Below are 57,671 nucleotides of genomic sequence, written 5' to 3' on the forward strand. Positions count from 1 at the left end.
TGGAGATCATGACGGTTCAGCTCGAGGGGCCTCGGGCGGGCGAGGTGCTGGTGGAGGTGAAGGCGACCGGCATCTGCCATACCGACGACTTCACGCTGTCGGGCGCCGACCCCGAGGGTCTGTTCCCGGCGATCCTCGGTCATGAAGGTGCAGGCATCGTGGTCGATGTCGGCCCGGGCGTCACCTCGGTCAAGAAGGGCGACCACGTCATTCCGCTCTACACCCCCGAATGCCGCGAATGCCCCTCCTGCCTCTCGCGCAAGACGAACCTGTGCACCGCCATCCGCTCCACCCAGGGCCAGGGCGTCATGCCGGACGGCACATCGCGCTTTTCCATCAACGGCGAGAAGCTGCACCACTACATGGGCTGCTCGACCTTCGCCAACTATACGGTCCTGCCGGAGATCGCCGTCGCCAAGGTCAATCCCGACGCTCCCTTCGACAAGATCTGCTATATCGGCTGCGGCGTGACGACCGGCATCGGCGCCGTCATCAACACCGCCAAGGTGGAGATCGGTTCGACCGCGATCGTCTTCGGGCTTGGTGGCATAGGCCTGAACGTCATCCAGGGCCTGCGCCTTGCCGGCGCCGACATGATCATCGGCGTCGACCTCAACAACGACAAGAAGGAGTGGGGCGAGCGCTTCGGCATGACCCATTTCGTCAACCCGAAGGAGGTGGGCGAGGACATCGTCCCTTACCTCGTCAACATGACGAAGCGCGGCGCCGACCAGATCGGCGGTGCCGACTACACCTTTGACTGCACCGGCAATACGAAGGTCATGCGCCAGGCGCTGGAGGCCTCGCATCGCGGCTGGGGCAAGTCGGTCATCATCGGGGTGGCCGGTGCCGGCCAGGAGATCTCCACCCGACCCTTCCAGCTCGTCACCGGCCGTACCTGGATGGGCACGGCCTTCGGTGGCGCGCGCGGGCGCACCGACGTGCCGAAGATCGTCGACTGGTACATGGAGGGCAAGATCGAGATCGACCCGATGATCACCCACACCATGGGACTGGAGGACATCAACAAGGGCTTCGAGCTCATGCATGGCGGACAGAGCATCAGGAGCGTCGTCGTCTATTGATGGAGGCGGCCGGCGCGCGGCTTCAACGTCGAAGGCAGTCCGGAAAGCGGACCTTGCTTCGGCTCAACAGGGGAGGTGGCATGCCATGGAAAGTGCAATCCGCATACATCCGGCCGTGGATAATGGTATCAAGCCGGCCGATCCCGGCTTTTCGGGCGGGACGCTCGTCTGTGCCTGCACGGACCGGCCGGTCAAGGTGAAGATCGAAGGGCAGGTCGCACATAATCATGTGTGTGGCTGCACGAAATGCTGGAAGCCGAAAGGAGTCGTTTTCTCGGTCGTCGCCGTCGTGCCCCACGACAAGGTGACGGTACTTGAAAATGGAGACAAGCTGCAGGTCGTTGACAGTTCCGCGCTGATCCAGCGTCACGCCTGCCGCGAATGCGGCGTCCATATGTACGGGCCGGTCGAGAGGGAGCACGCCTTCCAGGGGCTCGACTTCGTGCATCCGGAGCGCTTCCAGGAGTCGGGCTGGGCGCCTCCGGAGTTTGCGGCTTTCGTGTCCTCGATCATCGAGGCTGGTGTCGATCCCAGTCAAATGGATGCGATCCGGGCACGCCTGCGGGAGTTGGGGCTGGAGCCCTATGACTGCCTCTCGCCGGCGTTGATGGACTACGTCGCCAGCTGGGTGGCGAAGAAGTCCGGAGCACTGGCGGCCTGAGTACAGAGGAACACTGGCTGTCGGACAAGCATCTGACCGGCAGCCAGTGATCACGGCTGTTACCATTCATCGCCCCTCGGTCTGGCAGAACGGGAGAGCACTGAGGCGAACCGGGTCCTCCGGACGGCGCAGGGGAGGTGTGGCTTTCAGGCGGCGTTCGTCTCACCGACGCCTGAGCCGCGCAGCCCGAGCCGGACTGCTTCCCGAGACTGCCGCGCGCTGTTGGGCTGCAAAGGCGCTACCGGAATGCCGGTGAACGTGATATTTTAGAACATGTCGATCGAAAGCTGTGATCCCGTCGACTGTGCCGGACAGTCAGCCACCGGCGGGCGCTTCACACGCCGTGAAGCCTTGGCCCTGGGTCTCTGTCTGTGCTGTTTCCCCCGAATTGGGTTCGGCACTCAATGTGGGAGATTGAAGGAACTCGGTAACGGTGTCTTCATCCGTGAGGCGCCCCATGAGGAAGTGTCGCCGGCCAACAAGGGCGGGATTGCCAATGTCGGGTTCATCGTCGGACGCGACAGCGTACTTGTCACCGATCCCGGCGGCAGCCTGGCGGATGGGGAGTGGCTCAAGGCGCGGGTCAGGGAGCGAACCAGCAAGCCGATCCGGCATGTGGTCCTGACACATGTCCATCCCGACCATTGTTTCGGCGCTGCTGCCTTTGTCGAGGAGCAGCCTCAGTTCGTCGGTCATCATGCCCTGAAGGCTGCCCTGGATGCGCGCGGAAGCTATTACCGGCAGCGCCTTGCGGAGGTCCTCGGAGCGGAGAATGTCGGCGACATCATCTATCCGACGCTGGAGGTCCACGATGTGGCGGAAATTGACCTCGGCGACCGCCGCCTGCAGATCACGGCGCATCGGACGGCACATACCAACTGCGACCTATCGATGCTCGACCTGTCGTCCGGTCTGCTCTTTCCGGCAGACCTGCTTTTCGTCGATCGTGTGCCTTCACTCGACGGCAGCCTGTCGGGATGGTTGGCGGAAGCGGAACGGTTGAGGGGGGTCGGCGCGGTTCGAGTTGTGCCGGGCCACGGTCCGGCGATCGTGGATTTTGAAGCGGCTATGGACAGACAGATAGGCTACCTGACAGCTCTCCATAAGGAGACCCGAAAGGCAATCGAGGAGGGGCTATCGATAGACGAGGCCAGCCGAAGGGTCGCTGCGGGGGAAGGAGCGGGTTGGGCGCTGTTCAGCGACTATCATGCGCGCAACGTGATCCAGGCCTACAAGGAACTTGAATGGGAATAGTCTCACCTAACGCAGGGAGGAGAATATGATGCCGATGATGCGACGAACCTTTGCAACGGCTCTGCTGACGATGTTCTGCGTCGGTTCCGCGCCCGGCGTACATGCGTCCGAAGCGGACGCGGAGCGCGAAGAACGCTGGCAGCAGATCGCCGACTACATTTTTGGGAACCGCGAGGTGGTCCCGACGCACTCGCTGATCAAGATCGATGCGCCGAAGCGCGCGCAGGATGCGGCGCTCGTGCCGATCACCCTCACGATGCCGGAGAAGGACAAGATCAAGTCGGTCTATCTTGTGATTGACGAAAACCCGATTCCCTTGGCCGCCCATGTCATCTTTGGTCCGGGCGCCGATGCAGGCGCGCTGCACCTGCGTGTGCGCGTCGACACCTATACCAACATTCACGCGGTTGCCGAAACGACGGATGGAAAGCTGTTTTCCAACGCTGTCTTCGTGAAAGCGTCCGGTGGGTGCTCTGCCCCTTCCGGCCCGAGTGACGCTGAAGCGATGAAGGGCATGGGCGAGATGCGGATGAAGTTCGCGGAAAATGTCCAGCAGGGGAAGCCTGCGGAAGCGACCCTGATGATCCGCCACCCAAACTTCAGCGGCATGCAGATGAACCAGCTCACCCGCCTCTACACGCCGCCGCGTTATGTGGAGAAGGTAACTGTCTCTCAGGGTGACCGGACCGTGCTCGAAGTGACCGGTGACATTTCGCTCTCCACCAATCCCGCCATCGGCTTCAGCTTCGAGCCGGCAGACCAGGCGCCGATCCGGGTGGTTGCGTCCGACAACAAGGGTGGAGCGTGGGAGGAGAGCTTCGACGTCCCGCTGGCAACCAATTAAGGGCAGGGACATGCGGGGAAGCTCACGGTTTTTCCTCTTGCTTGCCGTCGCCGTGGCTCTGGCTGCCTCCGGTGGAAGTCGCACGTTCGCGGAGGTGATGGAGCCGGAAGGTTTGTGGTCGGGGCCGATGCGGAGCGAGACCCCCAGCACCTTGCGGGGCACCGTGGTGATCGATCTGGCCGGTCTCGAGGCCCTACTGCCAAGGGATCCGCTCCTGGTGGATGTTGGCCCGGCCGACAAGAAGCCTGAAGGGTTCTCGGAGGATCGGCTATGGTTGCCCACTCATCGTTCCATTCCGAAGGCCGTTTGGCTCCCCGGCGCGGGAGCGGCAACCCTTGAGGCGGCACAGGAAGAGGCATTCTTCCGGCGCGTGGAAGAACTGACCCAAGGTGACCACGCTCGGCCAATCGTGGTCTTCTGCCAGCCGCGATGCTGGGGGAGCTGGAATGCCGGCAAGCGTTTGGTGACGAACGGCTATACCGGCGTCCACTGGTTCCCCGGCGGCGTCGACAGCTGGCAGGAGAAGCACGAGACGGTGGTCGTCGACGTCGATGAGGAGTGGCCGGTGGCCTCGGCCAAATGATTGGGGGGCTCTGACAAAAGGTGTTGTGGGTGGTCCTGCGCCACGCGTCCTTCCTGCCGGAGAGACCGGCTCCGCTAAATGCGCTTCTCGATGAAGATCAGACGTGAGGGAATTTCCTGCCGAATTCTCGCCAACCCGCTTCGTACATACCTCTCCTCTACACTAGGTCAAAGCGCCACTGTACTTCCCGATTATCGCACGCACTTGGAACCGCATGGAATAGAGGGACTGCGATAACGCAACTGCAAGTTCCGCTGCTGTCAGAGTCCGCAATCATGGGCAGCCTCGGAACGAATCTCCTGCTTTGAACGTCTCCCTTAACAATTTAGGGCATTCACTCTATTTCATAGGCCGCGATGGAGGATGTATGACAGACAGTTCAAGCGCGAAAGCAAAGACCGGGGTGGAGGGACTGGACGACATTCTGTCCGGTGGGCTCTCCCGCGGTCACGTCTTTCTTCTCGAAGGGGCGCCAGGCTCGGGGAAGACGACGATCGCATTGCAGTTCCTTCTGGAAGGCGGAAGCATCGGCGAGCGCTGTATCTACATCACGCTTTCGGAGACCGAGGAAGAACTGCGTGACAGTGCGCTCTCGCATGGGAAGGATATTGGCGATCAGGTGGAGATCTTCGAGCTTGTTCCGCCGGAAAGCCTGCTCGATGCCGACCAGCAGCAGAGCCTCCTGTATTCTTCCGACCTGGAACTAGGCGAAACCACAAAACTCATCTTTGAAAACTTCGAGCGCGTGAGGCCCCATCGGGTGGTGATTGACAGCCTCTCCGAAATCCGGCTGCTGGCGCAGAGCTCACTACGCTATCGCCGCCAGATCCTTGCAATGAAGCACTTCTTCTCCCGCTCCGATGCGACGGTGCTGCTGTTGGACGACATGACCTCCGAAGCGATGGATAAGACCGTCCACAGCGTCGTGCATGGTGTCATTCACCTGGAGCAGCTTGCCCCGGACTACGGCTCCGAGCGTCGACGGCTCCGGGTTCTCAAGTACCGCGGCCAGTCCTTTCGCGGTGGTTACCATGACTTCATCATCAAGACCGGCGGCGTCGCCGTTTTCCCGCGGCTGCGCGCTGTCGAGCACAGGTCGGGGTTCGAGCGCTCCTCGCTGGCGAGTGGCATCAGCGCATTCGACGCGCTTCTCGGCGGAGGCATCGCCCGCGGCTCCAGTACGCTGCTGATCGGCCCTGCCGGTACCGGCAAAAGCCTTTTCGCATTACAGTTCGTCGAAGCCGCCATCCGGCGTGGGGAGCGGGCCGCGATCTTCATTTTCGACGAGGAATTAGGCCTGCTGTTTTCCCGCACGAAGGAGATGGGGCTTGACCTTGAGGACTTGCTCGACAAGGGGCTGATCCACATCGAACAGGTTGACGCGGCCGAGTTGTCGCCCGGCGAATTTGCCCAGCGGGTAAGGGACAGGGTAGCGAGCTTCGACGCCAAGACCGTGGTGATCGACAGCATCAACGGCTATCAGGCTGCGATGCCCGAGGAAAACGCACTGATCCTGCACATGCACGAGCTGCTGCAATATTTGAACAGGCAGGGTGCCAACACCTTCATCACCGTGGCGCAGCACGGGCTCGTCGGCGACATGAAATCGCCGGTGGACGTGACATATCTTGCAGACACGGTCATCCTGCTGCGCTACTTCGAGGCCGAAGGTCGCGTCCGCCGAGCGATCTCGGTGATCAAGAAGCGGACCGGGCAGCACGAAGATACGATCCGCGAGTACACGATCGGCAGTAACGGACTGACGCTGGGCGAGCCGCTTTCAGGATTCCAGGGCATCCTGCGTGGTGTCCCTATCTTCGTGGGGGACCGACAGCCCCTTTTGCAGACACTCGATGAGGATGGCGCCAATTCCTGAGCGTGATGTCATTGGCCTGATCCATGCTCCGCTGGGCCGCGATGCGCAGATCGCCGCGGCGTTGCTACAGGAAGCGGAGCTGCCCGCACGGATTGCCTCGACACTGGACGCGCTGGTTGCGGGGCTGAACGAGAACGTCGCCTTCGCCGTGATGACCGAAGAGGCGTTGCGGTCGGTCGATCTTCGTCCATTTGTCTCGTGGATCGAGACCCAGCCGAGCTGGTCCGATCTTCCGTTTATCATTCTGACGGCCCGCGGCGGTGGTCCTGAACGCAACCCCGCCGCTGCCCGTCTGTCGGAAGTCCTGGGCAATGTCAGTTTTGTCGAGCGGCCCTTCCACCCGACGACATTCATCAGTGTCGTCCGTTCCGCAATGCGGGCGCGACGGCGCCAATACGAGGCCAGTGCCCGCATGGAGGCGCTGGACGAAGGGGAGCGTCGTCTGCAGACGGCCTTGGAGGCCGGCCGCCTCGGCGCCTGGGAGCTCGATCTCGCCACCAACGTCTTGACCACGTCGGCGACCTGCAGGGGGATCTTTGGCCGCGGCCCCGAAGACGGCTTCACCTACGAGGATTTGCTGCAATCGATCCATCCCGAAGATGTGACGCGTATGCAGGAGGCGGTGCGCAAGACGATCGAAACGGGTGCAGACTATGCCATCGCCTACCGTACGGTGTGGCCTGATGGTTCGGTCCATGGCGCTGAAATCCGTGCCCAGCTCCACCGGGACCGCACCGGCAAGCCGATCAAGCTGGTGGGGGTTTCGGCCGATATCACCGAGCGGCTGCAGGCGGAAGAACAGCAGCGTCATCTCAACGAGATGCTCGAGGAACGCGTGGCGGAGCGGACGCGTGAGCTGCAGGAGGCGCACAGGCTCGTGCTGGCCGAGGTCAGCCAGCGGGAACGGGCGGAGGAGCAGCTTCGCCAGGCCCAGAAGATGGAAGCGATCGGCCAGCTTACCGGCGGGGTGGCCCACGACTTCAACAATCTCCTGATGGCGGTGCTCGGCAACCTCGAGCTCCTGCGCAAGCATGTTGCCGGCGATGCGAAGGCAACGCGGCTGATCGACGGAGCCCTGCAGGGCGCCCAGCGCGGCGCGTCGCTCACCCAGCGGCTGCTGGCATTCGCCCGCAGGCAGGACCTGCAGGTGGGTCCGGTCAACCTTGCCGGGCTGGTGACGGAAATGGAGGATCTCCTGCAACGGTCGGTCGGCTCCAGGATTGCCATAGAGGTGGCCGTTCCGGAACGCCTCCCGCCCGTCTCCGCCGATGCCAACCAGGTCGAGCTCGCCCTCCTCAACCTCGCCGTCAATGCCCGCGATGCAATGCCGGATGGCGGAACGATCCGGATCGAACTGAAGGAGGCGGAGCAGCCGGCGGGATCGGATATGCTTGCACCCGGCCGCTATGTCGTCCTCTCCGTGATCGACCAGGGGCTGGGCATGGACGCCGAAACGCTGCAGAAGGCGGTCGAGCCGTTTTTTTCCACCAAGGAACTCGGCAAGGGCACCGGCCTCGGCCTTTCCATGGTGCATGGGTTGGCACTCCAACTGGACGGCCGTTTGACGCTAACAAGCGCGCCGGGTCAGGGAACCACCGCGGAACTGTGGATCCCTGTGTCGACTGCGGACGTTCAGGACCATGCGCAGGATGTCGCGCCGGCAGGACCTCGGGATGATGCCGGGCCAAAGCGGATCCTTCTCGTCGACGATGATGTCCTGATCGCCATGAGTTCGGCCGACATGCTGAGCGATCTCGGCCACCAGGTCGTCGAAGCTCATTCCGGAAAGGAGGCGCTCGCCTTGATCGACGGGGGCGCCACCTTCGACCTGTTGATCACCGATTATTCCATGCCCGGCATGACGGGTGCGGAACTGGCGAAGGCCGCCCGTGAACGCGTGCCGGGACTGCCGATCCTGCTCGCCTCCGGCTATGCCGACCTGCCGTCGGGCGTGGAGATGGACGTCGCCAGGTTGGCCAAGCCCTATTCCCAGGACCAACTGGCTTCGGTGCTCGACAAGATCTTATAGCTTCGGACGGGCCGAGACCGCCAAGAGCTAAGAAGCCGCAAAGAACGGTGTGTGCATCTTTTCCGAGTATCCGCATAGAGACGATTGGTCGGCATGCCTTGTCAGAGGTGTGCCAATGTCCGCAGATCCTCGATGGCCCCGGGACCGGCGGCCAACACCGGCGCGCCCTTGGTCAGGCGCTCGCCTTCGACCGGAAAGGGCAAGAACCACCCTCCGGCCTCGCGGACAAGGCAATATCCGGCGAGGCAGTCCCAGGCATGCATGTAGGGCTCGTAATAGCCGACCAAGCGTCCGGCAGCGACGTATGCGAGCATGAGCGCACCCGATCCATTGCGGATGAAGGTGCCGCCTTGCGTCAATAATGCCTCCACGAAATCCGCGACCCTGCGAGGAGGAACGTGATGGTTTGCGCCGACCCCGGTGACGGCATTGCGTATCGTCCGGGAGCCATCGATTCGGAGGGGGGTGCCGTTCAGTCGAGCCCCCAGGCCATGGGCGGCCGAATACAATTCGTCCTGACAGGGAGCGGCAATCACGCCGACGACCGGCTCCCCTTGGTGGAGCAGTGCGATCGACACGCACCAGGTCGGCATCCCGTTGACGAAGGGGCTCGTGCCATCGATGGGATCGATTACCCAGGTGAAGCCGGAACTGCTCTCGGCCATTCCATACTCTTCTCCAAGCACGCCATCCTTGGGATAGGCTTCGGCGATCTGCTCCCGGATGAGCGTCTCCACGGCCCGGTCGGCGATCGAGACGACGTCCTGCGGGTCCTTCTTGGTTTCGATGACAAGCGTCTCTCTGCGCAGGAAGTAGTCGAGCGCGAGGGCACCCGCCTTGCGGGCGACGTTCTCGGCAAATCTCTGCCGGGCTTCATAGCCGGTTGTGGCATGGGAGGTCATGAGTTCCTCGTTCGGGTTGTGCCGCTGTCGGTCAGCGGGTGATGATGGCAATGCCACGGGACCTGAAGGCTACGGAGACGGGCGTCGATGCCGGCAGCATACGGTCCACGGCCGGATCCACCACGAACAGGCTGCCGCCTGCCGTCTCCACCTCATACTCGACATGGCCTCCTAAATAGGCGGCGTGGGTGATGACGCCGCCGAAGGGGGCATCATCGGCGGGTTCCAGAATGATGGCATTGGGTCTCACCGCGAGCTTCGCCTCGCCCGGCTGGGCAACGTCGCGTCTCGGCACTCGCTGCGTCAACGCTCCCAGGCGGATCAGCGCGTCGTCGCCTTCAATGCCGATGACATCGCATGACATGACGTTAGCCTCGCCCATGAAGTCGGCAATGAAGGAGGAAGCAGGCGCCTCATACAGGGCGCGCGGGGCACCTTCCTGTTCGACGCGACCGTCCTTCATGACGATGATGCGGTCGGAGACTGCAAGGGCCTCATCCTGATCGTGCGTGACATAGACGGCGGTGAAGCCGAGCCTCTGCTGCAGATCGCGAATTTCGGTCCTCACGCGACGGCGCAGTCGCGCGTCCAGGTTGGAGAGAGGTTCGTCGAGGAGCAGAACCTGTGGTTCAAGTACGAGTGCGCGGGCGACGGCGACCCGTTGCTGCTGGCCACCCGAGAGCTCAGCCGGTATCCGATCGCCCATTCCGGCGAGGCCGACGAGCGCCAGCCCCTCTTCGGCCCGCTCTCGCGCCTCGTTTGGCTTAACGCCTGATGATCCGAGGCCGTAGGCGACATTCTGGAGAGCCGTCATGTGCGGGAAGAGCGCGTAGGACTGAAACACCATGGAGACGTCACGCTCGTTCGCCGGCAGCATCGTCACGTCTTTCCCGCCAATCAAGATGCGGCCGGCGCTGGGATGCTCCAGGCCCGCCAGCATGCGAAGCGTCGTGGTCTTGCCGCAGCCCGAGGGGCCAAGCAGTGTCACCAGGGTGCCCGGCTCGATCGTGATCGACAGGTCGTGGATAGCGGTAAACGAACCGAAGCTCTTTTTGACGTTCTGGAATACCACCGAGCCGGGAGTCTTCATGCTGTCTTCTCCTTCGCGACCGAAAGGGGCATCGAGCCGGCGATGCGATTGGTGCGGCGGAGGCGACGCTCGCCGACCAGGAACTGGAAGATGGCGATGACCGCAATCATCACCACGATCAGGGCTGAGGAATAGGCGATGGCGACGCCGTATTCACCATTTTCCACCAGCCCGACGATGTAGGACGTCGCCATGTTGTGCTCGGCACTTACCAGGAAGATGACGGCACTGATCGAGGTGATTGCGCGAACGAAGGAATAGACGAGCGCTGCCGTGATTGCCGGCCGCAGCAGCGGCAGGATCACCTTGCGCAGTGTGCGGAAGCTGTTGGCTCGCAAGGTCAGGGAGGCTTCGTCGAGGCTCTGGTCGAGCTGCTTCATAGCGGCCACTCCGCCGCGCACTCCGACCGGCATGTTGCGGAAGACGAAGCAGGCAATCAGGATTGCTGCCGTACCGGTCATCTCGAGCGGCGGGAGGTTGAATGCCATGATGTAGCTGATGCCGATGACGGTCCCCGGAATTGCGAAGCTCATCATCAGGGCGAACTCGAACAGTTCTCGTCCGGCGAACCGCTGGCGGACGATGAGATAGGCCGTCATCAAGCCGACGGCTGCCGTCAGGGGCGCGGAGATCAGGGCGATCTTCATGGTTGTCCAGAAGGAGTTCCATGCCACGCCGGTCCAGGCGATGCCTTCGCCTGTGAAGCTGATGGAGAAGGCGCGGACATAGTGGTCGAGCGTGAAGCTGTTGTCCAAGCCCCAGGTCTTCATGAAGCCGCCGGCGATGATCATGCCGTAGACCACGATCGTGAACATCGCCCAGGGAATCACGATCGCGTGGACGCCGATCGCGACAGAACGGGGCAGGGCGGCGTGAACACCATTGTCGCCCTTGCCCGTTACGGTGGCGAAGTTTCTTTTGCCCAGCCACAGACGTTGGGCCAGGAAGGCCGACAGCGTGAAGCAGAGCAGGATGATCGCAAGCACCGCTGCGCGCGAGGGATCGTTCTGGGAGCCGACCACTGCGAAGAATATCTCGGTGGAGAGCACGCCGTGACTGCCGCCAAGCACCAGAGGGTTCCCGAAGTCAGCCATGCTTTCGATGAAGCCGATGAGGAAGGCGTTCGCGAGGCCTGGCTTCATCAGTGGGAGCGAGACGTGCCAGAAGGTTCGCCAGCGGTCGGCCCGCAGCGTCTGCGAGGCTTCCTCCATAGAGGGGGACACGCCTTCCACGACCCCGATCAGGACCAGGAAGGAGATCGGCGTGAATGACAGGACCTGTGCGATCCAGATACCGGTCAGGCCGTAAAGCCAGCGACTGGGCTCGATCCCGAACATGTCGGAGAGCCCGACGGTGACGAGCCCTGCGCGGCCGAACAGCAGCGTCAGCGCAAGGCCGACGACGAAGGGTGGCGTGATGATCGGCAGGATGGTGAGGAGCCGCAGGCCCTTCTTGAATCGGAACCCCGTCCGGGTTGCCACGAGAGCGAAGGCAAGACCGAGAAGGGTCGAGCCGGTCGCGGTCATGATCGCAAGAAAGAAGGTTCGCCACGCGACACCGCAGCGTCCTTCGCCGATCACGCAGTTCAGGCTCCAGATGGAGGGATCGACGATATTGCCGAGGAAGCCGTCGGGATTGAAGGATCCGTCGAAGTCCTGGAAGGCTCCGGCAAACATGCTGGCGATCGGATAGAAGACGAACACGGCGACCAGGAAGACCAGCAGCGTAATTGCGCTAACGACGAAGGCGTCGCCCTTCATCACCCCGCATTCCGCGCGGCCGAAGGAGAAGATGAGGATGAAGACGATCGAGACTGTGATCGCGCCGGCACCCATGGAGGGCTGCCCGGTCGAAAGCGTTCCGAAAATTGTCTCGGTAATTGTCCAGGACCAACCCGAAAAGCCGATCGCCAGGCCCTGCAGGGCAAGGAACAGGATGCCAAGCGCCCCGATCCATGTCAGCATTCGGCCACGTTGTTCCGATTGGCGGTGAAGGCTCCGCACCAAAATGGCAGCTACGAGCAGAAGAAGCGCGATGGCCAACCACCAGCGGCCGTGAAGAACGGCCTGAAGAAGGCCAGGGGCGACATCGGTGCCACCGGGGAAGTCGGGCAGCCATGACAACCCAAGAAAGCCGCCTTCGATCCGGTACCAGGGAAGGAGGAGAAGGGCGACGGTACCAAGCCCCAGGGCCCAGTCCAGTCGACGATCACTAGTTGTCATGAGACTTCCTGCCGCGCCGATTTATGCGAGATTGCGTGCAGGTGGCCGGTTTCTCAACCGGCAACCTGCGGTTCACGCCGATGAGGCGGTAGAGGTCAGTTCGCCTTGGCGCCGATCTCCCTGTCCCAGCGCTCAAGGAGCGCCTTGCGCCGTTCGGGCTCGCCATAGGTCTTGAAGTCGTAGTCGATCAGCTTGATGTCCTCGAAGCGCGGTGCCTCTTTGGGGATTTCCGCGCTCTTGTTGGAGGGTAGCTGGAAGGATTTGGCGTCCTTCATTCGGGACTGCACCGGCGCAGAAAGTGCCCAGTCATACCACTTCTTGGCGTTCTCGACGTTCTTCGCGCCCTTCACGATCGACATGGAGCCAATCTCGTAGCCTGTGCCTTCGCAAGGAGCGACGGACTTGACGGGGAAGCCTTCTGCTGTCTGGGACACTGCGTCGTGCATGAAGACGATGCCGAGCCCGGTTTCCCCGCGCGCTGCCGCTTTCACCGGCGCGGAACCAGACTTGGTGTACTGGGAGATGTTGGCGTTCAGCTTCTCCATGTAGTCATACGCCTCATCCTCCCCCATGATCTGCACGAGCGAGGCGAGAGCCGTGTAGGCAGTTCCCGACGAATTGGGGTTCGCCATCTGGATCTCACCCTTCAGCGCGGGATCCAGCAGATCGGCCCAGCATTTCGGCTCCTTCCACCCCTTGGACGCGAAGATCTCCGTGTTGTATCCCCAGCCCAGCGCACCGGCATAGATGCCCACCGTTTTGTAGTCTGCGCTTTCTGCCTGCTTGACAGCCCAGTCCTGCAATTCGCCAAGCATAGGCGACTTGTATTCCTCGGTGAGATTCTCGGCCGCAGCCTGGAGATGAGGGTCTCCCGTACCGCCCCACCAGATATCCGTCTTCGGATTGCGGGCTTCTGCCCGGATCTTGGCGTAGGTCTCTCCGGACGAGAGCCGGACCATGTTAACCGAGATCCCGGTTTCCTTCTGGAAGTCCCCCTGCATCTGTTCGCAGATCACGACGTCTGCCGAGCAGATCAGATTGAGACTGCCATCCGCCTTGGCGTTGAAGGCAATAAGCGATGCGCTCGCGGCAAGCCCTGCCGCGATCAACTTGATCGAGTTCATGTGGTCTCCTCCGGTGTACAGACGCCTCCACGTCCGCCGCTTTGCAAGCGTGTGCAAATGCTGCATGATAATTTGCCTGCTGTCAAACCGTAACGCTCCACAATTAAGGTTTGGCGTGCTACGAGACCCGTGCACTCCCGTGCAAGAAGCAGATCGGAACGACGTTGAGCCGAAAAGTTTACGTAAGTGCCCAGGAGGTGGCGGCCAAGGCTGGCGTTTCGCGGTCGGCGGTGTCGCGCACGTTTACGCCGGGGGCCAGCGTTTCGAAGGAAACGCGGCTACGGGTCCTGCAGGCGGCAGAAGAACTCGGATACCACGTAAATCACCTCGCCCGTGGGCTCACGCGTCGGGAAAGCGGCATTGTCTGCCTGATTGTTTCGGACCTCGCCACGCCCTATCGGTCGAGCCTGCTCCGCACCTTGACAGACCGACTTCAGAACTCCGGGCGGGTTGCCATGGTAATCAACACCGATCGCTCCGACGGAAGTGTCGATCGTGCACTCCAGCAGGCGATACGCTACCGGGCCGAAGCATCGATCATCCTGTCCGGCATGCCGGACAGGTCCATCATCGACCTTTGCCTCAGGAACGGCCAGCGGCTCGTGCTCATCAACCGGGACGAAGAGCAGGAAGGCATTCTGCGCATCAATCTCGACGACGCCGTGGCGGCGCAGACCGCCGTCCAGGCATTCTGGAGGGCGGGATGCCGGCACCTCGCATTCGCCAACTCCGCGGCGGGCACACCCAGCCTGATGGCGAGGGAAGCAGGGTTCGTGGCGGCCGCCGCGGCACGGGGGCTTCCGGTTCTGGTGGAACGGCAGGGCGCTACCGGATACGAATGCGGCCGTGCGGTCGCGCGAAGAATGATGACCGGACACCAACGCCCCGACGCAGTCTTTTGCGCCACGGATCTGATAGCCTGCGGGTTCATGGATGGCGTACGACAGGAGTTCGGCCTCTCCATACCCGCTGACATCTGTATCGTGGGCTTCGATGATATCGAACAGGCCTCCTGGGGCTCCTATGAGTTGACGACCTTCGCCCAGCCGGTTGATGAGATTGCTCTCGAAACCGTCAGTTGGCTCGGCGCGCGGGACAACGTGGCCTCTGGTGAAGGGTCCCTGCTGACACTGCACGCCGAAATGATCTGGCGCAAAACAGTCCGCGCCGGCTGAATGGGTTTTCCATCTCGACTACGGACAAGGCGCGGCCTGTCCCGACGGATACCAATGCTGCCGCTCCGATAGGGAGCACGGCACTGCCGAGCGGGATTCAAGCATCGCGCTTTGCAATCCAGTCATGGTCCGGATGGTTCTGGAAGCGCCATTTGCGGAGAGGGCCGGCCATGACATTGAGATAGTACATGTCGTAGCCGTAAGGAGCAGCGCAAGGGTGGTGGCCTTTCGGGACCAGAACGACATCGTGATTGGAGACGCTCATCGTCTCGTCCAGCGTCCCGTCCTCGGTGAAGACACGTTGATGACCGTACCCCTGGTCGGGGTTCAGGCGGTGGTAATAGGTCTCTTCAAGGTAGGTCATCTCCGGAAACCGGTCCTCGTCATGGCGATGCGGTGGGTAGGATGACCAGTTGCCGGCCGGCGTAAACACTTCCGTCACGAGCAGGCTGTCGGCGACATTCGATTCCTCCATGGCGATCGGGAAGATGTAACGCGTATTGGCGCCCTTGCCGCGCGTCACGAGATCCGGCACGTCGAGCACCCGCGCCTCGTGGCTTCCCTTCCCAGGTGCGGTGCAGACGGCGAGCGTGCAGTCGGTCGCGGCAATCGCGGTCCATCTGCTGCCATTCGGCATATAGGCGCAGGCCGGCTTCTTGCGCTCGAACACGTTCATCCGCTCGCCAAGGACTCCGAGGCTTGCATCCCCTGCCGCGATCTCTGCCTTGCCTTCGACGAGCACGAGGATGACCTCCCTGTCACCCGTCGCTTCCTCGGCACGTTCCCCCGCCTTCAGTCGGTAAAGCCCGAAGCCGACATAGGACCAGTCCGGCGACTTTGCCGTCCTTGCATTCTCCACTGTTATGTCGTGCAGTTTTCCGGTTGTGCCACATGGCTTGATCAAGAGTTCCGACATTCGTTCTTCCTTCCATCTGGCGATGTGAGCGGCGCTTCAGCGTTGTCGTGGCAAGTCTGCTCAATCGCGACCGGCAACCTTAAGCCCGGCCTTGGCGCAAACCGCAAGGATGTGCTCGTAACCCATCTTCGAGTAGTCATAAGGCGGCGCCTTGGACGGGTCCTGCTCGGCCTCCACGACGATCCAACCGTGATAGTCCATGCCCTTCAGCCGCTGTGCGACGTCGAGGAAGTCGATCGCTCCATCGCCAGGCACGGTGAACGCGCCGGCGACGACCGCGTCGAGGAAGCTCCGGTTGTTCTCCCTGACGTCCCGGACGACGTCGGGGCGGATATCCTTGAAGTGGACGTGATGGATGCGGTCGCCCCAGCGATCCATGGTCTTGGCAATGTCGCCGCCGCCAAAGACGAGATGGCCGGTATCGAAGCAGAGGGTCACTTCCGGCCCGGAGGATTCCATCAGCCAGTCGATGTCTTCCTGGTCTTCGATGAAGGCGCCCATGTGGTGGTGATAGGAAAGGGTGACGCCCTGGCCAGCCGTCCATTTGGCAAGCTCCGTCAGCTTTCGGCCATAGGCATACACCTCATCGCGGGAGAGCTTGGGCCGGTCGTTGACGGGCACCCCGATCTGCCCCTGCACCGTGTTGGAGCATTCGGCGTAGACGATGCAGGGCGCCCGCAGCGTCGCGAATTGCTCGGCCTGCTGGGCAATTGCCGCCTGTTCCATGGCGACATCGGAGACGAGGAGATTGCCGGAACACCAGCCGCCGCAAAGCGCGATGTCGAACCGTTCAAGGAACAGCCTCAAGCCCTCCGTGTCCTGCGGCATGCGGCGGCCACGCTCGACGCCGGTATAGCCAATTTCGCGCGCCTCCTTAAGCGCCTGTTCCATGGTGTAGGCGGCGGTGAGATCCGGCAGGTCATCGTTCTGCCAGGCGATGGGGGAGATGCCGATCTTGACACTCATCTGCTTATCCTTTGCCGCGCGGGGCGGCCATGTTGTTGTGCTTCATGTTTATGGGAGATTGAGCCTCAGTTGACCCGCTGTCGCTTGAGGTTTTCCATGTAGCGCTCGCGCGCCTTTCGTACGGGTTCTCGGGCCGAGACCTCCGCGACTGCGACCTCCCACCAACTGCCGCCTGCTTCCGTCGACGGATAGGGATCGGTGTCAATGACGACCACGACGGGTCCGGGCGCCTCACGTGCTTCGACGAGCGCGGCCTCGAGTTCCGCGATTGTAGCGACCTTGCGCGTCTCGGCACCCATGGAGGCGGCATGGGCGGCGAAGTCGATGCGAGAGGGATTGACGTGCTGGGCGTGGTCGAGAAGGTTGTTGAACTGCTCACCACCCGTGCTCATCTGCAGCCGGTTGATGCATCCAAAGCCGCGATTGTCGGTGAGTACGAGCGTGATTTTGATGTCCATCATCACGGCGGTCGCCAGTTCAGAGTTCGCCATCATGTAGGACCCATCGCCGATCATGCAGATCACATCGCGATCCGGTTCCGCCATCTTTACCCCGATTGCCCCGGCGATCTCGTAGCCCATGCAGGAGTAGCCATATTCCATGTGATAGGACATCGGCCGGCCGGCTTTCCAGAGCTTGTGCAGTTCTCCCGGCATGGTGCCGGCGGCGCACATCACCACGGTATCTGGACCTGCCGAACGCTGTACTGCGCCGATAACCTGCATATCGGTCGGCAGCGCGTTTTCCTCCGGCTCCGGCGCGTCGGTGACCCTGTCCGCTGCCGAGAACCAGTCCGATTTGAGCGCAGGATCGGGTGCGGCGAAGCGAGCGTCACCGAGAGCCTCCGCAAGGGCAGAAAGCCCCACCGCGGCGTCTGCGCACAAGGGCTCGGCACCGTGCTTTGCCGCATCATAGGCCTGGACGTTGAGGCTGATCAGCGTGCGGTCGGGATTGTTAAAGAGGGCCCAGGAGCCGGTGGTGAAGTCCTGGAAACGCGTCCCGATGCCTAGAACGACGTCAGCATCAGCGCAGACGGCGTTCGCACTGGATGCGCCGGTCACGCCGACGGGGCCGAAGTTGAGCCGGTGATCCCAGGGAAGTGAGGACTTGCCCGCCTGCGTCTCCACGACCGGAATGGCGAAGCGTTCGGCAAACGCCTGCAGGTCGGCATGTGCCTGTCCGTAGTGCACGCCGCCGCCGGCGATGATGACCGGGTTCCGGGCCGTCCTGAGGATGTCGGCAACCTTTCGGACTTCGACAGGATCCGGCTGAGGGCGCCGGATGCGCCATGTCTTGTGCGCGAAGAAGTCCTCGGGCCAGTCGTATGCCTCGGCCTGCACGTCCTGACAAAAGGCCAGGGTGACCGGTCCGCAGTCGGCAGGATCCGTCATCGTCCGGAAGGCCCGGGGCAGGGCCGTCAGCAATTGCTCCGGCCGCATAATCCGGTCGAAGTAGCGGCTCACAGGGCGGAAGCAGTCATTGGCCGAGACGGTGCCGTCATCGAAATCCTCGACCTGCTGCAGAACGGGATCCGGTCCGCGTCCGGCAAAGACATCGCCTGGCATGAGAAGAACGGGAAGCCGATTGACATGCGCCAGTGCCGCCGCGGTCACCATGTTCGTGGCACCGGGGCCGATGGATGACGTAACCATCATCGCCCGACGTCGTCCAAGCTGCTTGGCGTAGGCGATTGCAGTATGCGCCATGGTCTGCTCGTTGTGGCCGCGCCAGGTCTGGAGGCGTTCGCGCTCACTGTGCAGCGCCTCGCCGATGCCGGCCACGTTGCCGTGTCCGAAGATGGCCCAGCAGCCGGCGATGAAGGGTTCGCCGTCCTCGTTCAGTTGGTTCGCGATGTAGCGGATGGCGGCCTGTGCCGCAGTCAGTCGGATCGTCTTCATGCTGTCTCTCCGGCGTATGTGGCGCCTGTTTCCTCTGCTGCGGCCCGGGCTTCGTCCCAGATCCGGCAGAGGCGGCCGTAGCGCTCCTGCATCATGGCAATTGCTTCGGCGTCGCTGATCTCGCCCTTCAGCCAGCGTCGCGCAGCATAGGCAAAGATCGTGCGCCCGACGGCAAAGCCCTTGACGAGGTCGAACTGTGCAGCCGCCCGGAAGCTTTGCTGCAGGTCCGCCTCCGGTGCATCAAGGCCCAGGATCACGATGCCGCGGACATGCGGGTCGTTTTCCTCGATAGCCTGGCAGGCCGCCTGCCATGCGGCGGGCGAATACATCGGCTCCAGCTTCCACCAATCAGGGTAAATCCCGATCTCATAGAAGCGACGGATGAGATCGGCGGTTGTCCGATCGTCTACCGGACCGGCCTTGGAGGGGATGATCTCCAGCAGGAACTCCAGGTCGTTGCGTCGGGCGGCGGCGAAGAGGCGAAGCAGCGTCTCCTCCTGCTCCTGGCGCAGTTCCGGGCTGTCGCTGGGATGGCAGAAGCACAGGACCTTCACCACGTGGTCCCTTGGCCAGTCGTCCAAGCCGCCGCAGTCCGGCCCGAGATCCGGTTCCAGCGCCAGCGGTCGGGATCCCGGCCACTCGGTCGGCCGGCCGACCCAGAGCCCGGTGCCGGTAGCTGCATGCAGCGCCTTGCGGCCTAGGCGGTCATCGCAAAGTATGCCGTAGCCGGGACGGCCCTCCCCAACCTTCAAGGTGGCCTGCAGGCAAAGCGTCTTGAACTGACCGATCCGGCTCGTTTCCGCCCCCGCCTCCTCCGCAAGCGTCTCAAGTTGCATGCGGTGGTCGAAGGCGAAAATCCGCATCTGCGCCCAGTCGCCCTTGCGGTTGGTGGACCAATGGACCTGCTCCAGTGCCGGATCGTTGCGCAGGTCCGGGCGCTTGACGCCTCGTTTCAGGAAGAACTGCAGTTCCTCCCATGAGGGATAGGCGGGCGTGCAGCCATGGCGGGAAACGGCAAACGCGCCGCAGGCATTGGCGTAAGTCAGCGCCGTCTCCCAGCTTGCGTCTCTCAACCAGCCGCGCAGCAGGCCGGACATGAAGCCATCGCCTGCGCCCAGCACGTTGAAGACTTCGATCGGGAAGCCTGGCCCCGAGCGGCCCTCGTTCAGCGTGTCGGCGATCTCGCGCTCGAACGCGACGGCGCCCATAGGCCCGCGCTTGCAGACCAGGGTGGCGGACGAGACCTTGCGCACGTTGCGCAGCGCTTCGATGGTATCGGTCGAGCCTCCGGCGATGTGAAACTCCTCCTCGGTCCCGACGATAAGGTCGAAGAGGTGGAGCGTAGATTGCAGTTTTGCGGTCACCGCCCCGGATTCGATGAACCGGCTCTCGCCCGCCCCATGGCCGGCGAGGCCCCAGAGGTTGGGGCGGTAGTCGATGTCGAGCGCCGTTCTGGCGCCATGCTTGCGGGCGAGGTCGAGGGCCTTCAGGACCGCGGCTTCCGTGCGCGAATGGGAGAGATGCGTTCCGGTGGCGCAGACACAAGCCGCAGAGCCGATGAACTCCTCGTCGATATCGTCTTCGCAGAGCGCCATGTCGGCGCAGTTCTCGCGGTAGAAGATCAGCGGAAAACTGTGCTCGTCCCTGATACCCAGAAGCACCAGTGCCGTCAGCCGCTCCGGATCGGTCTTCACCCCTGTCACGTCGACGCCTTCCGCGACCAATTGCTCGCGGATGAAGCGCCCCATGTGCTCATCGCCGACCCGGGTGATCACCGCCGACTTCAGGCCCAGCCGCGCCGAGCCCGCAGCGATGTTGGTGGGGCTGCCCCCGATATACTTGGAGAAGGAGCGCATGTCCTCAAGCCGCCCTCCGACCTGATCGCCGTAGAGATCGACCGATGAGCGACCTATGGTGATGAGGTCGAGCGGCTTCGTGCTTTGCTTCCGCATGACGTCGGTGTCTCCCTAGGTTCTCATTGCATGTGTCGGCGCCGCTCGGCGATCGCCACCGGCAAGGCGGAAACGATCGCCATGGATGCGGCGATCGAGCGGAAGCCCGCATAGTCGTTCTCTGCGATCTCGAGCCAGACCTTGGACAATGGAGCGAGAGGCGAGAGCGGAGAGTCCGTCAGCGATACGATCGGCACACCACGGTCGTGCAGGCGCGCTGCCAGGTCCACGGTGTCCGAGGCATAGGGCGCGAAGGAGCAGATGAAGGCCGTATCGTCGGCCTGCGCCATGTCGGCTATCTCCTCATCTATCCCGTTCGTGGAGCCGACCATGATGGCGCGGATGCCAAGCTTGCCGAACGCATAGGCAAGATGTGCGGCGAGCGGATAGGAGCGCCGACGGGCGATGAGATAGATGGTGCGAGCGCGTGCCAGCACCGTCACGACCTTGGCGAATTCCGCATCCGTCACCTGCGCGGAGAGCTTGTCCACGGAGTTTCGCGCCGCATCGATGAAGCCATGCATGACCGTGCCGTCGAACGTCCCGGGGGAGGCCTTTGCTTCAAGCCGGCTGAGGCGCTCTTCGTAGCTGGATGCGCGCTCCATCAGCCGCTCGCGGAAGACCTGCTGCAGGTCGGAGAAGCCTTCGTACCCGAGATGGTGTGCAAGCCGGACCAGCGTCGATGGTTGTACCTGCGCCGCCTTGGCAATGGAGGCTGTCGTGCCCAGCGCAATCTCGTCGGGATTGGCCAGGACATAGCCTGCCGCTTCCGCCAGGCGTTTGGGCAAGGTGTCCTGCGCACCGACGATGCGGCTGCGCAGGATCTCAAAACTGTTCTTGGCCTTGACCATAACATCCTCAGAGCACGACCACGACGCCCTGCTTTGCCGAACGCAGAGCCGCATCCGCGAGTTTGAGGGCGCGCAGGCCATCTTCGCCGCTCGGGGAGGGGGACGCCCCGTCCTTGAGTACGGAAACGAAGGCGGCAATCTCCGCCGCGTAGGCCTCCACATAGCGGGTCATGAAGAAGTCGTGCAGGGGAGGTCGGGTGAAGCCGTCGCCGGCCGCGAGTTCGATCGTCACGGGGCGCTGGTTCTCAACAGAGACGGCGCCCTTCGAGCCGTGCACCTCCACCCGCTGGTCATAGCCGTAGGTGGCGCGTCGCGAGTTCGAAATCGTGCAGTGCTTGCCCGACGCCGTGGTCAGAGTGACGGAGGCGCTGTCGTAATCGACGCCTTCGATCGTCTTGTCGGTCAGGACCGAGCCGGTGGCGTAGACGGTCGCGGGTTCCTCGCCCAGGAGGAAGCGGGCCATGTCGAAGTCGTGGATGGTCATGTCGCGAAAGATGCCGCCGGAGGTCTTGATGTAGTCCATCGGCGGGGCGCCCGGGTCACGCGAGACGATCTGGATCATCTCGACTTCACCAATGCGTCCATCGGAGATGGCCTTCTTGACCGCCGCGAAGTGCGGATCGTAGCGGCGCTGGAAGCCGAGCATGAGCTTTGCGCCGGTGTCGCGAACGACCTTGAGGCAAGATTCGGCACGGGCGACATCGAGGTCTACCGGCTTTTCGCAGAAGATCGCCTTTCCGGCGCGTGCGAACATCTCGATCAGGTCTGCATGGGTGTTCGTCGGCGTGCAGATGATCACCGCATCCACCGTCGGATCGGCGGCGATCTCGTCGATCGTCGAAACTCGGCAGCTATATTGTTCGGCTATCGCCCTGGCTGCGTCCGCGACGGGATCGGCAACGAAGGCGAGTTCTGCATCTGGATTGCCGGCAATGGCCCGCGCATGCACCTTGCCGATGCGACCAGCGCCGAGTAGCGCGAACTTGAGTGTCATGTTGTCCTCTTGTTGGAAGGCCGCGAGCGGATGGCGCCGCCGTGTTGCCGAATTCGATGTGGCCGGCTTCCGGTGGAAGCGCTAGTCCCTTGCTTCATACGAATGGAATGAATATTCCACTATGGGCCGGAGTCAACCCATCTCTTCCAGCGTGGGCGAGCACACAGCGGGTCTAGCGTGACCGTTCATGCTCGAGGAGCTCGAGAGCACGTCGTGACGGCGCGTCGCGGCAGCGCCTGCCGCTTCTTATTTCTGCTTGACCCCCAGCCACTCATTCAGCTCGGCTTCGGCGCGTTCCAGCGCGCTGTAGTTGATCAGCTTGCGCAGCAAGGCGACGGCGACGGCCCGGCCGCGAAGGTTATAGCGACCCTCTTCCACGTCTTCGCCGACGCGTTGATAGACATTGAGCTTCTCGTAGAGCTGTTGCAGCCGATTCTGCACGCTTCTGAGGGACAGATTGTGACGGCGGGCAATCATGCGGTCCGTCAAGCCGAGTGCTATGTCGATCAGGATCTCGTATTCGACATCGGTGAAGCCGTTGACGTGGCCAAGGCTCTTCTGCTGCATGCCGCGGACTTCCCGGTCGATGACGCATTGCGCCTCCATGAAGATGCTGCGGAGCGCGAGCTTGAGCCGGTCATCGGAGGCCGACTTCAAGACATAGCCGTAGGCCGCACCTTCGGGCACGATGCGCGACACGCCTCGTACATAGGCTTCATCGGCATAGTTGGACCAGAAGAGTATGCGCGTATCCGGTCGCTCCTTCCAAATGGTCCGGGCAGCCTCGATGCCATTGCGCTCCGACATCTGCAGGTCCATGACGATGTGCGCCGAGCGGTGCTGCCGTGCCAGACCTTCCCCGACCCTGCCGTTTTCGGCTTCCAGCACCAGATCACATTCGGGCAAGGCAGCGCGAACCGCGTCGTGCAGATACGAACGGTGAAGCGGATCGTCTTCGACGATGAGAACTTCCATCATGTCCTTCCTGTCGGTTGCTGCCTCGGGTGTCCCAGTGGAAGCCAGAGCTTCACCTGTGTACCGGGGCCATCCGGCCTGCAGCCGATCTCGAAACGGGCGCCGATAAGGCGGGCCCTGGTGCGCATGTTGTCGATGCCGTGACCGACCTGTTCCTGCGGATGTCCGATGCCGACGCCGTCGTCGTTCACGATCACCCAAAGGCCGCTACCAACCTTCTGCAGGTTCACAACGATCTCCGAGGGCTGGCCGTGGCGCACCGCGTTGTTGATCGCCTCCTGCACGATGCGGAACAGCGCCGTCGCGACGGTTTGGTCGAGGGTCGCGAGGCTTGTGCAACTGTCGTCGACAACCTGGCAGCGGATTTGCCCTCCCGTCTCCCGCACCGAGCGCTCGAGATGATTTTCTATGGCCTCGGTCACTCCGAAGAGTTGCAGCACCGACGGCTTGGCCTCTTCGATGATCTGGCGCAGGTCGTGCATACAGTGCTGCAGGCTTCGAAAAACCGGTTCCAGCGTCTCACCCGGCACGTCCGGCAGATGCGTCAGACGCTCCAGGCGTCTTGCGAGTCTTGTCAGGTCGGCAAGGGTCTGATCGTGAAGATCCATTCCGATCCTCTGGCGTTCCGCTTCGAGTGCTTCGGTGAGCTTGAGAGCTCCAAGACGAAGGCCCTCCTCCCGTGCACGCGCCTCCGTCTCGACGACGGCGGATCGCTTCGCCTGATCCGCTGCACGCAGGGCGAAGAAGTAGGGCGCCAGAAGGTCCGCGATCGAGCGGGCATTCTCTACATCTTCCATGGTGTAGTGGTTGAGCCGGTGGCTGGAGCAACTGAGCGCTCCGATGATGTCTCCCTGGACCCGCAAGGGAACGTGCAGCCGGCTGTGCAATGAAAGGGCGATGATTGGGCTGGAGAAGGCGCCATCGAAATGAAAGCGCGGGTCGGTGCAGGCGTCGCCGGAGAGAAGATGGTCGACTTCGCCGGAGAGCAGGCTGCGGATCGGGCTTCCGCTCAGCAGGGCCGGGGGATGCTGGCTCCAGGCTGTCTCGAGGCCGCTCTCGTAGGCGATATGGTACTTTCCGTCGATCATCTTGATACAGACGTCGAGATGGTCATGCGGAATGATGTGACCGATCTCGACCGCGACCGCCTGAATGATCGAGTTGAAATCGAGCTGTCCCGCCAGCAGCCGCGAGATACCAAGGTAGTGATCGAAGAGCGCGCTTCTCGTCGGGTTCAGCATTGGCGACGTCCTCCCCGTCGGCGTCGGCGCGGGCAAGGCGCCAGATTCATTAAGCGCCGTCCCGCGACGCTTGTCTTGCGGGATCCCGCATATTTAACGCGATCCTCCGCATCAAGCTTGCTCGGATACGCCTTTGCAAGGCCGATCTTCTCCTTCATTCTTTTCAAACTGACGCCTGGGCGCCAGTAGAAAGATCAGTCGACGGGGCCGTTGAGGAGCGGACCTGATATATGAGCCCGCGGGGCACAGGGAGGAAATCATGACCATCAGGAAGATGCTTCTGGCATCGATCGCGCTTGCGGTCGTAGCCGTACCGGTCTCCGCTTCGGCCGAGACCGCCGACAAGAAGATTGCGCTTTCCAACAACTACGCCGGCAACTCCTGGCGCCAGGCAATGTTGACGAGCTGGGACAAGATCACCAAGGAGGCCGTCAGCCAGGGCACTGTCGCCGCGGCGGATGCGTTCACCACAGCAGAAAACCAGGCGACGGAGCAGGCCGCGCAGATCCAGAACCTCATCCTTCAGGGATATGACGCGATCGTTCTGAATGCCGCATCTCCGACCGCCCTCAATGGCGCCGTCAAGGAAGCCTGCGACGCAGGGATCATCGTGGTCTCGTTCGATGGCATTGTCACCGAGCCGTGTGCATGGCGCATCGCGGTGGACTTCAAGGCGATGGGCGAAAGCCAGATCGAGTACCTCGCCAAGAAGATGCCCGGCGGCGGAAACCTCCTCGAGATCCGCGGCCTCGCCGGCGTCTCCGTGGATGACGAGATTCACGCAGGCATTCAGGCGGGTGTCGAGAAGAACCCGCAATTCAAGGTCGCGGGCTCCGTCAATGGCGACTGGGCGCAGGACGTGGCCCAGCGTGCAGTCGCCGGCATCCTGCCGAGCCTGCCGGAGATTGCCGCAGTCGTGACCCAGGGTGGTGACGGCTATGGTGCCGCGCAGGCCTTTGCCGCAGCCAACCGCCCGATACCGACCATCATCATGGGCAACCGCGAGGACGAGTTGCGCTGGTGGAAGGAGCAGAAGGACGCGAACGGCTACGAGACGATGTCCGTGTCGATCGCACCCGGCGTTTCCACGCTGGCTTTCTGGGTCGCGCAGCAGATCCTCGATGGCAAGGACGTGAAGAAGGATCTCGTGGTGCCATTCCTGCGGATCGACCAGGACAATCTCGAGGAGAACCTCGAGAACACCGAGAAGGGCGGCGTCGCGAACGTCGAGTACTCGCTGGAAGATGCGCAGAAGGTAATCAGCGCAGAGATGTAGGAGCGGAGCTCCTCCTCCCGGACCGGATGCGGCTGATCATCGGCCGCATCCGGTACTTGTGTCGCGAACGGCTGGCAAGACAGCATCTCCATGGATAACGCAGTGCTCAATCAAGAGGTCGTAGCTGTTCGCGGGGTCAAGGTGGCCTTCGGTGCGGTGAAGGCGCTGGACGGTGCCGACCTGGTCATCCGAAGCGGAGAGTGCGTCGGACTGGTGGGTCACAACGGGGCGGGCAAGTCCACCATCGTCAACGTGATCAATGGCGCGCTCTCGCCTCAGCAGGGGACCTTGGCCTATGGCGGAGACACAGCTTCTCCGGGTATCGCCCGTGCACGGGCGAATGGCGTGCGGTGCGTTTTCCAGGAGCTGTCGTTGTGCCCCAACCTGACGATCGCCGAGAATGCGCGGATCATGCACGGTGACCTGGGAGGCGGTCGCTGGCGAAGACGCGGCATCGATCTCGTCAGCAAGCAATTGTCCGATATCTTCCCCGACCACCGCATTGACTGTGCCAGCGTTGTCGAGGACCTCAGCATCGCGGAGAGGCAGATGGTCGAGATCGCGATCAATTTCGCTGCCGTCTCTGCAGCGCCAAGGCTCGTCATCCTGGATGAACCTACGTCGTCGCTCGATGCTGCTCTTGCCGGGCAGCTCATGGCCTATGTGCGGAGGTTCGTCGGCTCAGGGGGCTCCGTGCTGCTGATCTCACACATCCTAGGTGAAATTCTCTCAACCTCCGACCGGATCGTCGTGATGAAGGACGGCAAAGTGGTCGCCGACAGGGCTGCCCGGGAGTTCGATACGCGACGTCTCGTCGAAACCATGGGGAGCGTCGTGCGGGAGCGCGCCGAAAGGCGCGTCTTCGGTCGCGAACGGCGAACACCGATCCTGTCCGTTCCTGCGGCGTCTGCCTCCGACACGCGCTTTGAGGCATTCGAGGGCGAGATCATCGGTCTTGCTGGCCTGGGTGGGCACGGACAGACCGAGGCACTCCTCGATCTCTATCTGTCGGCGAACAGCAACTGGCTGCCAGTGCGCGAGCCAAAGATGGCTTTCGTGGCAGGAGACCGCGGATTGAACGGTACGTTCCCGCTCTGGAGCATATTGAAGAACCTCAGCATTTCCTCCCTGAAGACGCTCTCGTCGCGCAATCTGATCGACGCTGAACAGGAAGATCGGGTCAGCGAAGGCTGGAAGAAGCGGATAGAGATACGAACCCCGAACATGCACAATCCAATCCTGTCTCTGTCGGGCGGAAACCAGCAGAAGGTCCTCTTTGCCCGCGCCCTTGCAACCTCTGCCAAGGTGGTTCTCATGGACGATCCGATGCGGGGCGTGGACATTGGAACCAAGCAGGAGGTTTACGACATTCTGCGCGCGGAGGCCGAGAACGGCCGGACCTTTATCTGGTACTCCACCGAAATGGACGAGATCTGCCTCTGTGATCGCGTCTATGTTTTCCGTGACGGGGCGATTGCGGCCCATCTCACTGGTGAAGACGTCAGCGAGGAGAACGTGCTGGCAGCCTCCTTCGCAGGAGGTGAAGCGGCATGAAGCTCTCTTCGGGCGCCATAAGGACGATACTGCCGGCGGTCTCGCTGGCCGTGCTTCTTGCCGCGGTCTTCTACATGCAGCCGCGGGCCATGAGCTATACGGGCCTGAACCTCCTGTTCAACCTGGCAGTACCCATCGCGCTCGCGACCGTGGCTCAGATGCTCGTCATGGCGGTCAACGATCTTGACCTCTCCATGGGAGCGTTCGTCAGCTTCTGCGCCTGCGTTACCGCCACCTTCCTGCAGGCCTCGCCTGCCATCGGGATACTGATCTTGGCCGGTGCCATTGCCGTCTACGCCGCGCTCGGCGTGGTCATTCACCTGCGGCAGCTACCTTCGATCGTTGTGACGCTGGGGATGAGCTTCGTGTGGGCAGGTCTCGCCGTCCTCATGCTGCCATCACCGGGAGGCGCGGCGCCGGATTGGGCCCGGGCGCTGATGACCGCGAAGCCGCCTTACGTTCCGATGGCGATCGTTGCCAGTCTCGTGATTGCTGTCCTGACGCATGTTCTCGTCATGCGCTCCACATTCGGCGTGTTGATCCGGGGCGTTGGGGGCAACATGCGCTCGGTGGAAAGGGCGGGGTGGTCGGTCATCGGCATCCGCGCGGGAGCCTATGCGCTTGCGGGCTTCTTCGCCGTGCTGGCGGGGATCGCGCTCGTGGGGCTCACCACGTCCGCCGATGCGAACATTGCGCTCCGCTATACGCTGCTGTCCATCGCCGGGGTAATCCTCGGCGGCGGCGAATTCGTTGGTGGGCGCGTATCCCCGGTAGGCGCGGTGATCGGGGCCCTGACGCTGACCCTTGCCGGATCCTTCCTGTCGTTCATGCGCATCTCTCCTGACTGGCAGATCGGTGCGCAGGGAGCGATCCTCATCATCGTGCTTGCGATGCGGCTTGCATTGAACAGGATGGAAAAGCGGGAGAAGTCGCGGTGACCATGTTGAACAGCCTCTCCGGCAGGCCGTGGATCTGGTCTTTTGCTGCGACAGTCATCGTTTGGGTCGTTACGGTCCTGTTCACGGGCGGCTCAAGTTCGCTGGGGCTGACGCAGGCGGCGCTGACCTTTGCTGCGTTTTCGATCGTGGTCGGCATCGGCCAGATGTTCGTGATCACGCTCGGCCCGGGCAATATCGACCTTTCCGTTCCCGCCACCATGACCCTTTCCGGCACCGTTGCCCTCAAGGTCATGGACGTCCAGGACAGCATGGTCCTGCTTGGCCTGATCCTGGCGATAGCCATCGGCATTGCGATCGGAGTGGCCAATTTCGCACTCATCAAGCTGCTGCGAATCCCGCCGATCATTGCCACCCTGTCGATGAGTTTCATCGTGCAGTCCTCGGCAATCTGGACCAATCGCGGCTTGCGCATCAAGCCTCCGGAGGCACTGGCGGATTTCAGCACCTCCTACACGCTCGGTGTTCCAAACGTTGCGATTGTGGCAGCAGCGCTGTCGGTCATCGCCTGGGTCCTGCTGGAGAAGACGATCTACGGCCGATGGATCTCGGCGATCGGGCAGAGCCCGTTCGCAGCGAGGATGGCCGGCATTCCCGTCGATGGCACGCGCTTCATCACCTATGTTCTTTGCGCCGTTCTTGCCTCGCTGTGCGGATACCTGCTCGCCAGTTTTTCCGGTGGGGCTGCTCTCAACATGGGGGCTGAGTATCTGCTGATGTCCATTGCCGTCGTGGTCATCGGTGGCACGGCAGTCGCTGGAGGGAATTCGAACGTGCCGGGGATCTGGGGAGCGTCTCTCTTCATGTTTCTGGTGGTGTCGATGCTCAACACATACGGCTTCGGGGCCGGCGTCCGCCTCATCCTCACAGGGCTCATCATCATCGGCGTGATACTCGCCGCGGGCGGCAAGCCGGCGGCGCGGTAACTGCTTCATCAAACCAACGGACGATACGCATGGGAAAGCCAGAGTCGATCTACGAAATCCATGACGAACGCTTCCGCCGGCTGACGGTTGGAAGTTCTGATCTGGATCAGCTCTACTCGGGTTGCCGGTGGGCGGAAGGGCCTGTTTGGTTTGCGGATTTGCAGTGCCTCATCTTCAGCGACATCCCCAATCAGAGGATGCTTCGATGGGTGGAGGAGGGCGGCATTTCCGTCTTCAGATCGCCCTCCAATTTCGTCAACGGCAATACCCGCGACCGGCAGGGTCGCCTGGTTTCCTGCGAGCATGGGGGGCGTCGGGTAACCCGTACGGAGATCGACGGATCCTTGACCGTCCTTGCCGACCGGTACGGTGGTCGCCGGCTGAACTCGCCCAACGACGTTGTCGTGCGTTCGGATGATACGATCTGGTTCACCGATCCGACCTACGGCATTCTCTCCGATTATGAAGGTTTCCAGGCGGAGCCAGAGCAGGCCACCCGCAATGTCTACCGGCTTGACCCGAAGAGCGGCGAACTGACTGCGGTCGTGACAGACTTCGGCCAGCCGAACGGGCTCGCGTTCTCGCCGGACGAGAGGATACTCTACGTCGCCGATTCCGCCTCCAGCCACGACCCGAACGCGCCTCGGCATATCAGGGCGTTCGATGTCGACGATAACGGGGGGCTCTCCCACGAACGCGTCTTTTGCGAGATCGACAAGGGTCTACCGGATGGGTTCCGGGTTGATGTCCAAGGAAACGTCTGGACCAGCGCGGGTGACGGGGTGCACTGCTTCTCTCCCGAAGGCGATCTGCTCGGGAAGATTCTCGTGCCGGAGACTGTGGCGAATGTCGCCTTCGGCGGGCCTCGCCGAAACCGCCTCTTCATCACCGCCAGCAAGAGCCTCTATGCCGTCTACCTCGCAGTGCGTGGTATCTAGCCTCAGCCTACCCTCTACGCGCTGGCCCTCAGGCTTCAGTCGGCGAAGAACGTGGTCTTCCGCTCGGCGAGCATTGGCAGGGACTTCAGGATCTCTCGAAGATGAGCATGCATGGCTTCTTCGGCGGCGGCCGGGGACCCATCTGCTATCGCATCGACGATTGCGACATGCTGGTCAATGATGACCTCAAGCGGCGTCGCCTCGGGCAGCGACAGATAGCGGACCCGATCCATCTGTGCCTTCAGACTGTCGAGCACGCGCCAGGCATCTTCGCAATCGACGCTTGCCGCAATCGCCTGATGGAATTGCTCGTCAAGCCGCAGGAAGCCCGAATGATCTTCTCTTGCTGCAGCAATGCGTTGCTGCTCGATGAGATCACGCAGGTGGTCCGGAGCCAGCGCTTGTGAAGCGGCCTTCCGGACGATTGCAACTTCAATCGCCTCCCTCAGGAACTGCGCGTTCTCGACCTCCCGCTTCGAGATCAACCGAACGAAGGTTCCCCGCTGCGGACGGATCTCGACCAGACCTGCTTCGCTCAGCTTGATGAAGGCCTCCCGCACAGGCTGTCGCGAGACGCCCAACTGCCCGGCGATCTCGGCTTCCGACAAATTGTTCCCCGGCCTCAATTGAAGTTGCACGATCGCCGAGCGAAGCGCGTCGTAGACGCGACCGCCCACGCTCGTCTGGCGTGCAGATGAAGGGTCGTTCGGCAAGGCTTTCAGTCTGAAATCGCTCATGTTGACTTTCTGTATACTACCATACTAGTCTTGCACAGAGGGGGCTGGAGGGCCACCCGCTTCATCCAAGGGAGGGAATATCGTGAAACTCATTTCCATCACCACGCTTCTGACGACGGCGGCCCTGGCTATCGCGTCACCCGCATTGTCTGCCGACTATACGCTCAGCATCAACACCGCACTTACCACGGATGACCCGCTCTACAAGGGCCTCGAGAGCTTCCGCGATTCCGTCTCGGAACGAACGAATGGGGCGATCGAGGTCAAGCTTTTCCCAAATTCGCAGCTCGGTCCCGATGAGGATGTCCTCGAGCAGGCCCGCGCCGGCGCGCCGGTTGCGGTCGTCGTCGACGGCGGACGCCTCGCCGTCTTCCAAAAGGAATTTGGCGTTCTCGGCGCTCCTTATCTCGCGTCAGGTTATGACGGGATGCGTAAGATCGTGACCTCGCCCCTGTTCGAGGAGTGGGTGACGAGCCTCAAGTCGGCTTCGGGCCATCAGGTTCTCTCGTTCAACTGGTGGCAGGGCGAGCGCCAGCTGTGGACCAACAACCCCGTCACCAAGCCGGCCGATCTTGCGGGAAACCGGATGCGCACGCCGGGCGCCCCGGTGTGGGTTGAGACCATCAAGGCCATGGGCGCTACACCCACTCCCATGCCGTTCGCCGAAGTCTATTCGGCCCTACAGCAGAACGTGATCGATTCGGTCGAAGCGCAGTTGCCGGCCGGGCAGGGGGCGAAGCTGTTCGAGGTCACCAAGGAACTGACGAAGACCGGTCACATCAATCTCATCACGGGACTGGTCACAAGCGCCGCCTGGTTCGACGGCCTTCCCGCCGAACTGCAGACCGCCCTGCGGGAGGAGGCACTGAAGGCCGGTGATGTCGCGTCCTATGGCACGCGCGATGCGCTTGCGAAGATCGAGGAAGATCTCAAGGCCGCAGGCGTCAACATCGCAGAAATCGATGTCACGCCGTTCCAGGAGGCAACGGCAGGCGTCTATGAAACCCTGGGCTACGCCGATCTGCGCGAGAAGCTCCAGAAGATCGCAGCCGAGTAAGGCTGCCCAACGGGGGCGCCTCAGCTGCCCCCACCCATCTTCCAAATTAGGTCGGTCCCATGCTCAAACGCCTGGCGCAACTGGAGTTTGCCATTGCGGCGCTCCTTCTCGGCATCATCGTCGTGCTTGTTTTCCTTGCCGCCATCATGCGCTTCTTCGGCTATCCGCTGATCTGGTCCGTGGACATGGCGCAGCTCCTGTTCATCTGGCTCTGCTTCTTCGGAGCGGCCCGCGCAATGCGCGAAAAAGGACATCTGGGGATCGACCTCCTCATCCGCTGGCTGAAACCGCACCAGAGGTTGTGGCTTGAATACGTCATGTCGCTGATCATCCTGGTATTCCTCGGTTTCCTTGCGGTCGAAGGCTACCGGCTGACGGTTCTGAACAGCCAGCGTCAGTTCGGTGACAGCGGTCTTTCCTACGCCTGGGTCACCTCTGCGGTGCCGGTCGGCTGCCTGATGATCGGCGTGGCTCTGCTTGCCAACATGGTCAGGACGTGGCGCCGCCGCGATGACGGCAGGACGCTGGTCTACTCGCGCACCGAGACCGATTTCAGCACTCCGGCGGAACTTTGACATGGGCCTGATCACGCTTCTCTTCTTCGCCTTCATGATCGTTGGCATGCCCGTAGCCTTCGCCATCGGCATCTCCGGTTTCGTCTTCTTCCTCAATGATCCGGTCATGCCGATCTCGATCGCCGTCCAGAAGATCGCGACGATGAGCCAAAGCTTCCCGTTGCTGGCGGTTCCCTTCTTTGTCTTTGCGGGTCACCTGATGAACGAGAGCGGCATCACCGACCGCCTCTTCAAGTTCTCCTATGTCGCGGTCGGCTGGATGGCAGGCGGGCTTGCGCAGGTCGCCATCGTTCTCTCGACTGTCATGGGCGGTGTGTCCGGTTCGGCGGTCGCCGATGCGGCAATGGAAGCGCGCATCCTCGGCCCGACGATGATCGCGAAGGGATATGGGAAGGGCTTCTCTGCCGCGGCAATCGCTGTGGGGTCACTGATCACCGCCACCATACCGCCGAGCATCGGCCTCATCCTCTACGGCTATGTCGGCAATGTCTCGATCGGACGCCTCTTCATCGCCGGCATCATACCGGGATTGCTGATGATGATCGGGCTGATGACGACGACCTATCTCGTCGCCAAGCGTCGCGGTTATGTCGTCGCCAACACGGAGCGACCGACCTTCAAAGCCTTAGCATCGGCCGTCTGGGGCGCGAAGTGGGCGCTGTTCTTCCCCGTCGCCCTCGTCCTGACGATCCGGGGCGGCGTGTTCACGCCATCCGAGGTTGGCGCCTTCGCCGTGGTCTACGCGTTTCTTGTCGGGTTCCTTGCGCACAAGGAGCTCGATTTCGAGAAGACGAAGCGCGCTTTCGCGCATGCCATCTCCGATATCGGCCTGATCATGATCATCATCCTGATGTCTGGCATGGTGGGCTTCGCCATCATCTATCTCCAGGTTCCGCAAGGCATCTCTTCATGGATGCTGGCCGGCATCGAGAGCCCGGCGATGATCGTCCTCGTCATCCTCGTGTTCCTGCTGATTGCCGGCTGCTTCATAGAGAGTACCGTCCTGGTGCTGCTCCTGACGCCGATCTTCGTGCCGATCATCACGCAGGTGGGCATCGACCCGGTGCATTTCGGCATCCTGATGATGAGCATCGTCACGCTCGGCGGAATGACGCCGCCAGTCGGCGTGGCCATGTATGCCGTCTGCTCGCTCATGAACGTGAAGATCGAAGAATACACGATCGAGGCGCTGCCGTTCGTCGCCACGATCATCGCACTGATTTTGGCCATGCTCTTCATGCCGGGCCTCGTGCTCTGGCTGCCGAACCTCGCGTTCGGCTGAGCGTTCAGGCTTTAGGGAAGCAGACCATGAGACAGACGTGGAGATGGTTCGGGCCGGTTGACAAGGTCACCATCAGGGACGCCCGTCAGGCAGGAGCAGAGGGCATCGTCTCCGCGCTCCATCATGTGCCGTACGGAGAGGTGTGGACTAATTACGAGATAGCCAGGCGCCAGCGGGAGGTCGCGTACGACAGCCGCGGCACTCCGACCGGGCTCGCCTGGGAGGTGGTCGAGAGCCTGCCGATCTCGGAAGCGATCAAGACCCAGACAGGGCCATGGCGGGAACACATTGCGACCTACATCCAGTCCCTGGAGAACCTTGCGAAGGCGGGGCTTCAGGTGATCTGCTACAACTTCATGCCCGTGCTGGACTGGACCCGCACTGATCTCGCATGGCGCGTGCCACATGGCGGAACCACCATGCGGTTCGAGTTGGTGGATTTCATCGCCTACGATCTTTTCATCCTGCGCCGCAGAGGCGCGGAAGATGAATACCCGGTTGAACTGCGCGCTGAAGCACAAAGTCGTTTTGCCAGCATGCCGGCAGAGCGACGTCTCCAGCTTTCGCGCAATGTGAATGCAGGACTGCCAGGCGCGACCGGACAGCCCTCGCTGGACGACCTCAAGGTCCAGCTTGCCCGCTACGAGGCCATCGACGAGGAGCGCCTGCGCGGCCATCTCATCGACTTCCTGACGGAAGTGGTGCCGCATGCAGAGCGACTCGGTCTGCGCCTCTGCTGCCATCCGGATGACCCACCGTTCCCGCTGCTGGGGTTGCCGCGGATAATGTCGACCGAAGCACACTATGTGGCCGTGCTTGGGGCCGTCGAAAGCCCTGCAAGCGGGATCACCTTCTGTACTGGCTCATTGGGTGCCAGGGAGGATAACGATCTTCCGGGCATGGTGGAGCGCCTTGGCTCGCGTATCCACTTTGCCCATCTTCGCAACGTGAAGCGGGAAACGCGGGGCATCCCCTGCTCCTTCCACGAGGACGAGCATCTTGCAGGCGACACGAACATGGTGGCAGTCGTCGCCGCTCTGCTGCGGGAGGAAGAACGGCGTCGCGCAGTGGGGCGCAGCGACAGTATCATTCCCTATCGGCCAGACCACGGACAGGATATCCTGAACGATCTGGAGCGTGGCGCGCAGCCCGGCTATCCTGCAATTGGCCGCCTCAAGGGCCTAGCCGAATTGCGGGGCGTTGCAGCGGCACTGGCTGACCGGGTTTAAACCCGACGCTCCTGGACAGCCCGCATCCATTGGCGAGCTTGGAACTTCAATGCCGCTGCGCCGAGCTCGCTATTCCGCCGCGACTGCGACCGGAGTGGGGTCCGCCGTGACCTTCTGCTTCTTCCCTGCGGATATAGCGCGAGCCGGTGGGGTGTCGCTGGCGCTGGTTTCCTTCAGGAGCCTGACCAGCCAATCGACGAAGACGCGAACGCGGTTACCAAGGTGCCGGGTGCGAGGATAGACGATGTAGAGTGGCATCGGATCCCGCTGCCATTCCGTCATGACTTCCACCAGTTCGCCCCGTTCGGCGGCGTCCCGAACCATGAATTGCGGCGCCTGTACCACGCCCATGCCGGACAGAGCGGCGGCGACGTAACTGCGGCTGTCGTTGACCGAGACCGCATAGCGGGGCGTGATCTCCAAGCTCTCTTCCCCCCGCCGGAACTCCATCGGCAGGACCTTTCCGGCCTGGGCGTTGAGATATCCGACGGAGAAGAAGCGGGCTTCGAGATCCCTCGGATGTTCCGGCATGCCGAACATCTCGATGAAGCCGGGAGATGCGTAGGTCTTGAGGCTCATCTCACCGACCTTGCGGGCGATCAGCGACTGATCGGTCGGCGTGCCTGCCCTCAATGCGCAGTCGACATTTTCGGCGATGTAGTCCACGAGCCGGTCGCCAACCCCGATGTCGAGCGAGATCTGCGGATACCTGCAGTAGAAGTCGCAGAGCGATGGGATGACGATCAGGTCGGCAAAGGCCCCGGCCATTTCCACGCGAAGTCGGCCGGATGGCTGTGCCTGGGAGGAGGAAATGCTGCCGTCCAGTTCATCGAGGTCGGTCAAAAACTGGGCCGCGCGCTCGTAGTAGAGGGCCCCTTCGGTCGTCACGGCGACCTGACGGGTGGTGCGGTTCAGGAGCTTTGCCATGAGGTGTCCCTCCAGGTTCTGCACCATGTTGGTGACGGTTGTCTTGGACATGTCGAGCGAGCGGGCGGCGCGGGTGAAGTTCCCGGTTTCGACGACACGAACGAAGGCACGCATAGCAGAAAGTTGATCCATGGCACGATCTCGTTGCGAGGCAACATTGTCCCGATATAGTGGATAGTGAAGTACGAACGGGAAACTTGTGCGGTTTCTACTGAACAATAATATCAGGTGGCATCAGGGAAACAAGAAGCTGCCTTGAGTAAAGAGCAGGCAGAGGTTTCGATGGAGATGCGATGGGAACAGGTCGAGTTGGGTTTGCCGGCCGCTACAACCATGCCGGTTCGGTTCTACGAGCCGCCGATGAAGGAAAAGGCTCCCCCGCTCGTCCTATACCTACGCGGCGGTGCTTTCCAACAGGAAGAAACTGCCGAACGTGAAACGCCCATCGCCGGAGCGCTTGCCAATGGCGGCGCGATTGTTGTCGAGGCGGACTACGGAAGCATCTCGCAGAACATGTTTCCCGGCGCCGTCGAATGCGGTCTTGCAGCGCTGCGCTGCCTAGCCGCACGGCGACGCAAACTGGGCAGTGCCCGGTCTCCGATCCTGATTGCAGGCGAGGAGGCTGGTGGAAATGTGGCGGCTGGCATCGCTCTCAAGGCCCGGGACCAGATGCCGGGAGTCCTTGCAGGGCAGGTGCTCCTGTCGCCGCTGATCGACCCGACGATGAGTTCGGTGTCGATCCGCAAGGCGGACGCGATCGGCATGCGGGAACGCTGGTCCGATGGCTGGATGCATTATCTCCGCGGATTTTGCGGGTTCACGCATCCCTATGCAGCGCCTTGTATGTGTTCGCGCTTGGCCGCCGTTGCGCCTGCACTGGTGGTGACGGCGGAAGACGATCCGCTGAGGGATGAGACGCTCGGATACGCCGACCGTCTGTCCGAAGCAGGTGTGAAAGTACGCCGACATGTCTTTCCTGCGGGAAGCGGCTGGTCGGGAATTTATAACGAGGAAGACGGGGCGTGGCTGTCGGAAATAAGCGCCCACTTTCGTCTTTTCGTTCAGGAGTTGCGTCGGTAACGGCTTGATTTGAGAAGGTGGCGGCCCGCCTCAGGGGCCGCAAGGAGATTGATATGACGAAGAAGCTAAGCTGGGCCCTCGCGGGCGCCGGAGCGATACTGGCCGTCTCGTTGTCAAGAGCTGCGGTCCATTTCGACTTTGACGGTTTCGATTTTGCGCGTGATGCCGAGGCGACCCAGGCGGAGGCTGCACCTGCGCCTGCTATTCCCGTGACGGTGACGGCCGTGGAGCCGCGCAGCATCACCACCTGGCAGGAATTTTCCGGCCGGCTCGAAGCTGTGGACCGCGTCCAGCTGCGGCCACGGGTGGCAGGAACCATTCAAGCGGTTCATTTTCGGGAGGGTGGGTTGGTCTCCGTCGGGGATCGGCTGATCACCATCGATCCGGCTCCTTATGCCGCGGCTGTGGCGCAGGCGGAAGGGCAGGTTGCCTCCGCGAAGGCCCGTCTTGACCTGGCAGCTACGGAACTGCGGCGGGGCAAGACCCTGCTGGAGAAGAAAACGATCTCGCAGAGTGAACTCGCCCAACGGCAAGGTGCCGAGCGGGAAGCCGCGGCGAGCCTGCGTTCGGCGGAAGCGGCTCTCGAACTCGCACAGATCAACCTCGGGTATACGGAGATCAAGGCGCCAATTTCGGGTCGCGTCGGCAGGCTAGAGATAACCGAAGGCAACCTCGTCGGTGCCGGAGATGCTGCCCAGGTTCTGACGACGCTCGTCTCCGTCGATCCGATCTATGCAAGTTTCGACGCCGGCGAGGATATCGTTGCCCGGATCCTGGCCGAATTGCCGTCGCAAGGCGGCGTTCGTGCGCTCGAACAGGTCCCGGTGGAGATCCAGACGCTTGGCGGCGAGGAAGCAGTCCGCGGCAGGCTGCAGCTGATCGACAACGAGGTGAGCGCCACGAGCGGCACGATCCGCCTGCGGGCGATCTTCGACAATCCGGACGGCCGGTTGATACCGGGCCAGTTCGTGCGGGTCCGACTGGGCGAGCCGAAGGAGAAGGAGCACCTGCTCGTCAGCGAGACGGCGGTAGGGTCTGACCAGGACAAGAAGTTCGTCTTCGTCGTGGATCAGGCCAATACGGTCGCCTATCGCCAGATCAAGCTCGGTGCTGCAGTCGAGGGCGAGCGGATCGTGGAAAGCGGTTTGCAGCCGGGCGACCGCGTGGTCGTCAATGGCCTGCAGCGCATTCGTCCGGGCGCGGTCGTCGAACCGCAGACTGCAGCGGAAGTCGCCAAGAAATAAAGCCGGCGAGAAATAAAGCCGGCGACCGCCGCGCTCTGAACCTGAAACGCACCTGATGCTCGCGACACTTCCTGTCGCGGGCACGGCTTTCCCATGCCTTGTTATCAGCCCTGGAGAGAGGGTACCGACATGAATATTTCCAGATTTTTTGTGGATCGCCCGGTCTTCGCGGCGGTCCTGTCAATCCTGATCGTGGTGGCGGGTCTGATCGGCCTGCGCGCCCTGCCGATTTCGGAATACCCGGAGGTCGTGCCGCCATCCATCGTCGTGCGGGCCACTTATCCCGGCGCCAACCCTACGGTCATTGCCGAGACGGTTGCGACACCCCTCGAAGAGCAGATCAACGGCGTCGAAGACATGCTCTACATGTCCAGCCAGGCGACGTCGGATGGTGTCCTTACCGTGACCGTGACCTTCAAGCTCGGCACGGATCCCGACAAGGCGCAGCAGCTTGTCCAGAACCGGGTGGCGCAGGCCGAACCGCGTCTGCCGGCCGAGGTACGGGCACTGGGCCTCACCACGGTGAAGAGTTCGCCGGACTTCATCATGGTCGTCAACCTGGTCTCGGAGGATGACGGCTACGACATCACCTATCTGCGCAACTATGCGACCCTCAACATCAAGGATCGCCTTGCCCGTATCGAGGGCGTCGGCCAGGTCCAGGTTTTCGGGGCTGGCGACTATTCGATGCGCGTCTGGATCGACCCGCAGAAGGCGGCGGAGCATGGGCTGGCCGCCAGCGATATCAGCAATGCCATCCGGGCGCAGAACGTTCAGGCGGCGGCAGGCATCATCGGTGCGTCGCCAAGCGTTCCCGAAACCGGTCTCCAGCTGAACGTCAATGCGCAGGGGCGTCTCGAAACGCCGGAAGAGTTCGGCGCCGTCATCGTCAAGAGCGGCGAGAATGGCGAGATTACCCGCCTGCGCGACGTCGCGCGCATCGAGTTGGGAGCTGCTGATTACACGCTGCGCTCGCTGCTGGACGGCCAGCCCGCGGTCGCCGTCGCCGTCCTGCAGGCACCGGGTTCGAACGCCATCGAGATCGCCGACAACGTCACGGCGACAATGGACCAGTTGCAGCTCGCAATGCCTGAAGGCGTGAAATACGAGATCGTCTATGACACCACCAAGTTCGTGCGTGCGTCGATCGAAAAGGTGGTGGAGACGCTTCTCGAGGCGGTGGCGCTGGTTGTCCTGGTGGTCATCCTCTTCTTGCAGACCTGGCGCGCCTCGATCATCCCGCTGATCGCTGTCCCGGTCTCCATCATCGGCACCTTCGCCGTTATGTATGCCTTCGGCTTCTCCATCAACGCGCTGACACTCTTCGGCCTTGTGCTCGCGATCGGTATCGTTGTGGATGATGCGATTGTGGTGGTCGAGAATGTCGAGCGCAACATCGAGAACGGCCTCTCGCCCCGCGATGCCACCTATCGGGCGATGCGGGAAGTGTCGGGACCGATCATCGCGATTGCCCTCGTGCTCGTCGCGGTTTTCGTTCCGCTCGCCTTCATCACCGGCCTCTCGGGCCAGTTCTACCGGCAGTTCGCGCTGACGATCGCGATCTCGACCGTGATCTCGGCTATCAACTCGCTGACGCTATCGCCGGCGCTGGCAGCCCTGCTTCTGAAGGGCCATCATGCGCCGAAGGACTGGCTGACGCGGTTGATGGACCGGCTGTTCGGGTGGTTCTTCCGCGGCTTCAACCGCGTCTTCGGCGCTGCGTCCAGCGGCTATGGGCGAACCGTGGGCGGACTGCTGTCCCACAAGAGCCTGGTCATGATCGTCTACCTGGCGCTGGTCGGAGCCACTTACAGCGTGTTCACGACCGTCCCCGGCGGTTTCGTGCCGGCACAGGACAAGCAGTACCTCATCGGCTTCGCCCAGCTCCCGGATGGCGCCACGCTCGACCGGACGGAAGAGGTCATTCGCAACATGAGCGACATCGCGCTGGAGCAGCCGGGCGTGACGCATGCCATCGCCTTCCCCGGATTGTCCATCAACGGTTTCACCATCGGTTCGAATGCGGGCATCGTCTTCGCGGCGCTCGATGATTTCGAAAACCGCAAGACACCCGAGCTTTCGGGCGGCGCCATCGCCATGGCGCTGAACCAGAAATATTCCGGAATTCAGGAAGCCTTCATCGCCATGTTCCCGCCGCCGCCGGTCAACGGGCTTGGCCAGACGGGCGGCTTCAAGTTGCAGATCGAAGACCGCGCCGGCTATGGCAATCAGGTCCTGGACGAAGCCACCAAGGCCGTGCTTGCCAAGGCCTATCAGACACCGGAACTGGCCGGCATATTCTCAAGCTTCCAGATCAACGTGCCGCAACTCTTCGCGGACGTGGACCGGGCCAAGGCCGAACAGCTGGGTGTAGCGGTGACAGATGTCTTCGAAACGCTGCAGATCTACCTCGGCTCCCTCTATGTCAACGACTTCAACGCCTTCGGCCGTACCTACAGCGTACGCGTCCAAGCGGACGCGAAGTTCCGCGCGGAGGCGGAAGACATAGGCGAACTGAAGGTGCGCTCGCGCTCGGGAGAGATGATTCCGCTTTCGGCGCTCCTGAAGGTGGAGGAGACGACAGGTCCGGAGCGGACGACCCGCTACAACGGCTTCCTATCGGCGGACATCAACGGCGGCCCGGCGCCGGGCTATTCCTCGGGGCAGGCGCAGGCAGCGATCGAGAAGATCGTCCGGGAGACGGTGCCGCAAGGGATCGACTTCGAATGGACCGATCTCACCTACCAGGAAATCCTTGCCGGCAATTCCTCGATCGTCGTCTTCCCGCTGGCGCTTCTCCTCGTCTACCTCGTGCTCGCGGCGCAGTACGAGAGCCTGACGCTGCCGCTGTCGATCATCATGATCGTGCCCATGGGCGTCCTGGCGGCACTGACAGGCGTGTGGCTAACAGGCGGCGACAACAACATCTTCACCCAGATCGGTCTGGTGGTGCTGGTGGGATTGTCGGCGAAGAATGCGATCCTGATCGTGGAGTTCGCCCGCGAACTGGAGCTTGAAGGACGCACCCCGTTCGATGCTGCAGTCGAAGCAAGCCGCCTGCGCCTGCGTCCGATCCTGATGACGTCGATGGCCTTCATCATGGGGGTCGTGCCACTCGTGATCTCCACCGGAGCAGGAGCGGAAATGCGCTCGGCAATGGGCGTGGCGGTCTTCTCCGGCATGATCGGCGTGACCTTCTTCGGCATCTTCATGACGCCGGTCTTCTACCTGCTGGTGCGCATCCTCACGGGCCGCCGTCCCCTGCGGCGGTCCGGTATGCAGGAGGTCCCCGCTCTCTCTCCAGCGGAGTAGCGCCTCCTGTGCCGCGCGGGCCCGACCATCGGGCCTGCGCGGCTTCCGATCAGACGACGTCACGGATGCGTCGACAATCGATGGGTCATGCTCCCGCCGCGGCACGGCGAAAGAACAGCAGGCTTCCGACGAGATAGAGGGATCCGAAGACGAAAACGGCGAGTAGCTTCGGCCAAACGATGGAGAGGTCGGCGCCGCGGAAGGCAATTGCGGTCGCCATCTCCATGTAGTGTCGCGACGGCAGCATGTAGGTGATCGGCTGCAGCCAGATCGGTTGGCTTTCAATGGGACTCATGCCACCGGACAGGATCATCATCGGCATGATCACGAGCATGATCAGCAGCGCGAACTGTGCCATGGTGCGGGCAATCACACCGAGCAGGATGCCGATTGCGGCCGCTGCGAAGAGATAGATCAACGTTCCGAACAAGAGCAGTCCGTCTGAGCCGGCGAAGGGGACGTCGAGCGCTGCCTTCACGACGACGTAGAGCCCGAAGACAAAGGCCAAGAAGACGACGGCGCTGTTCGCAAGCACTTTGGCTATTGCGATCTCGAAGGCGTTAAGGGGAAGAACCATGAGGTGCTCGAGCGTGCCGTGCTCGCGTTCGCGTATCAGGGCGGCGCCGGTCAGGACGATCGTCAGCATGGTCAGGTGGTCGAGCAGTCCGGAAATTGCGGAAAGCCAGACGTTGTCGCCGGTCGGATTGAACGCGCGGCGCAGCACCAGATCGATGCTCATGGGCCTCGCAGCGTCAGATCTGGCCAGGAAGCGGGTCACCTCGTCCGAGATGATCTTGGTCAGGTAGCCGGTACCCACCGTCGCCTGCATCGTCTTCGTTGCATCGATCAGGATCTGCACCTCGGTATGGCGTCCTGCCCTTAGATCAGCCTCGAAACCTGCCGGTATGGTGACGACGAAGGTGGTCTCGCCCCAGTCCAGCATGCGCTCCGCCGTATCCGGATCCGCCACGTCCGGCTCCAGGAAGTAGGGCGGGAAAAGCGCGGTCCTCAGTCCGCGGCTCAGCGCGCTTCCGTCGTCATCGACGAATGTGACATGGGCATTGCTGAGAAAGTCGCCACCGCCGGAGCTCTCGATGTAAAGCCCCGGGCCGAACGAATAGAGGACAAGCAGGAGCAGCAGAAGCTCGCGCCATAGAGAGATCAGTTCCTTCCAGCTCAGATAGAGGATATTGCCGATATGCCGCATGTCAGGCCTCCTGTTTGCGCAACAACAGTGTGGCAAAGATCAGAAAGGCCGGAGCAAAGACCAACAGTATCACGATATTCGGTGCAAGCTGGACGAAATCCATCGATTTGTTGAATGCGCCGAGGCTCATCTGCATGAAGTAGTTAGTCGGCCAAAGCTGGCCGATCATGCGCGCCGGAGCCTCAAGCGTCGAAACCGGTTGCGTCAAGCCGGAGAACATGACCGTCGGCATCATCGCCAGGATCGTGGTGGCGAAGACCGCGGCCACCTGGGTCCTGGCGAAGCTTGCGACCACCAGTCCGAACCCGGTCGAGGCAAAGACGTAAGTCACGGCGCCGAGGGCGAGTGCGCCCTGGCTGCCCTTGAGGGGTACGTCGAACAGGAACACGGCCATCGCTGTCAGGATCAACCAGTTGGCAAAGCCGATGATCACATAGGCAAGCTGCTTTCCGAGGAGATATTCGACACGTGTCGTCGGCGTGACATAGAAATTGGTGATGGTGCCGAGCTCCCGTTCGCGGGCAAGACTCACCGCCATCAGGATCGCGGGAAACAGCATGAGGAGGATGGCCGGCACGGCCGGAGCCATCGATGTCAGGCTGCGAAGGCTGGGATTGTAGCGATATCGCGGCTCGATCGAGAGTTGCGACACCAGAAGGTCGGCCATTCCCTCACGGATCGCCCGGTCGCTCAGGAAGGCGGCGTGGGCCCCCTCGACATAACCCTCGACAATCGAGGCGGTGATGGTGTTGGCACCATCCATCCAAGCCCCGACTTCCGTCGGTTCGCCTGCCGTGCCCGCCCGGCCGAAGCCTCGAGGGATTTCGATGGCAAGCGCAATGTCGCCGCTGCGCATTCGGGCGTGTAAATCATCGGCGCTATGCACCTCGGGGCGCTCGATGAAGATGTTCGACCCTTCGAAGCTTGCGAGATAAGCCCGGCTTTCGGGTGTCCGATCCTGATCGAATGCGGCGAAGGTCAGTCCCTCGGTGTCGATAGAGATGCCATAGGCAAAGAGAAGCATCAGGATCATGCTGCCGCAGAAGGCGAAGGCGAGGCGCACGGGATCGCGGATGACCTCCTGCAGTTCACGCCGGTTGATGGCAAGCATCCGGTAAGGCAGCCACCGCGTCAGCCAATGGCCTCGCTTTCGCCCGACGGGGTCCAACGCTGTCTCGGGGGCGGGCGCAGGTGGTTCAGCAAGGCTGCGGTCCGCTTCCGATATGTAGCGGATGAACGTCTCCTCCAGAGAATCTGATGCCGCCTCGTGCGCAAGCGTTTCCGGCGTGTCGCAGACCAGGACCCGCCCCGCATGCATCAGCGAAATGCGGTCGCAGCGCATGGCCTCGTTCATGAAATGCGTGGAAATGAATATCGTCACGCCGTCGTTCTGGGCCAGGCGGGTGAGCAGCTTCCAGAACTCGTCTCGCGCGACCGGGTCCACGCCCGATGTCGGCTCGTCGAGGATCAGCATCGGCGGTTCGTGCAGCACCGCGCAGGCCAGCGACACACGCTGCTTCAGCCCGAGAGGCAGTTTGCCGGTCCGCTCGTCGGCGTGTTCCGACAGGCCGAAATCCAGCAGCAACTCCCGCATCCGAGCGCGCGCATAGTCGGGTTCCAGATGGTAGAGGCGGGCATGCAGGCGCAGGTTCTCAACCACCGTCAGTTCGCCGTAGAGGGTGAAGCTCTGCGACATGAAGCCAACATCCTCGCGGCCCACCGTCCCACCGTGGCGGATCGGCCGACCGAAGACCTCGGCATCGCCTTCGGTAGGCGGCAAAAGTCCCGTCAGCATCTTCATCGTGGTGGTCTTGCCGCAGCCATTGGAGCCCAGGAAGCCGAAGATCTCGCCGCGACGGATCTCGAAACTGACGTCGCGGACCGCGGTGAAGGCGCCGAAGCGTTTCGTGAGCCCCCGCGCGATGATGACGGGGGCGCCGCCGTCGAGTTCTCGCTTGGCGATCGGCCCGCCGTCAAACGCTGCGCCGCGTTTTTCCGGAGGCAGGAAGGAGACGTAGGCGGCTTCAAGGTTCTCGGTCCCGCTTCGTTCCAGCAGTTCGGCGGGGCTGCCGGTCGCAAGCACACAGCCGTCATCCATTGCCGCGAGCCAGTCGAAGCGGGCCGCCTCTTCCATGTAGGCGGTCGACACCAGCACGCTCATCTCGCCGCTCTCGCGGCGCAACTCATCGATCAGGTCCCAGAACTGACGGCGGGACAGGGGATCGACACCGGTCGTGGGTTCGTCGAGAATGAGAAATTCAGGCTCGTGGATCAGCGAACAGCAGAGGCCCAGCTTCTGCTTCATGCCGCCAGAGAGCTTTCCCGCCGGCCGGTCCTGGAAAGGATCGAGACCCGTGGCACGAAGCAAGCGGTTAATCCGCTGCGCTCCATGCCGGTTGTCGCGACCATGCAGTCGAGCGAAGAAGTCGATATTCTCGCGGACGGAGAGTTCCTTGTAGAGGGCCTTTCCCAGGCCCTGCGGCATGTAGGCGATGCGGGGCTGAACCATCCTGCGGTTGGCCGGCCGTCTGAGCTCCCCGCCCAGCACTTCAAGGTAGCCGATTTGCTGACGCCTTACCCCGGCGAGCAGTCCCAGAAGCGTCGACTTTCCCACCGCGTCAGGACCGATCACGCCGAGCATCTTCCCGCGTGGCAGGTCGAGAGTTACGTCGTCAAGCGCGATGGTCCGGCCGTAGCGGTGGGTGAGCCCCTGGAGACGGGCAAGCGGGGCGGGACTTCCCTGCATGGCCTACTCCGCCTTGGGCAAGGCATCTTCCGGGATCGGCTTGCCGACGAACTCGGCAGGCCAGGGCTCGGTGTCATTGCCGGAGAGACGAATGGTGGCGACACCGCGAAGGCCGGTACGGACGTGGTCGACATAGGAGCGCACCAGTTCCTCCGGCACACGGACGCGAATCCGGAACATGAGATCGGCCCGCTCCTCGTACGTCTCCACCGTGCGTGGCGTAAACTGCGCCTCCGGAGAGACGAAACTGACACGCGCAGGGATGGCGTAGTCGATATTGTCAAGCCGGATGCGTGCCTCTGCGCCGATGGGCGTGTGCATGGTGGCGGCCGCCGGAAGGAAGATTTCCATATAGACTTGGGTGAGGTTGATGATCGTGACGACGCGGCCGCCTGCCGCGATAACCTCGCCCGGCTGCGCCAAGCGATACAATATCCGCCCGAACACCGGTGCGGTCAGAGTTGAATCGGCAATCTGCGTCTCATAACGAGTGGCGAGCGCCCGCGCGGCGTCGACTGCCCGCTCGGCCGTGGATAATTGCGCCCGCGCCGCCTCCACCGCTGCTTCTGCGACGGCAAGTGTCGCCTTGGCGCGATCGGCAAGCGCCTGTGACTGGACCCCGCGCTCGGCCAGCTGTTCGGTTCGCTGGAACTCGATGCGTGCCAGAGCCAGGTCCGCCTCTCTCTGCTGAATGAGAGCACGCACCTCGTTGATCTGACTTTCGGCCCGCGCGGCGTCTGCCTGAGCGCTGCTCAGCAGTGCCTGGAGTTCCGACGTATCCATGACTGCGACGACATCGCCGGCCTGCACGAGATCGCCTTCTGAAACGCGGATCTCGGAGACGCGACCGCCAAGCCGTGTCGCGAGATCGATCTGGTCGGCCTCCAACCTGCCATTTCCGGCAGCAAATCCTTCAGGCAGGCCGCGGTTATTCTGCTCGTTCACGTACCATGCCGCCGCGCCGAGAAACGCGACCACCAGAAGGCCCATGATCGTCCATCGGACAATACCCTTGTCTCGCCAGGTCGTATCCATGGTATCTCGTCCCTGATGTCTCGCCTCCATCTCTAAACGATATGATGCGATGCGATAAGAGGTTCAGCGTGTCGCAGCCCTAGACAGACTACATCGAGTAAAGAACCTGCGCGGCCTTTACGGCAGCCGACGCGCGGTTTTCGACGCCGAGCTTTACGTAGATCTGCTCCAGGTGCTTGTTCACCGTTCGCGCGGAAAGGCCAAGAATCTCCCCGATATCACGGTTTGACTTGCCCTTGGCGATCCATTCCAGCACCTCCGACTCCCGTGCAGTCAGGCCGAAATGCTGGCGCAGCATGCTCGAACCTGAGCGGCCGCCGGAGCCGCTGAGGCGGAAAAGGAATTCGTCGGCGCCGATTGCTCCGAGAAAAGTAAAGTTCAGGGTGGTTTCGCTGTCGGGCGCCAACGAGAAGGAAGCGTCTCGCGAGCCACCTCCATCGGCTCGTTGGGAGAGCCAGCCAGCGAGGTGAACTGCCACGGCCTCCAGTCCGGTGTCACTGCCCGTCGCGGCGTCGACCAGGCGCATGGCTTGCGGCGTCGACCAATGGATGCTGCCGTTGCGGTGGATCGCGAGCAGGTGGCGGCCGGCCGCGTCGAGTGCCACGCGCGCGCTCTGAACCGAGCGTGCGTTTGCGAGATGGACACGTATGCGTGCCCGCAATTCGTCGATATCTATAGGCTTGCTCAGGTAATCGACACCGCCGGAATCGAGCGCATGCACAATGTGCTCCGTCTCCGTCAACCCGGTCATGAAGATCACCGGGACCTGCGAGACAGAGGGATTGGCCTTCAGCTTTCGGCAGGTGGCGAAGCCATCCATGGCCGGCATCACGGCGTCGAGCAGGATTAGGTCGGGCGTGATGCGATCGACGATATTGAGCGCCGCCTGGCCGGACGTCGCGATCAGCACAGAGAACCCAGTTTGCTCCAGGGCTTCGGTGAGGAAACCAAGAGCTTCGGGACTGTCGTCCACCAGGAGCACGATGTCGCGGGGATGGGCGGCGTCAGCCATCTGTCGTCGTTTCTCCGATGAAGCGGTTCAGGAAGGTCATGTAGCCGTCGAAGTCAAAAGCCTGAATATAGGTGCCCAGTTCGGCCGCGAATGGCCGGTACTCCTCCGTCTGCGCCAGATCGGCAAGCTTTGTCTCGATCCCCCGCACGTAGCCGATCTCGCCCAACCGCAACAGGTCATGGAGGTGATTTTCTCCTGGGCTCACCAATTTTGCCGGCGAGGGTATGGCGATGGCGGTAGCTTGATCGCTTTCGTAGATCCAGGTCAGGCCGAGATGAACGGCCAGGCGGTCGCTCAGCTGGCGCATGTTGACTGGCTTGCCGATAGCATCACTGTGGCCTTCGGCCGTGGCGACCGAGCCATCGCCGATATTGGCAGAGAGCATGACGATCGGTGCCGTCTGCCCACCGTCGCGTAGCTTCGTCACCAGATCCCAGCCACTCATGCCCGGCATGGAAATATCCACGAGGAAGAGGTCCGGTCGCATACCCTCGATCAGTGTCAGGCAGTCCGGCCCGCTCGCCGCCGTGAGGACCACAAAGTCCATAGGCACGAGCAGTTCCCGCATCAGGTCGCGATGATCCTCGTTGTCGTCGACCACGACGATGGTCCGTCGCGGACCGCTGTAGGAAATGATGCGGCGCGCCGGCGCGGGCGCGGTGCTGGGGCGGTCTACGGCCGCAAGCATCAGCCGCACCCTGAAGGTCGAGCCCTCACCCTCTGTGCTCGCGACGGAAATCTCGCCGCCCAGGGTGTTTGTGAGCAGCCGCGTGATGGTCAGGCCGAGACCAAGTCCCGGCATCGGTTTCACCGTGTCGGCCTCACCGCGCTGAAAGGGCTCGTAGATGCGCGTCTGGTCCTTCTCCGGAATACCGCGTCCGGTATCGGTAACCGTGAAAGTCGCTACCTGGCTCCTATAGGCAACGTCGAAGCGGACCGTCCCGGCATCTGTGAACTTGATCGCGTTGGAGAGCAGGTTGACGAGGATCTGGCGAAGCCGCTTCTCGTCGGTGCGTACGTAGAGTGGCAGGCTGCGGACGCGCTCGTGCTCGAACTGCAGCCCCTTCGCCTGCGCCTGAAGAGAGAACATTTCGACGATCTGGTCGAGGAAGTCCTGAATGTTGATCTCGTTCGAATAAACCTGCAACCGGCCCGCTTCGATCTTGGAGATGTCGAGCAGGCCGTCGATCAGACCCGACAGGTGGTCGGCGGAGCGCTTGATGACCTTGATCGCCGACTGCCGCGGCGCGGGGATGGTTTCGTCCCGTTCGAGGATCTGCGTATAGCCCAGGACGGCGTTGAGCGGCGTGCGCAATTCGTGGGAGAGGCCGACGACGTAGCGGCTCTTCGCCCTGTTGGCCGCCTCCGCCGTCTCCTTTGCCTGCTGCAGGGCGGCATCCGTTTTCTTGTGGGCGGCGATCTCGCGTAGGAGCAGGGTGTTCTGGCGAGAAGATTCCTCTTCGGCCACGACCCGGCTGTCATGGGCGAGCACGTAGAACCAGGAGACAACACCGGCGATGATGGCGAAGACGAAGAAGACGATGATGATCGTGCTGTAGATGACCTCGGCATTGGCCGGTGCCGCGAGCCCCACCTGATAAGCGATCATTGCGAGGATGGCGCCGATCACCGAGATGGAGAGTGCCGCCGCCACGGCGTAGCGGCCGAGGCGCGTAGTTAGCTTGGCGATGACAGTCTGCGGCAGCACCGCCTTCGCCACCGAGCCCACCTGCGCATGGAGCCGCGCGTTGGGCTTGCACATGTCGTGGCAGCGGCTGTCGAGCGAGCAGCAGAGCGAGCAGATCGGCGCCGCATAGGCCGGGCACCAAGCCATGTCCTCGGGCTCGAAGGGGTGTTCGCAAATGGAGCAGGTAATGGAGGCGAGGCTCTTCCAGCTGTGACGGGGCTTGCGAGCGAGGTAGAACTTGCCGTTGGTCGCATAGGCGATGGCCGGCGACAGCAGGAAGGCAATGAGCGTCAGATAAGTGGAGAGCGAAGCCATCACCGGCCCGAACAGGCCTAAATGGGCGGCAAGCGCAATGGCAGCCGACCCGCCCATGGCTCCAAGGCCGACCGGGTTGATGTCGTAGAGATGCGCACGCTTGAACTCTATGCCGGGCGGCGACAGGCCAAGCGGCTTGTTGATGAAGAGATCCGCAGAGATGGTGCAGAGCCAGGACATGGCGATGATGGAGAAGATGCCGAGCGTCGCTTCGAGCAACCTGTAGATCCCGAGTTCCATCAGGAGGAGGGCGATCGCCACGTTGAAGATCAGCCAAACGACGCGGCCCGGATGGCTGTGTGTGAGGCGCGAGAAGAAGTTCGACCAGGCAAGCGAACCCGCATAGGCGTTCATCACGTTGATCTTCAGCTGTGAGACGACCACGAATGCCGCCATCAGCAGGAGCGCGGCCGTATCGTGCGGGATCATGTAGCCGAAGGCCGCCAGGTACATATGCGCCGGGTCCGCCGCTTCCTGAGCCGGAATGCCTGTGGAGAGCGTGAGCACGGCGAGAAAGGAGCCGGCCAGCAATTTGGGAACGCCAACCACCACCCATCCCGGCCCTGCAAGGAAGACTGCAACTCGGTGCCGCCACTTCCGCTGGCCCTCCGCAGGCAGGAAGCGTAGGAAGTCCACCTGTTCGCCGATCTGCGGCATCAGCGCCAGGATAACGGCGGACGCGGCCCCGAATTCCAGGAGGCTGAAGGGTGCTGCACCTGCGACCTCGCCGTTGGAGTGATCGATACCGGCAAAGGACCGCCACAGGTCGAACTTCTCCCAGTCAAGGAAGGCGATGAAGAGGAAAGGCAGGATGTTGAGCACGATCCAGAAAGGTTGGGTCACCAATTGGAATCGCGAGATCAGCCGAACCCCGTAGATGACCAGAGGGATCACCACGACGGCGCTGATGATGTAGCCGATCCAGGGCGGGATGCCGAAGGCGAGCTGCAGTGCGCCGGTCATGATCGACGCTTCGATCGCGAACAGCATAAAGGTGAAGCTCGCATAGATGAGCGATGTCACCGTCGAGCCGATATAACCGAAGCTTGCGCCACGGGTCAGCAGGTCGATGTCGACCCCGTGGCGGATCGCATAACGGCTGATCGGAAGGCCGACCACCAGCATGGCGACGGCGGCGGCGATGATGGCGAAGAAGGCATTGGTGGTGCCGTAGGAGAGGGTAATCGTGCCGCCGATCGCTTCCAGCGCTAGAAAAGAGATAGCGCCGATCGCCGTGTGAGAAATCCGCGTAGAGGAAAAGCGTCGGGCGCTCTTTGCCGTGAAACGTAGAGCATAGTCTTCCAGCGTCTGGTCCGCGACCCAGCGGTTGTACTCCCGGCGAACCGGAATGATGCGTTGCCGTGCGGCCATGCCTAATAACTAGCGCCCTCATAAATTTGACTTCCAATTAGGCACTCTTATGCGCGGTGAAGGGTTTGGCAAGCCCTCCGGAAGCAGGATCACAAGTGTCTGACGGCGAGCCTGCCGCCCCATTTGCTGTTGAGGTAATCGACGACGAGGCTCCGGTGGCACTGGTGTGGCTTGTCTTCCGAGCAGAGCAGGCAGCTACCGTCGAAGGCTTCCGCCTTGAACTGGCTCTCGATCTTCCGATCCGCCATCAGCCCCAGGAAGCTTTCCCTGAAGACGTTCCAGTCGCCCTTCTGCTTCTTGAACGTGGTCATGATCTCCTCCGTCGGCGCCAGAAGCGGCTCATGCACGTAATCCGCGCCGCAGAGTTCACTCAGGAAGAACGGCAGGTCGTCTGCCTTGGCGAAGCCCGCCAGTTGGGAGGTGTTGTGCAGCCGCACGTCGATCACCCTCTTCACGCCAGCCGATTTCAGGCGCCGGAAGAAGTTCTCTGCGGTCGTCTTGGTGAAGCCGATCGTTGTAACGTCCATCGTGTTCCCTCCCGCGACCGACTATCGGGACAGCAGTTCCTTGCTGTCAACGATATCGATTGGCTGACGTTTCCCACTTCTCCCCCGTCTGTACGTCATTCTACGTATACGGGTTTGCGGTGCAGCATCGGATAGTCCCTCCAGCAACGGCGAAAGCGTCCCGCTTCCGGTTGCGAACGAACAAGAAGAGGGGTTCGATCATGAAGATTTCCGCAAAGCTTGGCGGAGCGCTGCTAGCCGCTGCGCTCTCCACCACGGCATTCCATGGCGCGTTGGCGCAGGAAGATACGATCAAGATCGGCGTGCTGCACTCCCTTTCGGGCACGATGGCCATTTCCGAGACCACGCTGAAGGACGCCATGTTGATGCTCGTTGAAGAGCAGAACAAAAAGGGCGGCGTCCTCGGCAAGAAGCTCGAAGCCGTTGTCGTCGATCCGGCCTCCGACTGGCCGCTGTTTGCCGAGAAGGCTCGCCAACTGATCAGCCAGGACAAGGTAGCTGCCGTGTTCGGTTGCTGGACATCCTCGTCACGCAAGTCTGTGTTGCCGGTCTTCGAAGAGCTGAACTCGATCCTGTTCTATCCGGTCCAGTACGAAGGTGAAGAATCCTCGCGCAATATCTTCTACACGGGTGCTGCTCCAAACCAGCAGGCCATCCCCGCCGTCGATTACCTTGCCGAAACGGAAGGCGTCGAGCGCTGGGTGCTCGCCGGCACCGACTACGTCTATCCGCAGACCACGAACAAGATCCTCAAGGCCTACCTGATGTCGAAGGGCGTGGCCGAGGAAGACATCATGATCAACTACACGCCGTTCGGTCACTCCGACTGGCAGACGATCGTGACGGACATCAAGAACTTCGGTTCCGCCGGGAAGAAGACCGCCGTGGTGTCGACCATCAACGGCGATGCCAATGTGCCCTTCTACAAGGAACTGGCAAACCAGGGCATCAAGGCGGAAGACATCCCGGTTGTCGCCTTCTCCGTCGGCGAGGAAGAACTGGCGGGTCTGGACACCGGCCCGCTGGTCGGCCATCTGGCCGCCTGGAACTACTTCCAGTCCGTTGAAAGTGAGGCCAATGCCGAGTTCATCGAGACCTGGCACGCCTTCACCAACAACGACAAGCGCGTGACCAACGACCCGATGGAAGCCGCCTATATCGGCTTCAATGCCTGGGTGAAGGCCGTCGAAGCGGCCGGCACAACCGATACCGACGCTGTTCTCGACTCGATCATCGGCGTTGCAGTGCCGAACCTGTCGGGAGGTTATTCTACCGTGATGCCGAACCACCACATCACCAAGCCCGTGCTGATCGGTGAGATCCAGGCGGACGGCCAGTTTGAGGTTGTCCAGGAAACGCCGGCCGTCGTCGGGGACGAATGGTCCGACTACCTGCCGGACTCGAAGGACCTCATCGCCGATTGGCGCAAGCCGATGGAGTGCGGCAACTTCAACGTCGCCACCGGCAAGTGCGGCGGCAAGGGCAGCTGATCAGACCACCCTCCAGCCCCGGCCCTCTTCCCGCACTGGGAAGAGGGTCAGCGCCTCAATCGCCTTCTCGCTCATGCGGGAATGGCGCAGATGTTCTTCTCCCGGGTGAGGGGGAAGGTGCCGGCAGGCGGATGAAGGGCGGATCGCGCCCGTCACGCGCAGCCAACCGGGGGACAAGAGCATGGCAATCCGTTTCGTCAGTCTGATTATTCTGATCCTTTCCTTCGCCGCGCCGTCCCTGGCGCAGAGCGATCCCAAGCCTCTCATCGATCAATTGGCCGATGCCAATTTCCAGCAGGCGGAAGAGCTGATTGCTCAGATCGCCGCGACGGGTGATGCGCGCGTCGTACCGGCACTGGAAGCCTTCTCCGAGGGTGATCTCTACGCCCGCAAGTCCGATGACGCCGTGTTCATGACCAAGCCTGCCGGATCGAAGCTGGAACTGCTCGATCCACTGACCGGCGAAAGCGCTGGCGAGGTGGCGAAATCCGCCGTCAGCAAGGTCAAGGTCAACAACAACCTGCGTCGCGCCATCCGGGCCGCACTCGGCGGCCTGACGCTGATGAGTCCGAACCCCAAAGCCCGGCTGAAAGCGGCCGACACCATGCTTGCCGCACCGAGTGAAGACAATCTCGAGCTTATCGAAACCGCTCTTGCCAAGGAAATCGACGGCGAGGTGAGGGCCAGAATGGAGGAGGCACGCGCCGTGTCGCTGCTCACCTCCGGCCGCTCCATCGAGGAGAAGCGCGAGGCTATTGAGCGAATCCGCAACTACGGCGGACGCGACGCGATCGGCGTGCTGCGCGGCGCCTATGGCTCGGTCGACGCCAGCCTTCAGCCGGACATCGACAAGGCGATCGGCGCGATCGAGAGCGAGATTGCGCTTTGGGACATGGCGCAGAATGTCTGGTATGGCCTGTCGCTCGGCTCGGTGCTGCTGCTCGCGGCAATCGGGCTTGCAATCACCTTTGGGGTGATGGGCATCATCAACATGGCGCATGGTGAGATGGTCATGCTCGGCGCCTATTCCACGTTCGTCGTCCAGGACATCATCCGTTCCAGCGCGCCGCAGCTCTTCGACTGGTCGCTTGCCATCGCGCTGCCTGTCGCCTTCCTGGTGACGGCGGCGGTCGGACTGGCGATCGAGCGTGGCGTGATCCGCTTCCTTTACGGCCGCCCATTGGAAACCCTGCTCGCCACCTGGGGGATTTCGCTCATCCTGCAGCAGGCGATCCGGTCGATCTTCGGGCCGACGAACCAGGAGGTCGGCAACCCTTCCTGGATGTCCGGCTCGTTTCCGCTTGGCGGCATGACGGTCACCTGGAACCGCATGTGGATCATCATCTTCTCACTTTCGATCTTCGTTGCGCTGCTGGTGCTGATGAAGAAATCGTCCTTCGGACTGCAGATGCGGGCGGTGACGCAGAACCGGCGCATGGCTTCTTCCATGGGCGTCCGCACGCCTTGGGTTGACGCCTTTACCTTTGCGCTCGGCTCCGGGATTGCCGGTATCGCTGGCGTGGCGCTTTCGCAGATCGACAACGTCTCACCGAACCTCGGCCAGAGCTACATCATCGACAGCTTCATGGTTGTCGTGTTCGGCGGCGTCGGAAACCTCTGGGGCACCTTGGTCGGCGCGCTGTCGCTCGGAGTCCTCAACAAGTTCCTCGAGCCATGGGCCGGCGCCGTGCTCGGCAAGATCCTCGTGCTGGTACTGATCATCCTCTTCATTCAGAAGCGACCGCGCGGCCTCTTCGCGCTCAAGGGAAGGGCGGTGGAAGCATGATCACCGGTTTCGTTCTTCGCGCGCTGGACGGCAAGATCGTCGTCGCCATCGGCATCCTGCTTGCGACTGCTCTGCTTGTGCCGGCATTGAACCTCCTGGTGCCGCCCGAAAGTGCCTTCCACGTTCCGACTTACGCGGTGTCGCTGTTCGGCAAGTATCTCTGCTACGCACTGCTGGCGCTCGCGCTCGATCTCGTCTGGGGCTATTGCGGCATCCTCTCGCTCGGCCACGGCGCCTTTTTCGCGCTCGGCGGCTATGCCATCGGTATGTATCTCATGCGCCAGATCGGTTCGCGCGGCGTCTACGGCAATCCGGTCCTGCCGGATTTCATGGTCTTCCTCAACTGGCAGGAACTGCCGTGGTTCTGGTACGGCTTCGACATGTTCCCCTTTGCCATGCTGATGGTGCTGGTGGTTCCGGGGCTGCTTGCCTTCCTGTTCGGCTGGTTTGCCTTCCGCAGCCGCGTCAACGGCGTGTATCTGTCGATCATCACGCAGGCGATGACCTATGCGCTGATGCTCGCCTTCTTCCGCAACGACATGGGCTTCGGCGGCAATAACGGACTGACGGACTACAAGGAGATCCTCGGCTTCCCGGTCCAGGCCGCCGGGACGCGCAACGTGCTGTTTGCGATGTCGGCCATCATGCTGGCGCTCTGCCTGCTGATCGCGTCGGCTATCGTGCGCTCGAAGTTCGGCAAGGTGCTGGTCGGGGTGCGCGATGCCGAAAGCCGTGTACGCTTCCTCGGCTTCCGGGTGGAGAACATCAAGCTCTTCACCTTCGTTGTTTCGGCCATGATGGCGGGCATCGCGGGTGCGCTCTTCGTGCCGCAGGTCGGCATTATCAATCCGGGCGAGTTCGCGCCGGCCAATTCCATCGAGGTGGTTGTTTGGACGGCGGTTGGAGGCCGCGGCACGCTTGTTGGACCCATCATCGGCGCAGTTCTCGTCAATGCCGGCAAGAGCTTCTTCACCGGCGCCTTTCCCGAGTTCTGGCTCTACGCGCTGGGCGGCCTGTTCATCGCGGTCACCCTGTTCCTTCCCAAGGGTATCGTCGGCACGATCCAGCAGGGCTGGAACGCCCGCAGGCAACTGAGGGCGGCGGCGGAACGAGAAAATGGCAGGGATGTCGATCTCCTGCCGCAAGCGGCGGAGTAGGATCATGACAACGGTTGCCGAAACACGCGCGAAGAGCCTGCTTTATCTCGACAACGTGTCAGTCTCCTTCGACGGCTTCAAGGCGTTGAACGCGCTTTCCTTCGTGGTCGAGCCGGGTGAGCTTCGGGCCATCATCGGCCCCAACGGCGCCGGCAAGACGACGATGATGGACATCATCACCGGCAAGACCCGCCCCGACAGCGGCACGGTCCTGTTCGAAGACACGATCGATCTCACCAAGCGGGATGAAGCAGACATCGCCCAGCTCGGCATCGGCCGCAAGTTCCAGAAGCCGACTGTGTTTGAGAGCCATAGCGTTTGGGACAATCTGGAGCTCGCACTCAACCGTTCCCGCGGCGTCTTCGCCACGCTGTTCTACAAGCTCACAGCTGAGGATCGCGCGCGCATTGAGGAGATCCTCGAGACGATCCGCCTGACGCACCGCAGGGACGAGCTCGCCGCCAATCTTTCGCACGGCCAGAAGCAGTGGCTGGAGATCGGCATGCTCTTGGCGCAGGAGCCGAAGCTTCTCCTCGTCGACGAGCCGGTGGCCGGCATGACCGACGCGGAGACTGCGGAGACTGCGATCCTGCTCCGCGAGATCGCGAAAACCCGCTCCGTCGTCGTCGTCGAGCACGACATGGGCTTCATCCGCGATCTCGGGGTGAAGGTGACGTGCCTGGCGGAGGGCTCAGTGCTGGCCGAAGGATCGATCGACTTCGTCTCGAGCGATCCGAAGGTCGTCGAGAATTATCTGGGACGTTAATCATGCTGACGGTAGACAACATCAACCTGCACTACGGCGCGGCCCAAGCTCTTCGCGGCATCTCTTTGACCGCGGAGATGGGCAAGATCACCTGCGTGCTCGGCCGCAACGGCGTCGGCAAGAGCTCGCTGCTGCGCGCCATCACCGGACAGCACCCGGTGAGCGCCGGAACGATCCGCTTCAACGAGGCGCCGCTGAACGGGCTGGCACCTTATGCACGGGCGAAGCGCGGCGTCGGCTACGTGCCGCAGGGGCGGGAAATCTTTCCGCTGCTGACCGTTCAGGAGAACCTGGAAAGCGGCTTTGCCCCGCTTCCCCGCAAGGAGCGCTTCATCCCCGACGAGATCTTCAGCCTGTTTCCCGTCCTCGGCAGCATGCTGTCACGGCGTGGCGGGGACCTCTCCGGCGGGCAGCAGCAACAGCTGGCGATCGGCCGCGCCATGGTCATGCGGCCGAAGATCCTAGTGCTGGACGAGCCGACGGAAGGTATCCAACCGTCGATCATCAAGGATATCGGCCGCGCCATCCGCTACCTGAGGGATTCGACCGGCATGGCGATCTTGCTGGTCGAACAATACCTGGATTTCTGCCGCGAACTCGCGGACCAGGTCTACATCATGGACCGCGGCGAGATAGTCCACGAGGGTGGAGCCGAGTCCCTGGATACGGAAGAAGCTCGCCGGCATCTCACCGTATGAATTTCCGACCCGAATGAACTATTTTTCATCAATTCCATAGCACGCATATTTTTTAGACAATGATGCTTGCCAGAATTGCTGCGCTGCGGCATCGTTAGCGAATGTCCCAGGCCGAACTCACCATCCTCGTGATCGATGAAAAT

47 protein-coding genes (1 of these 47 running past the window's edge) are annotated in these 57,671 nt (G+C 62.2%); 26 read left to right on the forward strand and 21 right to left on the reverse strand.

The features are described from left to right. The 7 genes from ACEPP2_RS17410 to ACEPP2_RS17440 all read left to right on the forward strand — a co-directional run. A partial coding sequence (locus ACEPP2_RS17410) for an S-(hydroxymethyl)glutathione dehydrogenase/class III alcohol dehydrogenase (RefSeq protein WP_395517087.1) occupies window positions 1-1,085 on the forward strand: 1,085 nt, incomplete at its 5' end. A gap of 85 nt (window positions 1,086-1,170) precedes the next feature. Further along, on the forward strand, window positions 1,171-1,746 hold the full coding sequence (gene gfa, locus ACEPP2_RS17415; RefSeq protein WP_052640081.1) for an S-(hydroxymethyl)glutathione synthase: 576 nt from the start codon (window positions 1,171-1,173) through the stop codon (window positions 1,744-1,746). Window positions 1,747-2,160: 414 nt separating this feature from the next. Beyond that, on the forward strand, window positions 2,161-3,000 hold the full coding sequence (locus ACEPP2_RS17420) for a quinoprotein relay system zinc metallohydrolase 2 (RefSeq protein ID WP_395517325.1): 840 nt from the start codon (window positions 2,161-2,163) through the stop codon (window positions 2,998-3,000). 25 nt (window positions 3,001-3,025) lie between these two features. After that, entirely contained in the window at window positions 3,026-3,844 is an 819-nt protein-coding gene (locus tag ACEPP2_RS17425) for a quinoprotein dehydrogenase-associated SoxYZ-like carrier (protein ID WP_395517326.1), read from the forward strand. 10 nt (window positions 3,845-3,854) lie between these two features. Continuing rightward, on the forward strand, window positions 3,855-4,427 hold the full coding sequence (locus tag ACEPP2_RS17430) for a rhodanese-like domain-containing protein (protein ID WP_395517327.1): 573 nt from the start codon (window positions 3,855-3,857) through the stop codon (window positions 4,425-4,427). A gap of 367 nt (window positions 4,428-4,794) precedes the next feature. Further along, the gene (locus ACEPP2_RS17435; protein WP_395517328.1) at window positions 4,795-6,303 is read left to right on the forward strand and encodes an ATPase domain-containing protein; all 1,509 of its coding nucleotides are present in this window, start codon (window positions 4,795-4,797) and stop codon (window positions 6,301-6,303) included. Beyond that, window positions 6,287-8,332 (forward strand): hybrid sensor histidine kinase/response regulator, encoded by a 2,046-nt coding sequence (locus ACEPP2_RS17440; RefSeq protein ID WP_395517425.1) that lies wholly within the window; start codon window positions 6,287-6,289, stop codon window positions 8,330-8,332. The genes ACEPP2_RS17435 and ACEPP2_RS17440 overlap by 17 nt, the downstream gene beginning before the upstream one ends. Window positions 8,333-8,433: 101 nt before the next feature. Here the strand turns inward: ACEPP2_RS17440 and ACEPP2_RS17445 are convergent, their stop codons facing one another. The 4 genes from ACEPP2_RS17445 to ACEPP2_RS17460 all read right to left on the reverse strand — a co-directional run bounded on the left by ACEPP2_RS17445 (window position 8,434) and on the right by ACEPP2_RS17460 (window position 13,670). Next, complete coding sequence (locus ACEPP2_RS17445; protein ID WP_395517329.1) at window positions 8,434-9,234, reverse strand: inositol monophosphatase family protein; 801 nt, start codon at window positions 9,232-9,234, stop codon at window positions 8,434-8,436. A gap of 31 nt (window positions 9,235-9,265) precedes the next feature. Further along, window positions 9,266-10,324: an ABC transporter ATP-binding protein gene (locus tag ACEPP2_RS17450; protein ID WP_152339084.1), complete on the reverse strand. Its 1,059-nt coding sequence runs from the start codon at window positions 10,322-10,324 to the stop codon at window positions 9,266-9,268. Next, the gene (locus ACEPP2_RS17455) at window positions 10,321-12,546 is read right to left on the reverse strand and encodes an ABC transporter permease (protein ID WP_395517330.1); all 2,226 of its coding nucleotides are present in this window, start codon (window positions 12,544-12,546) and stop codon (window positions 10,321-10,323) included. Before ACEPP2_RS17455 ends, ACEPP2_RS17450 begins: the two co-directional genes overlap by 4 nt. 95 nt (window positions 12,547-12,641) lie before the next feature. Continuing rightward, window positions 12,642-13,670, reverse strand: a complete 1,029-nt coding sequence (locus ACEPP2_RS17460; protein WP_395517331.1) for an ABC transporter substrate-binding protein — start codon at window positions 13,668-13,670, stop codon at window positions 12,642-12,644. A 164-nt stretch (window positions 13,671-13,834) separates the two neighbouring features. On the opposite strand from ACEPP2_RS17460, the gene ACEPP2_RS17465 reads away from it, so the two are divergent. Next, window positions 13,835-14,845, forward strand: coding sequence for a LacI family DNA-binding transcriptional regulator (locus ACEPP2_RS17465; RefSeq protein WP_281978624.1), 1,011 nt, complete (start codon window positions 13,835-13,837; stop codon window positions 14,843-14,845). A gap of 97 nt (window positions 14,846-14,942) precedes the next feature. Here ACEPP2_RS17465 and iolB read toward each other — a convergent pair whose 3' ends face one another. The 8 genes from iolB to ACEPP2_RS17505 form a co-directional block, all read right to left on the reverse strand. Then, window positions 14,943-15,761: a 5-deoxy-glucuronate isomerase gene (gene iolB / locus ACEPP2_RS17470; RefSeq protein ID WP_395517332.1), complete on the reverse strand. Its 819-nt coding sequence runs from the start codon at window positions 15,759-15,761 to the stop codon at window positions 14,943-14,945. 60 nt (window positions 15,762-15,821) lie between these two features. Beyond that, window positions 15,822-16,727, reverse strand: a complete 906-nt coding sequence (gene iolE / locus ACEPP2_RS17475) for a myo-inosose-2 dehydratase (protein ID WP_281978622.1) — start codon at window positions 16,725-16,727, stop codon at window positions 15,822-15,824. A gap of 65 nt (window positions 16,728-16,792) precedes the next feature. Further along, on the reverse strand, window positions 16,793-18,625 hold the full coding sequence (iolD, locus tag ACEPP2_RS17480) for a 3D-(3,5/4)-trihydroxycyclohexane-1,2-dione acylhydrolase (decyclizing) (protein ID WP_395517333.1): 1,833 nt from the start codon (window positions 18,623-18,625) through the stop codon (window positions 16,793-16,795). Then, entirely contained in the window at window positions 18,622-20,577 is a 1,956-nt protein-coding gene (locus tag ACEPP2_RS17485; RefSeq protein WP_395517334.1) for a bifunctional 5-dehydro-2-deoxygluconokinase/5-dehydro-2-deoxyphosphogluconate aldolase, read from the reverse strand. Before ACEPP2_RS17485 ends, iolD begins: the two co-directional genes overlap by 4 nt. A 23-nt stretch (window positions 20,578-20,600) precedes the next feature. Beyond that, a complete protein-coding gene (locus tag ACEPP2_RS17490; protein WP_077545971.1) occupies window positions 20,601-21,428 on the reverse strand; it encodes a MurR/RpiR family transcriptional regulator in 828 nt (275 codons plus the stop codon). Between the two features lie 7 nt (window positions 21,429-21,435). Next, entirely contained in the window at window positions 21,436-22,422 is a 987-nt protein-coding gene (iolG, locus tag ACEPP2_RS17495; RefSeq protein WP_077545970.1) for an inositol 2-dehydrogenase, read from the reverse strand. A 246-nt stretch (window positions 22,423-22,668) separates the two neighbouring features. Then, window positions 22,669-23,397, reverse strand: a complete 729-nt coding sequence (locus ACEPP2_RS17500) for a response regulator transcription factor (protein ID WP_281978636.1) — start codon at window positions 23,395-23,397, stop codon at window positions 22,669-22,671. Continuing rightward, on the reverse strand, window positions 23,397-24,638 hold the full coding sequence (locus ACEPP2_RS17505; RefSeq protein ID WP_077545966.1) for a GAF domain-containing sensor histidine kinase: 1,242 nt from the start codon (window positions 24,636-24,638) through the stop codon (window positions 23,397-23,399). Before ACEPP2_RS17505 ends, ACEPP2_RS17500 begins: the two co-directional genes overlap by 1 nt. Before the next feature lie 259 nt (window positions 24,639-24,897). Between ACEPP2_RS17505 and ACEPP2_RS17510 the strand changes: the two genes are divergently transcribed. The 5 genes from ACEPP2_RS17510 (at window position 24,898) to ACEPP2_RS17530 (ending at window position 30,288) form a co-directional block, all read left to right on the forward strand. Further along, window positions 24,898-25,914, forward strand: coding sequence for an ABC transporter substrate-binding protein (locus ACEPP2_RS17510; protein ID WP_077545965.1), 1,017 nt, complete (start codon window positions 24,898-24,900; stop codon window positions 25,912-25,914). A gap of 90 nt (window positions 25,915-26,004) precedes the next feature. After that, entirely contained in the window at window positions 26,005-27,468 is a 1,464-nt protein-coding gene (locus ACEPP2_RS17515; RefSeq protein WP_395517335.1) for an ATP-binding cassette domain-containing protein, read from the forward strand. Then, window positions 27,465-28,406, forward strand: a complete 942-nt coding sequence (locus tag ACEPP2_RS17520) for an ABC transporter permease (RefSeq protein ID WP_395517336.1) — start codon at window positions 27,465-27,467, stop codon at window positions 28,404-28,406. The genes ACEPP2_RS17515 and ACEPP2_RS17520 overlap by 4 nt, the downstream gene beginning before the upstream one ends. Window positions 28,407-28,408: 2 nt before the next feature. Continuing rightward, the gene (locus tag ACEPP2_RS17525) at window positions 28,409-29,350 is read left to right on the forward strand and encodes an ABC transporter permease (protein WP_395517426.1); all 942 of its coding nucleotides are present in this window, start codon (window positions 28,409-28,411) and stop codon (window positions 29,348-29,350) included. Window positions 29,351-29,379: 29 nt separating this feature from the next. After that, a complete protein-coding gene (locus tag ACEPP2_RS17530; protein WP_395517337.1) occupies window positions 29,380-30,288 on the forward strand; it encodes an SMP-30/gluconolactonase/LRE family protein in 909 nt (302 codons plus the stop codon). A 35-nt stretch (window positions 30,289-30,323) separates the two neighbouring features. On the opposite strand, the gene ACEPP2_RS17535 is transcribed toward ACEPP2_RS17530, so the two are convergent. Next, window positions 30,324-31,025, reverse strand: a complete 702-nt coding sequence (locus ACEPP2_RS17535; RefSeq protein WP_395517338.1) for a GntR family transcriptional regulator — start codon at window positions 31,023-31,025, stop codon at window positions 30,324-30,326. Between the two features lie 82 nt (window positions 31,026-31,107). Between ACEPP2_RS17535 and ACEPP2_RS17540 the strand changes: the two genes are divergently transcribed. From ACEPP2_RS17540 to uxuA, 4 genes are read left to right on the forward strand one after another with little or no spacing between them, the layout of a single operon-like run. Continuing rightward, window positions 31,108-32,082 carry a C4-dicarboxylate TRAP transporter substrate-binding protein gene (locus tag ACEPP2_RS17540; protein WP_281978614.1) on the forward strand — a complete coding sequence of 325 codons (975 nt, stop codon included), beginning with the start codon at window positions 31,108-31,110 and terminating at the stop codon, window positions 32,080-32,082. A gap of 59 nt (window positions 32,083-32,141) precedes the next feature. Further along, window positions 32,142-32,657 carry a TRAP transporter small permease gene (locus tag ACEPP2_RS17545; RefSeq protein ID WP_395517339.1) on the forward strand — a complete coding sequence of 172 codons (516 nt, stop codon included), beginning with the start codon at window positions 32,142-32,144 and terminating at the stop codon, window positions 32,655-32,657. A gap of 1 nt (window position 32,658) precedes the next feature. Continuing rightward, window positions 32,659-33,939: a TRAP transporter large permease gene (locus tag ACEPP2_RS17550; RefSeq protein ID WP_395517340.1), complete on the forward strand. Its 1,281-nt coding sequence runs from the start codon at window positions 32,659-32,661 to the stop codon at window positions 33,937-33,939. A gap of 26 nt (window positions 33,940-33,965) precedes the next feature. Further along, on the forward strand, window positions 33,966-35,168 hold the full coding sequence (gene uxuA / locus ACEPP2_RS17555; protein ID WP_395517341.1) for a mannonate dehydratase: 1,203 nt from the start codon (window positions 33,966-33,968) through the stop codon (window positions 35,166-35,168). Between the two features lie 69 nt (window positions 35,169-35,237). Here uxuA and ACEPP2_RS17560 read toward each other — a convergent pair whose 3' ends face one another. Beyond that, window positions 35,238-36,227 carry a LysR family transcriptional regulator gene (locus ACEPP2_RS17560; protein ID WP_395517342.1) on the reverse strand — a complete coding sequence of 330 codons (990 nt, stop codon included), beginning with the start codon at window positions 36,225-36,227 and terminating at the stop codon, window positions 35,238-35,240. Window positions 36,228-36,377: 150 nt separating this feature from the next. Between ACEPP2_RS17560 and ACEPP2_RS17565 the strand changes: the two genes are divergently transcribed. From ACEPP2_RS17565 to ACEPP2_RS17575, 3 genes are all read left to right on the forward strand, one after another. Beyond that, entirely contained in the window at window positions 36,378-37,175 is a 798-nt protein-coding gene (locus tag ACEPP2_RS17565) for an alpha/beta hydrolase fold domain-containing protein (protein WP_395517427.1), read from the forward strand. Window positions 37,176-37,228: 53 nt separating this feature from the next. Continuing rightward, a complete protein-coding gene (locus ACEPP2_RS17570) occupies window positions 37,229-38,419 on the forward strand; it encodes an efflux RND transporter periplasmic adaptor subunit (RefSeq protein WP_395517343.1) in 1,191 nt (396 codons plus the stop codon). Window positions 38,420-38,548: 129 nt separating this feature from the next. Then, a complete protein-coding gene (locus tag ACEPP2_RS17575) occupies window positions 38,549-41,731 on the forward strand; it encodes an efflux RND transporter permease subunit (protein ID WP_395517344.1) in 3,183 nt (1,060 codons plus the stop codon). Between the two features lie 85 nt (window positions 41,732-41,816). Here the strand turns inward: ACEPP2_RS17575 and ACEPP2_RS17580 are convergent, their stop codons facing one another. The 6 genes from ACEPP2_RS17580 to ACEPP2_RS17605 all read right to left on the reverse strand — a co-directional run bounded on the left by ACEPP2_RS17580 (window position 41,817) and on the right by ACEPP2_RS17605 (window position 51,631). Continuing rightward, the gene (locus ACEPP2_RS17580; protein ID WP_395517345.1) at window positions 41,817-42,938 is read right to left on the reverse strand and encodes an ABC transporter permease; all 1,122 of its coding nucleotides are present in this window, start codon (window positions 42,936-42,938) and stop codon (window positions 41,817-41,819) included. A 1-nt stretch (window position 42,939) separates the two neighbouring features. Next, a complete protein-coding gene (rbbA, locus tag ACEPP2_RS17585; protein WP_395517346.1) occupies window positions 42,940-45,684 on the reverse strand; it encodes a ribosome-associated ATPase/putative transporter RbbA in 2,745 nt (914 codons plus the stop codon). A gap of 3 nt (window positions 45,685-45,687) precedes the next feature. Continuing rightward, a complete protein-coding gene (locus ACEPP2_RS17590; RefSeq protein ID WP_395517347.1) occupies window positions 45,688-46,719 on the reverse strand; it encodes an HlyD family secretion protein in 1,032 nt (343 codons plus the stop codon). A gap of 88 nt (window positions 46,720-46,807) precedes the next feature. Then, on the reverse strand, window positions 46,808-47,731 hold the full coding sequence (locus tag ACEPP2_RS17595) for a response regulator (RefSeq protein WP_395517348.1): 924 nt from the start codon (window positions 47,729-47,731) through the stop codon (window positions 46,808-46,810). Further along, on the reverse strand, window positions 47,724-51,104 hold the full coding sequence (locus ACEPP2_RS17600; RefSeq protein WP_395517349.1) for a hybrid sensor histidine kinase/response regulator: 3,381 nt from the start codon (window positions 51,102-51,104) through the stop codon (window positions 47,724-47,726). The genes ACEPP2_RS17595 and ACEPP2_RS17600 overlap by 8 nt, the downstream gene beginning before the upstream one ends. 89 nt (window positions 51,105-51,193) lie before the next feature. Then, window positions 51,194-51,631: a DUF488 domain-containing protein gene (locus tag ACEPP2_RS17605; RefSeq protein WP_395517350.1), complete on the reverse strand. Its 438-nt coding sequence runs from the start codon at window positions 51,629-51,631 to the stop codon at window positions 51,194-51,196. Between the two features lie 200 nt (window positions 51,632-51,831). Between ACEPP2_RS17605 and urtA the strand changes: the two genes are divergently transcribed. Then, window positions 51,832-53,121 (forward strand): urea ABC transporter substrate-binding protein, encoded by a 1,290-nt coding sequence (urtA, locus tag ACEPP2_RS17610; protein WP_395517351.1) that lies wholly within the window; start codon window positions 51,832-51,834, stop codon window positions 53,119-53,121. On the opposite strand, the gene ACEPP2_RS17615 is transcribed toward urtA, so the two are convergent. After that, on the reverse strand, window positions 53,122-53,304 hold the full coding sequence (locus ACEPP2_RS17615) for a hypothetical protein (protein WP_395517352.1): 183 nt from the start codon (window positions 53,302-53,304) through the stop codon (window positions 53,122-53,124). On the opposite strand from ACEPP2_RS17615, the gene urtB reads away from it, so the two are divergent. The 5 genes from urtB to ACEPP2_RS17640 all read left to right on the forward strand — a co-directional run. Next, window positions 53,303-54,907, forward strand: a complete 1,605-nt coding sequence (gene urtB / locus ACEPP2_RS17620) for an urea ABC transporter permease subunit UrtB (protein WP_395517353.1) — start codon at window positions 53,303-53,305, stop codon at window positions 54,905-54,907. The genes ACEPP2_RS17615 and urtB overlap by 2 nt on opposite strands. After that, a complete protein-coding gene (gene urtC, locus ACEPP2_RS17625) occupies window positions 54,904-56,064 on the forward strand; it encodes an urea ABC transporter permease subunit UrtC (RefSeq protein ID WP_395517354.1) in 1,161 nt (386 codons plus the stop codon). The genes urtB and urtC overlap by 4 nt, the downstream gene beginning before the upstream one ends. A gap of 4 nt (window positions 56,065-56,068) precedes the next feature. Then, window positions 56,069-56,830, forward strand: a complete 762-nt coding sequence (gene urtD, locus ACEPP2_RS17630) for an urea ABC transporter ATP-binding protein UrtD (RefSeq protein ID WP_395517355.1) — start codon at window positions 56,069-56,071, stop codon at window positions 56,828-56,830. A gap of 2 nt (window positions 56,831-56,832) precedes the next feature. Further along, the gene (gene urtE, locus ACEPP2_RS17635) at window positions 56,833-57,528 is read left to right on the forward strand and encodes an urea ABC transporter ATP-binding subunit UrtE (protein ID WP_395517356.1); all 696 of its coding nucleotides are present in this window, start codon (window positions 56,833-56,835) and stop codon (window positions 57,526-57,528) included. Window positions 57,529-57,629: 101 nt separating this feature from the next. After that, a protein-coding gene (locus ACEPP2_RS17640; protein WP_052640003.1) for an ANTAR domain-containing response regulator crosses the window boundary here: on the forward strand, window positions 57,630-57,671 show its 5' portion. It continues 546 nt past the right edge of the window; the window shows 42 of its 588 coding nt (coding positions 1-42); its start codon is at window positions 57,630-57,632; its stop codon lies off the right edge, out of view.

Source organism: Pseudorhizobium flavum (assembly GCF_044142885.1).
In the GTDB taxonomy this organism is placed as follows: Bacteria; Pseudomonadota; Alphaproteobacteria; order Rhizobiales; family Rhizobiaceae; genus Neorhizobium; species Neorhizobium flavum.

Coding starts and splice junctions, on each gene's coding strand:
- ACEPP2_RS17535 (WP_395517338.1), bottom strand. CDS start 31,025: ATGAGCGATTTCAGACTGAAAGCCTTGCCGAACGACCCTTCATCTGCA.
- urtA (WP_395517351.1), top strand. CDS start 51,832: ATGAAGATTTCCGCAAAGCTTGGCGGAGCGCTGCTAGCCGCTGCGCTC.
- ACEPP2_RS17530 (WP_395517337.1), top strand. CDS start 29,380: ATGGGAAAGCCAGAGTCGATCTACGAAATCCATGACGAACGCTTCCGC.
- iolD (WP_395517333.1), bottom strand. CDS start 18,625: ATGAAGACGATCCGACTGACTGCGGCACAGGCCGCCATCCGCTACATC.
- ACEPP2_RS17590 (WP_395517347.1), bottom strand. CDS start 46,719: ATGGATACGACCTGGCGAGACAAGGGTATTGTCCGATGGACGATCATG.
- ACEPP2_RS17425 (WP_395517326.1), top strand. CDS start 3,026: ATGATGCCGATGATGCGACGAACCTTTGCAACGGCTCTGCTGACGATG.
- ACEPP2_RS17575 (WP_395517344.1), top strand. CDS start 38,549: ATGAATATTTCCAGATTTTTTGTGGATCGCCCGGTCTTCGCGGCGGTC.
- ACEPP2_RS17500 (WP_281978636.1), bottom strand. CDS start 23,397: ATGGAAGTTCTCATCGTCGAAGACGATCCGCTTCACCGTTCGTATCTG.
- ACEPP2_RS17580 (WP_395517345.1), bottom strand. CDS start 42,938: ATGCGGCATATCGGCAATATCCTCTATCTGAGCTGGAAGGAACTGATC.
- ACEPP2_RS17430 (WP_395517327.1), top strand. CDS start 3,855: ATGCGGGGAAGCTCACGGTTTTTCCTCTTGCTTGCCGTCGCCGTGGCT.
- iolB (WP_395517332.1), bottom strand. CDS start 15,761: ATGTCGGAACTCTTGATCAAGCCATGTGGCACAACCGGAAAACTGCAC.
- ACEPP2_RS17560 (WP_395517342.1), bottom strand. CDS start 36,227: ATGGATCAACTTTCTGCTATGCGTGCCTTCGTTCGTGTCGTCGAAACC.
- ACEPP2_RS17525 (WP_395517426.1), top strand. CDS start 28,409: ATGTTGAACAGCCTCTCCGGCAGGCCGTGGATCTGGTCTTTTGCTGCG.
- ACEPP2_RS17485 (WP_395517334.1), bottom strand. CDS start 20,577: ATGCGGAAGCAAAGCACGAAGCCGCTCGACCTCATCACCATAGGTCGC.
- rbbA (WP_395517346.1), bottom strand. CDS start 45,684: ATGCAGGGAAGTCCCGCCCCGCTTGCCCGTCTCCAGGGGCTCACCCAC.
- ACEPP2_RS17505 (WP_077545966.1), bottom strand. CDS start 24,638: ATGCTGAACCCGACGAGAAGCGCGCTCTTCGATCACTACCTTGGTATC.
- urtB (WP_395517353.1), top strand. CDS start 53,303: ATGGCAATCCGTTTCGTCAGTCTGATTATTCTGATCCTTTCCTTCGCC.
- ACEPP2_RS17435 (WP_395517328.1), top strand. CDS start 4,795: ATGACAGACAGTTCAAGCGCGAAAGCAAAGACCGGGGTGGAGGGACTG.
- urtC (WP_395517354.1), top strand. CDS start 54,904: ATGATCACCGGTTTCGTTCTTCGCGCGCTGGACGGCAAGATCGTCGTC.
- ACEPP2_RS17520 (WP_395517336.1), top strand. CDS start 27,465: ATGAAGCTCTCTTCGGGCGCCATAAGGACGATACTGCCGGCGGTCTCG.
- gfa (WP_052640081.1), top strand. CDS start 1,171: ATGGAAAGTGCAATCCGCATACATCCGGCCGTGGATAATGGTATCAAG.
- ACEPP2_RS17595 (WP_395517348.1), bottom strand. CDS start 47,731: ATGGCTGACGCCGCCCATCCCCGCGACATCGTGCTCCTGGTGGACGAC.
- iolE (WP_281978622.1), bottom strand. CDS start 16,727: ATGAGTGTCAAGATCGGCATCTCCCCCATCGCCTGGCAGAACGATGAC.
- urtD (WP_395517355.1), top strand. CDS start 56,069: ATGACAACGGTTGCCGAAACACGCGCGAAGAGCCTGCTTTATCTCGAC.
- ACEPP2_RS17615 (WP_395517352.1), bottom strand. CDS start 53,304: ATGCTCTTGTCCCCCGGTTGGCTGCGCGTGACGGGCGCGATCCGCCCT.
- ACEPP2_RS17440 (WP_395517425.1), top strand. CDS start 6,287: ATGGCGCCAATTCCTGAGCGTGATGTCATTGGCCTGATCCATGCTCCG.
- ACEPP2_RS17450 (WP_152339084.1), bottom strand. CDS start 10,324: ATGAAGACTCCCGGCTCGGTGGTATTCCAGAACGTCAAAAAGAGCTTC.
- ACEPP2_RS17550 (WP_395517340.1), top strand. CDS start 32,659: ATGGGCCTGATCACGCTTCTCTTCTTCGCCTTCATGATCGTTGGCATG.
- ACEPP2_RS17600 (WP_395517349.1), bottom strand. CDS start 51,104: ATGGCCGCACGGCAACGCATCATTCCGGTTCGCCGGGAGTACAACCGC.
- iolG (WP_077545970.1), bottom strand. CDS start 22,422: ATGACACTCAAGTTCGCGCTACTCGGCGCTGGTCGCATCGGCAAGGTG.
- ACEPP2_RS17445 (WP_395517329.1), bottom strand. CDS start 9,234: ATGACCTCCCATGCCACAACCGGCTATGAAGCCCGGCAGAGATTTGCC.
- ACEPP2_RS17545 (WP_395517339.1), top strand. CDS start 32,142: ATGCTCAAACGCCTGGCGCAACTGGAGTTTGCCATTGCGGCGCTCCTT.
- uxuA (WP_395517341.1), top strand. CDS start 33,966: ATGAGACAGACGTGGAGATGGTTCGGGCCGGTTGACAAGGTCACCATC.
- ACEPP2_RS17455 (WP_395517330.1), bottom strand. CDS start 12,546: ATGACAACTAGTGATCGTCGACTGGACTGGGCCCTGGGGCTTGGTACC.
- ACEPP2_RS17460 (WP_395517331.1), bottom strand. CDS start 13,670: ATGAACTCGATCAAGTTGATCGCGGCAGGGCTTGCCGCGAGCGCATCG.
- ACEPP2_RS17605 (WP_395517350.1), bottom strand. CDS start 51,631: ATGGACGTTACAACGATCGGCTTCACCAAGACGACCGCAGAGAACTTC.
- urtE (WP_395517356.1), top strand. CDS start 56,833: ATGCTGACGGTAGACAACATCAACCTGCACTACGGCGCGGCCCAAGCT.
- ACEPP2_RS17490 (WP_077545971.1), bottom strand. CDS start 21,428: ATGGTCAAGGCCAAGAACAGTTTTGAGATCCTGCGCAGCCGCATCGTC.
- ACEPP2_RS17510 (WP_077545965.1), top strand. CDS start 24,898: ATGACCATCAGGAAGATGCTTCTGGCATCGATCGCGCTTGCGGTCGTA.
- ACEPP2_RS17515 (WP_395517335.1), top strand. CDS start 26,005: ATGGATAACGCAGTGCTCAATCAAGAGGTCGTAGCTGTTCGCGGGGTC.
- ACEPP2_RS17565 (WP_395517427.1), top strand. CDS start 36,378: ATGGAGATGCGATGGGAACAGGTCGAGTTGGGTTTGCCGGCCGCTACA.
- ACEPP2_RS17570 (WP_395517343.1), top strand. CDS start 37,229: ATGACGAAGAAGCTAAGCTGGGCCCTCGCGGGCGCCGGAGCGATACTG.